Origin of the sequence: Mycobacterium intracellulare ATCC 13950 (assembly GCF_000277125.1) — a bacterium.
In the GTDB taxonomy this organism is placed as follows: domain Bacteria; phylum Actinomycetota; class Actinomycetes; order Mycobacteriales; family Mycobacteriaceae; genus Mycobacterium; species Mycobacterium intracellulare.
The window spans coordinates 901,350-959,020 of sequence record NC_016946.1 but is presented as its reverse complement, the minus strand read 5'-3'; the positions used below and the strand labels follow the sequence as shown (position 1 = coordinate 959,020).

General features: G+C 67.5%; 49 protein-coding genes and 1 pseudogene (2 of these 50 cut by a window edge). 23 read left to right on the top strand and 27 right to left on the bottom strand.

Annotated features, from left to right (window positions below):
- From OCU_RS29770 to rpmF, 4 genes are all read right to left on the bottom strand, one after another.
- A protein-coding gene (locus OCU_RS29770) for a S1C family serine protease (protein ID WP_029385689.1) crosses the window boundary here: on the bottom strand, positions 1-374 show its start. It extends 1,081 nt beyond the left edge of the window; 374 of the gene's 1,455 nt are visible here — the first part of the coding sequence; it begins with the start codon at positions 372-374; its stop codon lies off the left edge, out of view.
- 72 nt (positions 375-446) lie between these two features.
- Positions 447-2,009 (bottom strand): HAMP domain-containing sensor histidine kinase, encoded by a 1,563-nt coding sequence (locus tag OCU_RS29765; RefSeq protein WP_036397793.1) that lies wholly within the window; start codon positions 2,007-2,009, stop codon positions 447-449.
- Positions 2,010-2,025: 16 nt separating this feature from the next.
- A complete protein-coding gene (gene mprA / locus OCU_RS29760) occupies positions 2,026-2,712 on the bottom strand; it encodes a two-component system response regulator MprA (RefSeq protein ID WP_008254065.1) in 687 nt (228 codons plus the stop codon).
- A 137-nt stretch (positions 2,713-2,849) separates the two neighbouring features.
- On the bottom strand, positions 2,850-3,023 hold the full coding sequence (gene rpmF, locus OCU_RS29755; protein ID WP_003872812.1) for a 50S ribosomal protein L32: 174 nt from the start codon (positions 3,021-3,023) through the stop codon (positions 2,850-2,852).
- Between the two features lie 271 nt (positions 3,024-3,294).
- Here rpmF and OCU_RS29750 point away from each other — a divergent pair, with 271 nt between their 5' ends.
- The 7 genes from OCU_RS29750 (at position 3,295) to OCU_RS29720 (ending at position 12,469) form a co-directional block, all read left to right on the top strand.
- Entirely contained in the window at positions 3,295-5,004 is a 1,710-nt protein-coding gene (locus OCU_RS29750; protein ID WP_014379287.1) for an acyclic terpene utilization AtuA family protein, read from the top strand.
- Complete coding sequence (locus OCU_RS29745; RefSeq protein WP_009957815.1) at positions 5,001-6,149, top strand: acyl-CoA dehydrogenase family protein; 1,149 nt, start codon at positions 5,001-5,003, stop codon at positions 6,147-6,149. The genes OCU_RS29750 and OCU_RS29745 overlap by 4 nt, the downstream gene beginning before the upstream one ends.
- A 25-nt stretch (positions 6,150-6,174) precedes the next feature.
- Positions 6,175-7,770: an acyl-CoA carboxylase subunit beta gene (locus OCU_RS29740; protein ID WP_014379286.1), complete on the top strand. Its 1,596-nt coding sequence runs from the start codon at positions 6,175-6,177 to the stop codon at positions 7,768-7,770.
- A 5-nt stretch (positions 7,771-7,775) separates the two neighbouring features.
- Positions 7,776-9,764 carry an acetyl/propionyl/methylcrotonyl-CoA carboxylase subunit alpha gene (locus OCU_RS29735; protein WP_014379285.1) on the top strand — a complete coding sequence of 663 codons (1,989 nt, stop codon included), beginning with the start codon at positions 7,776-7,778 and terminating at the stop codon, positions 9,762-9,764.
- A complete protein-coding gene (locus tag OCU_RS29730) occupies positions 9,761-10,927 on the top strand; it encodes an acyl-CoA dehydrogenase family protein (protein ID WP_008254047.1) in 1,167 nt (388 codons plus the stop codon). The genes OCU_RS29735 and OCU_RS29730 overlap by 4 nt, the downstream gene beginning before the upstream one ends.
- Positions 10,928-11,731 (top strand): enoyl-CoA hydratase family protein, encoded by an 804-nt coding sequence (locus tag OCU_RS29725; protein WP_014379284.1) that lies wholly within the window; start codon positions 10,928-10,930, stop codon positions 11,729-11,731.
- Between the two features lie 132 nt (positions 11,732-11,863).
- Entirely contained in the window at positions 11,864-12,469 is a 606-nt protein-coding gene (locus OCU_RS29720) for a DUF1707 SHOCT-like domain-containing protein (RefSeq protein WP_036390314.1), read from the top strand.
- 21 nt (positions 12,470-12,490) lie between these two features.
- Here OCU_RS29720 and OCU_RS29715 read toward each other — a convergent pair whose 3' ends face one another.
- The 8 genes from OCU_RS29715 to OCU_RS29680 all read right to left on the bottom strand — a co-directional run bounded on the left by OCU_RS29715 (position 12,491) and on the right by OCU_RS29680 (position 22,367).
- Entirely contained in the window at positions 12,491-13,339 is an 849-nt protein-coding gene (locus OCU_RS29715; RefSeq protein WP_014379282.1) for an aldo/keto reductase, read from the bottom strand.
- Positions 13,340-13,359: 20 nt separating this feature from the next.
- Positions 13,360-15,345, bottom strand: a complete 1,986-nt coding sequence (locus OCU_RS29710) for a vWA domain-containing protein (protein WP_026071411.1) — start codon at positions 15,343-15,345, stop codon at positions 13,360-13,362.
- Positions 15,338-16,732 carry an ATP-binding protein gene (locus OCU_RS29705; protein WP_008254031.1) on the bottom strand — a complete coding sequence of 465 codons (1,395 nt, stop codon included), beginning with the start codon at positions 16,730-16,732 and terminating at the stop codon, positions 15,338-15,340. The genes OCU_RS29710 and OCU_RS29705 overlap by 8 nt, the downstream gene beginning before the upstream one ends.
- A gap of 132 nt (positions 16,733-16,864) precedes the next feature.
- Complete coding sequence (locus OCU_RS51485) at positions 16,865-17,428, bottom strand: LGFP repeat-containing protein (protein ID WP_026071410.1); 564 nt, start codon at positions 17,426-17,428, stop codon at positions 16,865-16,867.
- A 105-nt stretch (positions 17,429-17,533) separates the two neighbouring features.
- The gene (gene purH / locus OCU_RS29695; RefSeq protein ID WP_008254027.1) at positions 17,534-19,117 is read right to left on the bottom strand and encodes a bifunctional phosphoribosylaminoimidazolecarboxamide formyltransferase/IMP cyclohydrolase; all 1,584 of its coding nucleotides are present in this window, start codon (positions 19,115-19,117) and stop codon (positions 17,534-17,536) included.
- Between the two features lie 13 nt (positions 19,118-19,130).
- Positions 19,131-19,760, bottom strand: a complete 630-nt coding sequence (gene purN / locus OCU_RS29690; protein WP_008254024.1) for a phosphoribosylglycinamide formyltransferase — start codon at positions 19,758-19,760, stop codon at positions 19,131-19,133.
- A gap of 178 nt (positions 19,761-19,938) precedes the next feature.
- Positions 19,939-21,432, bottom strand: coding sequence for a cell division protein PerM (locus OCU_RS29685; RefSeq protein ID WP_162130884.1), 1,494 nt, complete (start codon positions 21,430-21,432; stop codon positions 19,939-19,941).
- Positions 21,433-21,470: 38 nt separating this feature from the next.
- Positions 21,471-22,367 carry a DUF5336 domain-containing protein gene (locus OCU_RS29680; protein ID WP_008254020.1) on the bottom strand — a complete coding sequence of 299 codons (897 nt, stop codon included), beginning with the start codon at positions 22,365-22,367 and terminating at the stop codon, positions 21,471-21,473.
- Positions 22,368-22,609: 242 nt separating this feature from the next.
- Between OCU_RS29680 and OCU_RS29675 the strand changes: the two genes are divergently transcribed.
- Positions 22,610-23,458, top strand: coding sequence for an LLM class F420-dependent oxidoreductase (locus OCU_RS29675; RefSeq protein ID WP_014379280.1), 849 nt, complete (start codon positions 22,610-22,612; stop codon positions 23,456-23,458).
- Between the two features lie 6 nt (positions 23,459-23,464).
- Here OCU_RS29675 and OCU_RS29670 read toward each other — a convergent pair whose 3' ends face one another.
- The 3 genes from OCU_RS29670 to sucC form a co-directional block, all read right to left on the bottom strand.
- Positions 23,465-24,991, bottom strand: a complete 1,527-nt coding sequence (locus tag OCU_RS29670) for an acetyl-CoA acetyltransferase (protein ID WP_014379279.1) — start codon at positions 24,989-24,991, stop codon at positions 23,465-23,467.
- Between the two features lie 75 nt (positions 24,992-25,066).
- Positions 25,067-25,969, bottom strand: a complete 903-nt coding sequence (sucD, locus tag OCU_RS29665) for a succinate--CoA ligase subunit alpha (protein ID WP_008254012.1) — start codon at positions 25,967-25,969, stop codon at positions 25,067-25,069.
- 12 nt (positions 25,970-25,981) lie between these two features.
- Entirely contained in the window at positions 25,982-27,145 is a 1,164-nt protein-coding gene (gene sucC / locus OCU_RS29660; RefSeq protein ID WP_009957827.1) for an ADP-forming succinate--CoA ligase subunit beta, read from the bottom strand.
- A 329-nt stretch (positions 27,146-27,474) separates the two neighbouring features.
- Here sucC and OCU_RS29655 point away from each other — a divergent pair, with 329 nt between their 5' ends.
- Together OCU_RS29655 and OCU_RS51480 are read left to right on the top strand one after the other, a co-directional pair.
- Positions 27,475-28,527, top strand: coding sequence for a M23 family metallopeptidase (locus OCU_RS29655; protein WP_014379278.1), 1,053 nt, complete (start codon positions 27,475-27,477; stop codon positions 28,525-28,527).
- 1 nt (position 28,528) lies between these two features.
- Positions 28,529-29,119 (top strand): hypothetical protein, encoded by a 591-nt coding sequence (locus tag OCU_RS51480; RefSeq protein WP_193375134.1) that lies wholly within the window; start codon positions 28,529-28,531, stop codon positions 29,117-29,119.
- A gap of 84 nt (positions 29,120-29,203) precedes the next feature.
- On the opposite strand, the gene pcrA is transcribed toward OCU_RS51480, so the two are convergent.
- Positions 29,204-31,546 carry a DNA helicase PcrA gene (gene pcrA / locus OCU_RS29645; RefSeq protein ID WP_014379277.1) on the bottom strand — a complete coding sequence of 781 codons (2,343 nt, stop codon included), beginning with the start codon at positions 31,544-31,546 and terminating at the stop codon, positions 29,204-29,206.
- 391 nt (positions 31,547-31,937) lie between these two features.
- Here pcrA and OCU_RS29640 point away from each other — a divergent pair, with 391 nt between their 5' ends.
- Both OCU_RS29640 and pgi read left to right on the top strand, forming a co-directional pair.
- On the top strand, positions 31,938-32,258 hold the full coding sequence (locus OCU_RS29640; protein WP_072501217.1) for a chorismate mutase: 321 nt from the start codon (positions 31,938-31,940) through the stop codon (positions 32,256-32,258).
- Positions 32,259-32,371: 113 nt separating this feature from the next.
- Entirely contained in the window at positions 32,372-34,036 is a 1,665-nt protein-coding gene (gene pgi / locus OCU_RS29635; RefSeq protein ID WP_014379276.1) for a glucose-6-phosphate isomerase, read from the top strand.
- An 8-nt stretch (positions 34,037-34,044) separates the two neighbouring features.
- Here pgi and OCU_RS29630 read toward each other — a convergent pair whose 3' ends face one another.
- The 4 genes and pseudogenes from OCU_RS29630 to cobF all read right to left on the bottom strand — a co-directional run bounded on the left by OCU_RS29630 (position 34,045) and on the right by cobF (position 36,447).
- A complete protein-coding gene (locus tag OCU_RS29630) occupies positions 34,045-34,794 on the bottom strand; it encodes an SDR family oxidoreductase (RefSeq protein ID WP_014379275.1) in 750 nt (249 codons plus the stop codon).
- Between the two features lie 41 nt (positions 34,795-34,835).
- Positions 34,836-35,303, bottom strand: coding sequence for a zinc finger domain-containing protein (locus OCU_RS51595; RefSeq protein ID WP_225337269.1), 468 nt, complete (start codon positions 35,301-35,303; stop codon positions 34,836-34,838).
- A gap of 201 nt (positions 35,304-35,504) precedes the next feature.
- A pseudogene (locus OCU_RS51590) lies at positions 35,505-35,645 on the bottom strand (Fpg/Nei family DNA glycosylase); the annotation flags it as partial.
- Between the two features lie 58 nt (positions 35,646-35,703).
- Positions 35,704-36,447, bottom strand: a complete 744-nt coding sequence (cobF, locus tag OCU_RS29620; RefSeq protein WP_036458267.1) for a precorrin-6A synthase (deacetylating) — start codon at positions 36,445-36,447, stop codon at positions 35,704-35,706.
- Positions 36,448-36,573: 126 nt separating this feature from the next.
- Here cobF and OCU_RS29615 point away from each other — a divergent pair, with 126 nt between their 5' ends.
- From OCU_RS29615 to OCU_RS29600, 4 genes are all read left to right on the top strand, one after another.
- On the top strand, positions 36,574-37,479 hold the full coding sequence (locus OCU_RS29615) for an AurF N-oxygenase family protein (RefSeq protein ID WP_014379272.1): 906 nt from the start codon (positions 36,574-36,576) through the stop codon (positions 37,477-37,479).
- Positions 37,480-37,733: 254 nt separating this feature from the next.
- Positions 37,734-38,711 (top strand): DUF4873 domain-containing protein, encoded by a 978-nt coding sequence (locus OCU_RS29610; RefSeq protein WP_225337268.1) that lies wholly within the window; start codon positions 37,734-37,736, stop codon positions 38,709-38,711.
- Between the two features lie 380 nt (positions 38,712-39,091).
- The gene (locus tag OCU_RS29605) at positions 39,092-39,856 is read left to right on the top strand and encodes an STAS domain-containing protein (protein WP_008253988.1); all 765 of its coding nucleotides are present in this window, start codon (positions 39,092-39,094) and stop codon (positions 39,854-39,856) included.
- Between the two features lie 99 nt (positions 39,857-39,955).
- Positions 39,956-40,822 (top strand): LLM class flavin-dependent oxidoreductase, encoded by an 867-nt coding sequence (locus OCU_RS29600; protein WP_014379270.1) that lies wholly within the window; start codon positions 39,956-39,958, stop codon positions 40,820-40,822.
- Between the two features lie 207 nt (positions 40,823-41,029).
- Here the strand turns inward: OCU_RS29600 and OCU_RS29595 are convergent, their stop codons facing one another.
- Positions 41,030-41,836 carry an enoyl-CoA hydratase/isomerase family protein gene (locus OCU_RS29595; protein WP_036396658.1) on the bottom strand — a complete coding sequence of 269 codons (807 nt, stop codon included), beginning with the start codon at positions 41,834-41,836 and terminating at the stop codon, positions 41,030-41,032.
- Between the two features lie 62 nt (positions 41,837-41,898).
- Here OCU_RS29595 and OCU_RS29590 point away from each other — a divergent pair, with 62 nt between their 5' ends.
- A complete protein-coding gene (locus OCU_RS29590) occupies positions 41,899-42,816 on the top strand; it encodes a class I SAM-dependent methyltransferase (protein WP_014379269.1) in 918 nt (305 codons plus the stop codon).
- A 4-nt stretch (positions 42,817-42,820) separates the two neighbouring features.
- Here OCU_RS29590 and OCU_RS29585 read toward each other — a convergent pair whose 3' ends face one another.
- Together OCU_RS29585 and OCU_RS29580 are read right to left on the bottom strand one after the other, a co-directional pair.
- Positions 42,821-44,773, bottom strand: coding sequence for a fumarylacetoacetate hydrolase family protein (locus OCU_RS29585; RefSeq protein WP_014379268.1), 1,953 nt, complete (start codon positions 44,771-44,773; stop codon positions 42,821-42,823).
- Positions 44,770-47,049 (bottom strand): ATP-dependent DNA ligase, encoded by a 2,280-nt coding sequence (locus OCU_RS29580; protein ID WP_014379267.1) that lies wholly within the window; start codon positions 47,047-47,049, stop codon positions 44,770-44,772. The genes OCU_RS29585 and OCU_RS29580 overlap by 4 nt, the downstream gene beginning before the upstream one ends.
- Positions 47,050-47,060: 11 nt before the next feature.
- Here OCU_RS29580 and OCU_RS29575 point away from each other — a divergent pair, with 11 nt between their 5' ends.
- A complete protein-coding gene (locus tag OCU_RS29575; RefSeq protein WP_009953048.1) occupies positions 47,061-47,984 on the top strand; it encodes a carbohydrate kinase family protein in 924 nt (307 codons plus the stop codon).
- A 154-nt stretch (positions 47,985-48,138) separates the two neighbouring features.
- A complete protein-coding gene (gene ku, locus OCU_RS29570; protein ID WP_014379266.1) occupies positions 48,139-49,068 on the top strand; it encodes a non-homologous end joining protein Ku in 930 nt (309 codons plus the stop codon).
- 15 nt (positions 49,069-49,083) lie between these two features.
- Here ku and pstA read toward each other — a convergent pair whose 3' ends face one another.
- From pstA to pstS (OCU_RS29550), 4 genes are all read right to left on the bottom strand, one after another.
- A complete protein-coding gene (gene pstA, locus OCU_RS29565; protein ID WP_008253952.1) occupies positions 49,084-49,986 on the bottom strand; it encodes a phosphate ABC transporter permease PstA in 903 nt (300 codons plus the stop codon).
- 48 nt (positions 49,987-50,034) lie between these two features.
- Positions 50,035-51,033, bottom strand: coding sequence for a phosphate ABC transporter permease subunit PstC (pstC, locus tag OCU_RS29560; protein ID WP_014379265.1), 999 nt, complete (start codon positions 51,031-51,033; stop codon positions 50,035-50,037).
- Positions 51,034-51,039: 6 nt separating this feature from the next.
- A complete protein-coding gene (gene pstS / locus OCU_RS29555; protein WP_009953045.1) occupies positions 51,040-52,152 on the bottom strand; it encodes a phosphate ABC transporter substrate-binding protein PstS in 1,113 nt (370 codons plus the stop codon).
- Between the two features lie 253 nt (positions 52,153-52,405).
- A complete protein-coding gene (gene pstS, locus OCU_RS29550) occupies positions 52,406-53,512 on the bottom strand; it encodes a phosphate ABC transporter substrate-binding protein PstS (RefSeq protein WP_085981084.1) in 1,107 nt (368 codons plus the stop codon).
- Positions 53,513-53,751: 239 nt separating this feature from the next.
- Between pstS (OCU_RS29550) and OCU_RS29545 the strand changes: the two genes are divergently transcribed.
- The 4 genes from OCU_RS29545 to OCU_RS29530 form a co-directional block, all read left to right on the top strand.
- Positions 53,752-54,543, top strand: a complete 792-nt coding sequence (locus tag OCU_RS29545; protein WP_009953043.1) for an SDR family oxidoreductase — start codon at positions 53,752-53,754, stop codon at positions 54,541-54,543.
- Positions 54,544-54,567: 24 nt separating this feature from the next.
- A complete protein-coding gene (locus tag OCU_RS29540) occupies positions 54,568-55,644 on the top strand; it encodes an NAD(P)H-dependent amine dehydrogenase family protein (RefSeq protein WP_009953041.1) in 1,077 nt (358 codons plus the stop codon).
- Between the two features lie 96 nt (positions 55,645-55,740).
- Positions 55,741-56,967: an Nramp family divalent metal transporter gene (locus tag OCU_RS29535; RefSeq protein WP_009953039.1), complete on the top strand. Its 1,227-nt coding sequence runs from the start codon at positions 55,741-55,743 to the stop codon at positions 56,965-56,967.
- A protein-coding gene (locus tag OCU_RS29530; RefSeq protein WP_008253936.1) for a poly-gamma-glutamate hydrolase family protein crosses the window boundary here: on the top strand, positions 56,968-57,671 show its 5' portion. 376 nt of this gene lie beyond the right edge of the window; the window shows 704 of its 1,080 coding nt (coding positions 1-704); it begins with the start codon at positions 56,968-56,970; the stop codon falls past the right edge of the window.

Below are 57,671 nucleotides of genomic sequence, written 5' to 3'. Positions count from 1 at the left end.
GCCGTCGCCGCCGCGCCGCCGATACCGGCCGACACCACCGCGATGGCCAACGCCCCGGCGGTCAAAAGCCCTGCGCGAGAACGCTTTCGCGGTTCCGGTGCGGCCGGCATACCGGGCGGCATGCCGGGCATCGGACCCGTGCCGGGGATCCGGCCAGGGCCGGTGTTGCCGAACGGTTCGTAGGGCGGACGGAACTGGCTCGTCTGCGACGGCTGCGACCGATAGCGCCAGTCAAACTGCTGGTTGTACGGCTGCTGCTGCCCCTGGGCATAGCCCGAGGACCCCGCGTGGCTCGGGACGGACGCAGTCTGATTCGGCGCGGGAGGGTATCCCGGCTGCTGCGGCGGTGGCGAATACCTCGGGTCATTCGTCATGTCGCTAAGTCGCTCTTCCTCTATCTCAGTGTTTCGGCAAGTCGACGGCTGGGTTCAACAGTAGCCGCAGACCTACCTTGCCCGCGCGGACTGAGAGTCCACTGAGATAACGTTCGCCGATTCCCCAGAGTTCGCCTCGTCGCCGGCCGCCGGCCCGCCCGCCTCGGTCGCGGCGTCTACCTGGCCGGCCTCCGGCTCGGTCGCGGAGTATGTCGCCGGCGGCAGTGGCCGTCCGGGCAGCAGCACATAGAAGGAGGTACCCGGGGGCTGGCCGCCCGGGACGGTGTCCTCGACGCGCAGCAAGCCGCCGTGGTTGAGCACGACCTTCTTGACGATCGCCAGCCCGAGGCCGGAGCCGGGCATGGCCCGTGCCGTCGTCGAACGATAGAACCGCTCGAACACCAGCCGGCGCTCTTGCGGTGGAATCCCGGGGCCGTGGTCGGCGACCACCAGCTCGGCGTGCGACGGGTCGAGTTGCCGCATGGTGACGCCGACGTGACCGCCCGGCGGGCTCCACTTGGCCGCGTTGTCCAACAGGTTCAGGACCGCACGCGACAGGCCGGCGGCGTCGCCGTACATCTGCCACGGCGTCACGTCGACGTCGAAGTGAATGTCGTTGCGGCGCCGCCTGACTCGCTCCAGGCTGCGGTCGACCACGTCGGACATGTCGACCGGCTCGTGCACCACCTGGCCGGCGTCGTCGCGGGTGAGGTCCACCAAATCGCCTACCAGCGTGGACAATTCCTCGATCTGAGCGACCACGTCGGCGCGCAGGTCGACCATCTCCTGTTCGGGTAGCCGCGGCGCTCCGGGTTCCATCGACGCCATCAGCAGCTCGACGTTCGTCCGCAGCGACGTCAGCGGGGTGCGCAGTTCATGCCCGGCGTCGGTGACCAGCCGCGCCTGCCGTTCCCGCGATTCGGCCAACGCCCGCAGCATCAGGTTGAACGACTCGGTGAGCCGGGCCAATTCGTCGCTGCCGAACACGGGGATGGGTCGCAGGTCGTCGGTGCGCGCGACGCGTTCGGCCGCTTCGGTCAGGCGGCCCACCGGGCGCAGGCCGGCCCGGGTGACCATGCCGCCCGCGACCGCGGCGACGGCCACCCCGACGCCGCCGACGATCAGCAGCACCCAGCGCAGTTTGTTCATCACCGCCTCGGTCGGCTTGAGGCTCTTGGAGATCAGCAGCGAGGTGCCGTTCTGCAGGTGGACGGCGAGGATCCGCTGATCGCCGGCGGTGCGCCGCGACATGAACAGATCGCCGTGGATGACCGCCTTCTCCGCCGGACCGACCGGCAGGGTCTGACCGGGCTGCTGGGCGGTGTAGATGGCGTGGCCCGGGTTCACCAAAATCGCGTTGACGTCCGAATAGGCGGTGCCTTCGATCGCCTTGCCGGGGTCCGCGGCCAGGGAACCGCTGGCGATCAGCAGCTGGGCCCGGCTTTGCAGTTGGTTGTCGATGTCGCTGTAGAGCGCGGCCGAAATCACGGCGTAGACGGCGAACGCCATTAGCACCACGACCATGGCGACCATCGACATCGCCAGCAGCATGACCCGCCACCGCAACGACAGCGACGGGGTCGCGCGCAGCGGTGGGCGCATGGGTGGGCGCGGAGGTCGGGGGAACTTGATCATCGTGGGGATTGCATCGTCACGGCGGTGTCTCCCGCAGGACGTAACCCACCCCGCGCACGGTGTGGATCAGCCGGGACTCACCGTCGGCTTCGGTTTTGCGGCGCAGGTAACCCACGTAGACCTCCAGCGCATTGCCCGAGGTGGGGAAGTCGAACCCCCATACCTCCTCGAGGATGCGGCTGCGGGTGAGCACGCGGCGCGGATTGGCGATCAGCATTTCGAGCAACGCGAATTCGGTGCGCGTCAGGCTGATCCGGCGCTCCCCGCGGGTGACCTCGCGGGTCACCGGGTCCAGGGTGAGATCAGAGAACTTCATCGCCACCGATTCGGCCTCGTCCTCCGGCTTGGTCCGGCGCAGCAGCGCACGCATCCGGGCCAACAGTTCTTCCAGGGCGAACGGCTTGGGCAGGTAGTCGTCGGCGCCGGCGTCCAGGCCGGCGACCCGCTCGGAGACCGAATCGCGCGCCGTGAGCACCAGGATCGGCAGGTCATCCCCGGTGCTGCGGAGCTGTCGGCACACCTCGAGGCCATCCAGCCTCGGCATCATCACATCCAGGACGAGCGCATCGGGCCGATCGCTGGCGATCAGTTCGAGAGCTTCGACCCCGTCATGGGCCAACTCGACCGAGTAGCCGTTGAAGGACAACGACCTACGCAGCGACTCGCGCACGGCGCGATCGTCGTCGACGACCAGTATTCGCACGGCCCCTAGTTTCGTCCCACCGCCTGAGACTGACCTGAGAGGCGCGCCGGTGAGGGGCTAGCGGCGGTCGCAAGTGCGGCGAAGCCGGGCGCAGCGGGCCGCCGCCATCAGGTCAGCGGCGGGCCGCCGGCTTCAGGTCAGCGGCGGTCGAGGTCGATCAGGCCGAGGCGGGCGGCCTTGAGCAGCCTGCGCGGCACTTTGTGCCGCTGACCTGCGACCGTGACACCGACGAGTTCGGTCTTCTCGGCCTTCCACTGCGCGCGCCGGCTACGGGTGTTCGCGCGCGACATTCTGCGCTTGGGTACGGCCATGGTCGGGCCTGACTCCTCAATGTGGCTTGCGGTTCGGCATGTCGCGCGGCGTGGGCCGGGAGGCCGAACGGGCGACGATCGGGTATCAGGATAGTCGCTGGTCCGCTCGTCGCCAAAACCGACGCCCGCCGCCCCGGATCGCACCCTGCGCTAGCACGGCCCTGGCGCACCCGCCCCGAAGTGGGATCCTTGACGTGACACCCGCGGTACCCGATAACCTACCGGTTGGTTGGTTGGGTCTCACCGGTGAATCCCTGAATGGAGGACGGGCATGGCCTCTGCTTCGGGCGCTTGCGTCCGGATCGCGAACTGCTCCGGGTTCTACGGCGACCGGCTGTCGGCCATGCGCGAAATGCTCACCGGTGGCGAGGTCGACTACCTCACCGGCGACTACCTGGCCGAACTCACCATGCTCATCCTGGGCCGGGACCGGATGAAGCACCCCGAGCGCGGCTACGCCAAGACCTTCCTGACGCAACTCGAGGACTGCCTGGGCGAGGCCCGCGACCGCGGGGTCCGCATCGTGGCCAACGCCGGCGGCCTCAACCCGGCCGGGCTTGCCGACGCGATCCGCGCGCTGGCCGAGCGCCTGGGTATCGACGCCCGGATCGCGCACGTGGAAGGCGACGACCTGTTGCCCCGCGCCGCCGAACTGGGCCTGGGCAGCCCGCTGACCGCGAACGCCTACCTGGGCGCCTGGGGCATCGTCGACTGCCTGGCCGGCGGCGCCGACGTCGTCGTCACCGGCCGGGTCACCGACGCGTCGGTGATCGTCGGGGCGGCCGCCGCGCATTTCGGCTGGCATCGCACCGACTACGACCAGCTCGCCGGCGCCGTGGTCGCCGGCCACGTCATCGAATGCGGGGTCCAGGCCACCGGCGGCAACTACGCGTTCTTCACCGAAATCGCCGACCTCACCCACGCCGGTTTTCCCCTGGCCGAGGTCTATGCCGACGGATCCTCGGTGATCACCAAGCACCCCGGCAGCGGCGGTTTGGTCAGCGTCGACACCGTCACCGCCCAGCTGCTGTACGAGATCACCGGGGCGCGCTACGCCAACCCCGACGTCACCGCCCGGATGGACACCGTTGAGCTCGCGCCCGACGGTCCGGACCGGGTGCGCATCAGCGGCGTGCGCGGCGAAGCCCCGCCGCCCACCTACAAGGTGTCGCTGAACAGCATCGGCGGGTTTCGCAACTCGATGACCTTCGTGCTCACCGGCCTGGACATCGAGGCCAAGGCGGAGCTGGTGCGCCGGCAGCTCGACGCCGCGCTCACCGTCAAGCCCGCCGAACTGCAGTGGACCCTGGCCCGCACCGACCACGCCGACGCCGACACCGAGGAGGCCGCCAGCGCGCTGCTGCACTGCGTCGTGCGCGACCCCGATCCCGCTAATGTCGGACGCCAATTCTCCTCGGCCGCAGTCGAGTTGGCGCTGGCCAGCTATCCCGGCTTCCACGTGACCGCACCGCCGGGCGACGGCCAGGTCTACGGCGTGTTCACCCCCGGCTACGTCGACGCCGACCAGGTGCCGCACGTCGCGGTGCACGCCGACGGGACGCGCATCGACATCCCCTGCGCCACCGATACTTTGGTGTTGGCTCCGGCCGAACCCCCGCCGCTACCCGAGCCGCTTCCGGATGGCCCGCTGCGCAGGGCGCCACTCGGCCGCATCGCCGGCGCCCGCAGCGGCGACAAGGGCGGCTCCGCCAACGTCGGGGTGTGGGTCCGCACCGACGAGCAATGGCGGTGGCTGGCCCACACGTTGACCGTCGAACGGCTCAAGGAGCTGCTGCCCGAGGCGGCGGACTTCGATGTCACCCGCCACGTGTTGCCGAATCTGCGGGCGGTCAACTTCGTCATCGACGGCATCCTCGGCCAGGGCGTCGCCTACCAAGCCCGATTCGATCCTCAAGCCAAGGGGTTGGGCGAATGGCTGCGCGGCCGCCACCTCGACATCCCGGAGAGTCTGTTGTCATGAATCTTTGGACCACACCCGAGCGTGAGCAGCTGCGAAAGACGGTGCGCTCCTTCGCAGAACGCGAGATCCTGCCCCACGTCGACGAGTGGGAACGCAGCGGCGAGCTGCCGCGCGAATTGCACCGCAGCGCCGGGGCCGCCGGGCTGCTGGGCGCGGGCTTCCCCGAATCGGTCGGCGGCGGGGGTGGCGACGGCGCCGACGCGGTGATCATCTGCGAAGAGATGCATCAGGCCGGAGCCCCAGGGGGCGTCTTCGCGTCGCTGTTCACCTGTGGCATCGCGGTGCCGCACATGATCGCCTCCGGCGACGAGCGGCTCATCGAGGAGTTCGTCCGGCCGACGCTGGCGGGCGAGAAGATCGGTTCGCTGGCCATCACCGAACCGGGCGGCGGTTCCGACGTCGGCCACCTGCGGACCTCCGCCGAGCGCGACGGTGATCACTACATCGTCAACGGCGCCAAGACCTACATCACCTCCGGCGTGCGCGCCGACTACGTCGTCACCGCGGTGCGCACCGGAGGCCCTGGCGCGGCGGGGGTTTCGTTGCTGGTGGTCGAAAAGGGCACTCCCGGCTTCGAGGTGACGCGCAAGTTGGACAAGATGGGCTGGCGATCCTCGGACACCGCCGAGTTGTCCTACACCGACGTCCGGGTGCCGGCGGCCAACCTGGTCGGCGCCGAGAACAGCGGGTTCGCCCAGATCGCGCAGGCCTTCGTCGCCGAGCGAATCGGCCTTGCCGCACAAGCGTATTCGAGCGCCCAGCGGTGCCTGGACCTGACCGTGCAATGGTGCCGCGACCGCGAGACGTTCGGCCGCCCGCTGATCTCGCGGCAGTCGGTGCAGAACACGCTGGCCGAGATGGCCCGCCGCATCGACGTGGCCCGCGTCTACTCGCGCCACGTGGTGGAACGCCAGCTCGCCGGGGAGACGAATCTGATCCCGCAGGTGTGTTTCGCCAAAAACACCGCCGTCGAGGCCGGCGAATGGGTGGCAAACCAGGCCGTCCAGCTGTTCGGCGGGATGGGCTATATGACCGAATCCGAGGTCGAGCGCCAATACCGGGACATGAGGATCCTGGGCATCGGCGGCGGCACCACCGAAATCCTGACCGCCCTGTCCGCCAAACTCCTGGGGTTCCAGTCATGATCGCAGCGATGAGGAGTGGCGCCAAATGACCACCCTGCAATCCACGCTGAACCACGACGACGCCGAGTTCACCGAGGCCGCGTCGGCGGCGATCGCGAAACTCGACGAGATCGACGCCGAGCTGGCCAATGCGCTGGCGGGCGGCGGACCCAAATACGTTGAGCGTCACCACGACCGCGGCAAACTGACCGCGCGTGAGCGCATCGAGTTGCTCGTCGACGCGGACTCGCCGTTCCTGGAGCTCAGCCCGCTGGCCGCCTGGGGCAGCGCCTTCAAGGTCGGCGCCAGCACCGTCACCGGCATCGGCGTGGTCGAGGGCGTCGAATGCATGATCGTCGCCAACGACCCGACGGTCAAAGGCGGCACCAGCAACCCATGGACCCTGAAGAAGATCCTGCGGGCCAACCAGATCGCCTTCGAGAACCGGCTTCCGGTGATTTCGCTGGTGGAATCCGGCGGCGCCGACCTGCCCACCCAGAAGGAGATCTTCATCCCCGGCGGGCGGATGTTCCGCGACCTGACCAGGCTTTCGGCGGCCGGGATCCCCACCATCGCTTTGGTGTTCGGTAACTCCACCGCGGGCGGCGCCTACGTCCCGGGGATGTCCGATCACGTGGTGATGATCAAGGAACGCTCCAAGGTGTTCCTCGCCGGTCCCCCATTGGTGAAGATGGCCACCGGCGAGGAGTCCGACGACGAATCGCTGGGCGGCGCCGAGATGCACGCCCGGATCTCGGGTTTGGCCGACTACTTCGCGGTCGACGAACTCGACGCCATCCGCATCGGCCGCCGCATCGTCGCCCGGCTGAATTGGACCAAGCAAGGCCCGAAACCCAAGCCGATCACCGAGCCGTTATTCGACACCGAGGAGCTCATCGGCATCGTCCCCGCGGATCTGCGCATCCCATTCGATCCCCGCGAAGTGATCGCCCGGATTGTCGACGGATCCGAATTCGACGAATTCAAGCCGCTGTACGGCTCCTCACTGGTGACGGGCTGGGCCCAGTTGCACGGCTACCCGATCGGGATCCTGGCCAACGCGCGCGGCGTGCTGTTCAGCGAGGAGTCGCAAAAGGCCACGCAGTTCATCCAGCTGGCCAACCGCTCCAACACGCCACTGCTGTTCCTGCACAACACCACCGGCTACATGGTGGGCAAGGACTACGAGGAGGGCGGGATGATCAAGCACGGCTCGATGATGATCAATGCCGTGTCCAATTCGACCGTCCCCCACATCTCGCTGCTGATCGGCGCCTCCTACGGCGCGGGCCACTACGGCATGTGCGGCCGTGCCTACGATCCGCGGTTCCTGTTCGCCTGGCCGACGTCGAAGTCCGCGGTGATGGGTGGCGCCCAGCTCTCGGGGGTGCTGTCGATCGTGGCCCGCGCGGCCGCGGAAGCCCGCGGCCAGCAGGTCGACGAGGAGGCCGACGCGGCGATGCGGGCCGCGGTCGAGGGCCAGATCGAGGCGGAGTCGCTGCCGCTGGTGTTGTCCGGGATGCTCTACGACGACGGGGTGATCGACCCACGGGACACCCGGACCGTGCTGGGAATCTGTTTGTCCGCCATCGCCAATGGCCCGATCAAGGGGACGTCGAACTTCGGCGTCTTCCGGATGTGAGCCCCATGATTACTCGAGTTCTGGTTGCCAACCGTGGCGAGATCGCGCGCCGGGTGTTCGCCACGTGCCGCCGGCTGGGCCTGGGCACCGTCGCCGTCTACACCGACCCGGACGCCGGCGCGCCGCACGTCGCCGAGGCCGACGCCCGGGTGCGGCTGCCCAAGACCAACGACTATCTCAACGCCGAGGCCATCATCGCCGCGGCCCGCGCCGCCGGTGCCGACGCGATCCACCCCGGCTACGGGTTCCTCTCGGAGAACGCCGATTTCGCGGCCGCCGTCCAGCACGCCGGACTGACCTGGATCGGCCCGCCGGTGGACGCGGTGCGGGCGATGGGCTCCAAGATCGAGGCCAAGAAGCTGATGGCCTCCGCCGGCGTGCCCGTTCTCGACGAGCTCGATCCCGACACGGTCACCCAGGCGCAGCTGCCGGTGCTGGTCAAGGCCTCCGCGGGCGGGGGCGGGCGGGGCATGCGGGTGGTGCGCGAATTGTCCGCCCTGCCAGCAGAAGTCGAGGCAGCGCGCCGCGAAGCGCAGTCCGCGTTCGGCGATCCGACGGTGTTCTGCGAGCGCTACCTGCCCACCGGCCACCACATCGAGGTTCAGGTCATGGCCGACACCCACGGCACGGTGTGGGCCGTCGGGGAACGCGAGTGCTCGATTCAGCGCCGCCACCAGAAGATCATCGAGGAGGCCCCCTCCCCGCTGGTGGAGCGCACCCCGGGCATGCGCGCCAAGCTGTTCGACGCGGCGCGACTGGCCGCCGGCGCGATCGGCTACACCGGCGCCGGGACGGTGGAGTTCCTGGCCGACGACGATGGCGAGTTCTACTTCCTGGAGATGAACACGCGGCTACAGGTCGAGCACCCGGTCACCGAAGAGACGACCGGGCTCGACCTGGTGGAACTGCAGCTCGCGGTGGCCGACGGCGCCCGCCTCGACGCCGAATCTCCTGCCGCCCAGGGTCATTCGATCGAGGCCAGGCTCTACGCGGAGGATCCCGCACGCGAGTGGCAGCCCCAGGCCGGTGTTATGCGCGCGTTCGAGGTGCCCTCCGTGCGAGCCGAGTTCGGCTCGCTGGGACAACGGACCGGCATCCGGCTGGATTCGGGGATCGCCGACGGATTCACGGTGTCGATCCACTACGACCCGATGCTGGCCAAGGTCATCTCCTACGCCCCGACACGCCGCCAGGCGGCGCTGGTTCTCGCCGACGCGCTGACCCGAGCCCGGGTGCACGGGCTGCGCACCAACCGCGACCTGCTGGTGAATGTGTTACGGCATCCAGCGTTCCTCGACGGCGCCACCGACACAGCGTTTTTCGACACGCACGGCCTGGCCGAACTATCGGCGCCGCTGGGTGACGCCGCAGCGGTTCGTCTGTCGGCGATCGCCGCCGCCCTCGCCGACGCCGCGCGCAACCGAGCGCTCGCCCCGGTGTTGGGTGCCATCCCCAGCGGCTGGCGAAACCTGCGGTCGGGTTATCAGGTCAAGACCTACGGTGACGATGACGGCAACGAACACCGCATCCAATACCGGTTCGACAGAACCCGGTTGGTCCTGCCCGACGATCCTTCGGTGCAATTGGTGTCGGCCACGGCGAAAGCAGTGGTATTGAGGACGGACGGCGTCGACCACCACTTCTCGGTGCGGCGCTACGACACCAGCGATTCCGACGTCTACGTCGACTCCGCGCGCGGACCGGTGCACCTGATCGCGCTGCCGCGCTTCCCCGAGCCCGGTTCGACCGTCGAAAAGGGATCGCTGGTCGCCCCCATGCCCGGCAACGTCATCCGACTCGGCGCCGCGATCGGCGACACCGTCACCGCCGGTCAACCACTGATCTGGTTGGAAGCCATGAAGATGGAACACACCATCACAGCACCGGTCGACGGCGTTCTCGCCGAACTCGACGTCAAGACCGGTCAGCAAGTCGAAGTGGGCGCCGTACTGGCAAGAGTCGAAGCGCCGCAATCAGAAGGAGATCCCCAGTGACCGACAGCAGCTTCATCGAGAACGAGGAGCGTCAGGCCCTGCGCAAGGCGGTGGCCGAATGGGCGTCCAACTACGGCAGCGAGTACTACCTGAAAAAGGCGCGCGCCCACGAGCACACCGACGAATTGTGGTCGGAGGCAGGAAAACTCGGCTTCCTGGGCGTGAATCTGCCAGAGGAGTACGGCGGTGGCGGCGCCGGAATGTACGAGCTGTCGCTGGTGATGGAGGAGATGGCCGCCGCCGGTAGCGCGTTGCTGCTCATGGTGGTCTCGCCCGCCATCAACGGCACCATCATCAGCAAGTTCGGCACCGAGGAGCAGAAGAAGCGCTGGCTCCCCGGTATCGCCGACGGGACACTGACCATGGCGTTCGCCATCACCGAGCCCGACGCCGGATCCAACTCGCACAAGATCACCACCACGGCCCGCCGCGACGGCAGCGACTGGGTCCTCAAGGGCCAGAAGGTGTTCATCTCCGGCATCGACCAGGCGCAGGCCGTGCTCGTGGTGGCCCGCACCGAGGAGGCCAAAACGGGCAAGCTGCGCCCCGCGCTGTTCGTGGTGCCCACCGATGCGCCCGGCTTCACCTACACGCCCATCGAAATGGAATTGATCAGCCCCGAACGCCAATTCCAGGTCTTCCTCGACGACGTCCGGTTGCCCAGCGACGCACTCGTCGGCGCCGAAGATGCCGCCATCGCACAGCTTTTCGCCGGCCTGAACCCCGAACGCATCATGGGCGCGGCCAGCTCGGTCGGGATGGGGCGGTTCGCGCTGGACCGGGCCGCCGAGTACGTCAAGACCCGCCAGGTGTGGGGAACCCCGATCGGCTCGCACCAAGGGCTGTCACATCCGTTGGCGCAGTGCCACATCGAGGTCGAACTCGCCAAGCTGATGATGCAGAAGGCCGCGACCCTGTATGACTCCGGCAACGACATGGCTGCGGCCGAGGCCGCGAACATGGCCAAATACGCTGCGGCCGAAGCGGCCACCCGGTCGGTGGACCAGGCCGTGCAGTCGATGGGCGGCAACGGGCTCACCAAGGAATACGGTGTGGGCGCCATGCTGACTTCGGCCCGGCTGGGCCGCATCGCCCCGGTCAGCCGCGAGATGGTGCTGAACTTCGTCGCGCAGACGTCACTGGGCCTGCCGCGAAGCTACTAAATGGACACCCTCGTCGAATACGCCGGACCCGCCGACACGGGCGGGCCGTACGCGCGGCTGACGCTGAACTCACCGCACAACCGCAACGCGCTGTCGACCACGCTGGTCGCCCAGTTGCACCAGGGGCTGCGCGACGCCTCGTCGGATCCGGCCGTGCGCGCGGTGGTGCTGGGCCACGCCGGGGGCACCTTCTGCGCCGGCGCGGACCTGAGCGAGGGCGGCGGCGCAGCCGGGCGAAGCGGGTCGCCACCCTCTGCCTATGACATGGCCGTCGCCCGGGCCCGGGAGATGACCGCTTTGATGCGGGCCATCGTCGCCTCGCCACTGCCGGTGATCGCCGCCATCAACGGCCATGTCCGGGCCGGCGGCTTCGGCCTCGTGGGTGCCTGCGATATCGCGGTCGCCGGGCCGCGCAGCACGTTCGCGCTGACCGAGGCCCGCATCGGCGTCGCCCCGGCGATCATCTCGTTGACTCTGCTGCCGAAATTGTCGCCGCGCGCCGCGGCGCGCTACTACCTGACCGGCGAAACATTCGACGCCGACGCGGCGGCGGAAATCGGGCTGATCACCATGGCCGCCGAGGACGTCGACGCCGCGGCCGAGAAACTTGTCGCCGATGTGGGCCGTGGGTCACCGCAGGGGCTCGCGGCTTCCAAGGCGCTGACGACGGCCGCGGTGCTGGAAGGGTTCGACCGTGACGCCGAACGGCTCGCCGAGGAATCGGCGCGGCTCTTCGTGTCCGACGAGGCCCGCGAAGGCATGTTGGCGTTCCTGGAGAAGCGGCCACCCCGCTGGACGAGTTAGCCAACGACAAGTTAGCCAGATGTCTAAGAGTGGTCCGGCCAAATCGGCCGGCGGTCCGGCCCGAGCCGATGCAAGGTTGCAGTTTAGCCAATCCTCTTGCAGCAAAACCTGGACGTCGTAGGCTCGTGGGTGATGAGCAACTCAACGCAACGGGATGCGGAGGACACGCGCGACCAGCCGTCGCGCGCGGCCGATACCGATCGCATACAGACTGCGCAGTTGCTGGCGTACGCGGCCGAGCAGGGCCGCCTGCAGCTCAACGACTACGAAGACCGTTTGACCAGGGCCTATGCCGCGACGACGTATGAGGAACTGGACCGGTTGAGGGCCGATCTGCCCGGCGCCCCGATCAGCCCGCGCCGCGGCGGCAAACCCAATCCGGCGCCGTCGACGCTACTGCTGGCGTTGATGAGTGGCTTCGAGCGGCGCGGCCGATGGAACGTGCCGAAGAAGCTGACCACCTTCACCCTGTGGGGCAGCGGGGTGGTCGATCTGCGCTACGCCGACTTCACCTCGACCGAGGTTGACATCCACGCGATGTCGATTATGGGCGTGCAGAACATTTTGCTGCCGCCCGAGGTCAACGTGGAGGTGCACGGCCGCGGGGTGATGGGAAACTTCGACCGCGGCGTCCACGGCGAGGGCACTCCCGGGGCACCGACGGTCCACATTCGCGGCTTCTCGCTGTGGGGAGCCGTCGGGATCGCGCGTAAGGCCCGCAGGCCCCGCGGCGGGTAGCCGCTTCCCAGCGACGGAGCCTCAGCGGGGCACGTAGTCGAAGGTGTCGGGGTTGGGTCCGTTGCGTCCCGACTCACCCTTGCTCAGCGCTGAGATCGCGTCCATGTCGGAATCGTCCAGTTCGAAGTCGAACAGCTCGAAGTTGGATTTGACCCGTGCCGGTGTCACCGATTTGGGGAAGACGATGTCGCCGCGCTGAATGTGCCAGCGCAACACCACCTGTGCGGGCGTTTTGTCGCGGGACCCGGCGATGCGGTTGATCACCGGATCGTCGAGCACCTTGCCCTGGGCGATGGGTGCCCACGCCTCCGTGGCGATGCCGTGCTCGCGTCCGTACGCCCTCACCTCGTCGTTGCCGAAGTATGGATGGACCTCGATCTGGTTGACCGACGGCACGGTGTCGGTTTCGTCGGCGAGCCGATTCAAATGTGCGACTTGGAAATTCGACACGCCGATGCTGCGCGCGCGTCCGTCCCGCGCGAACTCTTCGAAGACCTTCCACGTCGAGACGAAGTCGCCGTCGTAGAGCGTGGGCAGCGGCCAGTGGATGAGAAACAGGTCGACGTAATCCGAATCGAGCGCCTTCAGCGTTTGGTCGAAGGCGCGGCGCGCGTCATCGGGCTTGTGAAAGCCGTTGTTGAGCTTGCTGGTGATGAAGACCTCGCCGCGCTCAAGGCCGGCGTCGCGGATGCCTTGGCGGACTTCCTTTTCGTTCCCGTACATTTCGGCGGTGTCGATGTGCCGGTATCCGATGTCGAGCGCCGTCTTGACCGCCGAGGCCGTCTCGTCGGGCTTGATCTGGAACACCCCGAAACCGAGCTGCGGGATCTCGACACCGTCGTTGAGTTCGATCGTGGGAACCTTGCTCACGGGCTTTCTCCTTTTATCGTCTATCGACGGCGGCGGGATCGTAGGTAGTCGCCGACGACCGCCGCTCCCAACCCGTCGAGATCGGGCACCACGACGCGTCCCTCGACGCGCCGGGCGACCTGGTCGATGAAGCGCGCCAGGCCGGGATCGCTGCCCAGCCGGAAGATCGTGATTTGCGCACCGAGGCGCGCCATTTCGTCGAAGCCGCGCACGGTGTGGGCGATGGTCCGCGGGTGCGGCGGGTAGTCGAAGAAGACCGTCGTGCCATCACCGTCGAAGTCCTCCAGGTGGGCGGTCGGCTCGCCGTCGGTCACCACCAGCACGACGGGCTGGGCGTTGGGGTGGCGGCGCAGATGACGCCCCGCCAGCGCCAGCGCGTGATGCAGGTTGGTGCCCTGCTCGTAGACGCCTTCCAGGCCGGTGAGCTCGGCGGCGGTCACCGTCCGGGCGTAGCGGCCAAAGGCGATGATCTGCAAGGCATCCGAGCGAAAACGCGTGCACACCAAGTGGTTGAGCGCCAGCGCTGTCTGCTTCATCGGCAGCCAGCGGTTCTCCATCACCATGGAAAACGACGTGTCGACCAGCAGCGCGACCGCGGCCTGCGTGCGGGTCTCGGTCTCGGAGACCTCGACGTCGTCGACGGAGATCTTCAACCGCGCGTCCGGCCCATCGAGGGTGGCCGTTCCCGCCTGCCGCAGCACGGCATTGGTCAGCGTGCGCGAAATGTTCCACGGTTCGGTGTCACCGAACTGCCAGGGCCGGGTGGCGCCCGTGAGCTCGCCGGCCGCACCCGCCCGCCGATGATCACGCTCACCGCGCCGCCCGGAAAGTTGTTGCGCCACATCGCGTAGCGCCGTCTCGCCGAGCCTGCGCATCGCCTTCGGCGACAGCCGCCACTGGCCGTCGGAACCGCGGTCCAGGAAGCCCTGATTCACCAGCGCACGTTCCAATTCGGCGAGCGTGCGGGCATCGACGGCCGCCTCGTCGCCGAGCTGGCGTGCCAGCGCGTCGAGGTCGACGTCATCCATGGTGGCGCCGGGATAGCTTTGCGAGAGCTGCTCGGCCAGTTGCTCGAGCTCGGCGATGTCGGACAGCGCCTGGGTGCCCTCACCCATCCCGAACGGGTTGTCACCGGAGAACTGTTCGGATCCGGTCCAGTCCTCCCCGGGCCGCGCCGCCTGCAGGTGCGCATCGAGCCGACTCAGCGACTCCATCAGGGCCGGTGAGCCGAATGCCTGCTGCGCCAAGGCATCCAGCTCCGCGCGCTGCTCGGCGCTGAGGCTGTTGCGGAAGCGCTGCGCGGCGGCGGCCCGCTTGGCCAGCGAGTCCAGCAGCTCGTCGACGTTGCGCGGGTTCTCCGGGAAGAACTCGCCGTGCGAGTCCATGAAGTTTTCGAAGTCTTCCTGGGTGTCCTCGCCGCGCGCGTGCTTGTCCAGCAGGTCGTTGAGGTCGTTCAGCATGTCGTTGACGCGCTGGCGGTCCTCGTCGGTGGCCCCCTGAAGCGCCTGCTTCATGCCCGCGAAGCGCTGGTCGAGCATCTCGCGGCCGAGCAGATCCTTGATCTGGTCGTACTTTTCGCGCGCCTCGCCGCTGCGCCAGTTGTACTCGGAAAGCTCCTGGACGGCCTTGGCCGGCGACGCCGGTAGCGCGTCCAGTTGGAGTTCGCCGAAGCGGGCGTCGTCGTCGAGCGCGCGGGCCAGCTCCTTGCGTTCGGCCAGCACCGCCTCGTCCAGCAGTTTCTTGATCTCCTGCAGCGTGCCGTCCAAGTTGTTGCGCCGCAACAACTCCCGTCGCCGTCGGTTGGCCTCGGCCGCCAGCCGGTCCGCGCCCGGCATGTTCTTGGTGCCGCGGCGCAGCAGCTCGGAGAGCGCGCGTCGCGGCGAGGTACCGGCCATGACGTCCTGGCCGATCTGTTCGAGCGCCTCGCGCAGATCCACCGGCGGAGCCAGCGGGTCGGGCCCGCCGGTGTACGCCGAGTACCGCGATGAGTGCCCTCTATTAGCCATAGACGGTTTGCCCCTCCTCGGACACCTTGTCGATGCGCTTGGCCAGATACAAAGCCTCGAGCGCCAGCTCGAGCGCGGCGGCGCGTTCGCCCTCCGACCGCGCGCCCAGCTTGTCCGCGATCTTGTCCACCACCGGCAGGCGCGGGACGGCGGCCAGCACGTCCTTTGCCGACACCCGCTCGCCCGTCGTCACCGCGGACCCGCCCTCGACCGCCGACACCAGCGATCCGACGTCGATGCCGCCCAGCACCCGCGACGCGGTGTCCGCGGTCGCGCGGCGCAGCAGGTGTTCGAGCACCGCCTGCTCGCGGCCTTCCTCGCCGGACTCGAATTCCAGCTTGCCGCGCAGGACGTCGATCACGGTGCCCAGATCGACCACCCGTGCCACCGGGTCCGTCTCCCCCAGGATCGCGCCGCGATGGCGGGCGGCGGCCGCGACGGTCTCGGCGGCGGCGATGGCGAACCGCGCCGACACCCCCGAGCGTTGGTCGACGGAATTCGACTCCCGCAGGTAGCGGGCGAACCGGGCGATGATCTGCATGAGGTAGTCGGGCACCTGCGCCGACAGGTGCGCCTCCTGCGCGATCACCCCGACTTCCGCGTCGAGCTCGAGCGGATAGTGGGTCCGGATCTCCGCGCCGAAGCGGTCCTTGAGCGGGGTGATGATGCGCCCGCGGTTGGTGTAGTCCTCGGGGTTGGCGCTGGCGACCACCAACACGTCCAGCGGCAGGCGCAGCGTGTAGCCGCGGACCTGGATGTCGCGCTCCTCCATCACGTTGAGCATCGACACCTGGATGCGCTCGGCGAGGTCGGGAAGTTCGTTGACCGCGACGATGCCGCGGTGCGCGCGCGGAATCAGCCCGTAGGCGATGGTCTCGGGGTCCCCCAGGCTGCGGCCCTCGGCGACCTTGATCGGGTCGATGTCGCCAACCAGGTCGGCGACGCTGGTGTCGGGCGTGGCGAGCTTTTCGGTGTAGCGCTCGCTGCGGTGCTTCCACTCCACCGGCAGGTCGTCGCCCAGGGTGGCGGCCTTGCGGATCGACTCCGGCGTGATCGGCGAGAACGGATGCTCCCCCAGTTCGGCCCCGGCGATCACCGGCGTCCACTCATCGAGCAACCCGACCAGCGCACGCAGCAGCCGGGTTTTGCCCTGGCCGCGCTCGCCGAGCAGCACGAAGTCGTGACCCGCGATCAAAGCCCGCTCGAGCTGGGGCAAGACGGTGTCGTCGAATCCCAGAATGCCAGGCCAGATGGCTGCGCTGTCCGGCCCGTCGGCCAGTGCGGTCAGCAGATTTTCGCGGATTTCCTGCTTGACTCCCCGTTCACGGTGACCGGCGGCGCGCAGTTCGCCGACGGTGCGGGGCAGGTTGCTCGGTGACGTCACCACTCCACGCTACGACGATGCCGCCGATGGGACACTATGCCCTCCCCCAAGTACGCGGTGCCGGGCAGGCTGATCGACTGCCCGGCACCCGGTCGGAGATCCCGAGCGCAGCGCGATGCTGCACCCGAACACCGCTCAGCTGTAGCTGACGACGGCCTGCGCGTCACCCGGCTTCCACGTGATCGTGCCGTGCTCGAAAGTCGACTTCTTCATGCCATCGGGGGTGTCGACCTCGTCACTGGTCGGATACCCGAGCTTGCCCTGCGAACCGCCGAGCTCATTCCACTTGTCGCGGATCAAGCCCCACACCACGTAGGCCTGCGTCTTGTTGACGATGACGCCGCCATCGAATTGCTGGTAGGTGCCACCGTCGGGATTCGTTTGCTGATTATCCTTCGGGGCCCCTAAGTCCTTGCGCGCCTTGTCGTCGAGGGACTGGTACTTCGCCAAAATTGGTCCCTGAACGGTGTACGGCGTGCCGTTTGCGCCCGGAATCTGCGTCGTGCTGCCTGGCGCACTCGGAGTCGTTGCTGCTGATGTTCCCGCGGCGGCTGAGCTCGAGGTTGCGGCCGACGAAGCGGGTGTAGTTGTTGAACTGCCGGCTTCACCCGATTTATTTGCCGAGCATCCTGCGCCGACGAGTGCGACACTCGCAATCGCGACGGAAATTGTGGCCGTTCGTATTGCGTTCGCGCGCATATCAATTCCTCTCGAATTGTGTTCGCCCCGCTATTGCCGACCCAAAGTGATGCTATTTCCATTCGCGACCATAGAGCAAGGACTGGGATCGACAATTGCCGATCTTCAGTGGGCGAAGTGGCGCGCCCCAGTGAGATACAGCGTGATGCCGGCGTTGGCCGCGGCCGCGGTCACCTCGTCGTCGCGCACCGATCCGCCCGGATGCACGATGGCCTTCACCCCGGCAGCGGTCAGCGTCTCGAGTCCGTCGGGGAAGGGGAAGAACGCGTCCGAGGCCGCGACCGCGCCGCGCACCCGATCCCCGCCGCGTTCGACGGCCAGCCGCGCGGCGTCGACGCGGTTCACCTGACCCATGCCGACGCCGATGGTGGCGCCACCGGCGGCGATCACGATCGCATTCGATTTGACGGCGCGGCATACCCGCCAGGCAAAAGCCAGGTCCGCCAGCGTTTCCGGGTCGGCGGGGTCCCCCGTCGCAAGGGTCCAATTCGCCGGGTTGTCCCCGTGGGCGTCGAGTTCGTCGCGCTGCTGCACCAACAGCCCGCCACTGACGGGCCGCAGTTCGGTGCCGCCGGTGAGCGGCTCGGAGGCGACCAGCACCCGGATGTTCTTCTTGCGGGTCAGGATGTCCAGGGCGGCCGGATCGTAGGCGGGCGCGATGATGACTTCGGTGAAAATCGTGCTGACGTATTCGGCCATCTCGACGCTGACTTCGGTGTTGGCCGCGATGACCCCGCCGAATGCGCTCAGCGGATCGCATTCGTGGGCCTTGCGATGGGCGTCCGCCACCGAGGCCGACGAAATCGCGATTCCACATGGGTTGGCGTGCTTGATGATTGCCACGCATGTCTCTTCGTGGTCGAAGGCGGCCCGCCATGCCGCGTCCGCGTCGGTGAAGTTGTTGTAGGACATCTCTTTTCCGTGCAGCTGCTCGGCCTGGGCCAGCCCGGGCCACGCGCTCGGGTCGTTGTAGAGCGCGGCCTGCTGGTGCGGGTTCTCGCCGTAGCGCAGCATCGCCGAGCGGCGCCAGCTGCGGCCCAGCCACTTCGGGAAGGCGGTCGCTGGATGTTCGGGGGCCAGCGTCGACTCCATCCAACTCGCCACCGCGATGTCGTATTCGGCGGTGTGCTGAAACGCCAGCGCCGCCAGTCTTTTGCGCTCGGCGAGCGTAAACCCGCCCTGCCGGACCGCGGCCAGCACGCCGTCATAGCCCTGCGGGTCGGTGATCACCGCCACGCTGGGATGGTTCTTCGCGGCGGCCCGCACCATCGACGGTCCCCCGATGTCGATCTGTTCGACGCAATCGTCGATGCTCGCGCCGGAGTCCACCGTCTCGCTGAACGGGTACAGGTTGACGACGACGAGTTCGAAGGCCGCGATGCCGAGCTGTTCGAGCGCCTCGGCGTGCTCGGGTTTGCGCAGATCCGCCAGCAGGCCCGCGTGCACGCGCGGGTGCAGGGTCTTGACGCGGCCGTCGAGCACTTCGGGGAACCCGGTCAGTTCCTCGACCCGGGTCACCGGAATGCCTTTTTCGGCAATGTTCTTCGCGGTGGATCCCGTGGAGACGATCTCGACGCCCGCCGCGGCCAGCCCCCGGGCCAGGTCGATGAGCCCGGTCTTGTCGTACACGCTGATCAAGGCGCGGCGGATCGGCCTTTTGGCGTTCTCCCGCCAGTCGTCGGTGCTCATCCGTTGTCGCCTTTCATCCGATCGTCGCTTTTCTCCCGACCAGGGTCAGCCCGCCGGTTGCGATCGCGGCCACCACGTCCGCGAGCAGCTTGCGTTCGGTGACCTTGATGCGTTCATGCAAAGTCTCTTCGTTGTCGCCGTCGAGCACGGGAACGGATTGCTGCGCCAGGATCGGCCCGGTGTCCGTCCCGGCGTCCACCAGGTGCACCGTACAGCCTGTGATTTTCACGCCGTAGGCCAACGCGTCGGCCACCCCATGCGCGCCCGGGAACGCCGGCAGCAGCGCCGGATGCGTGTTGATGACGCGTCCGTAGAACCGTGAAAGGAATTGTGGTCCAAGGATTTTCATGAATCCCGCGGACACCACTAGGTCGGGCGAGTGAGCGGCGGTGGCCTCGGTGATAGCGGTGTCCCAGGCGTCGCGGTCGGGGTGGTCGCCGAGCCGGACGGTGAAGGTGGGCAGGGACGCGGCCGCGGCGATCTCGGTGGCCAGGCAGTCGCGGTCGGCGCCGACGGCGACGATCCGGGCAGGATAGTCCGCGACGGCGGCGGCGATCAGGGAGTTCAGCAGCGATCCGGTGCCCGAGGCCAGTACCACTACCCGCGCCGACGCGTTGGGGGGCACATGGAGGGCTTCGACCACATCGGCGAGCCTAGTCGGGCGACGATGCGCGCCCTTACGGGCGCGCTGAGGAGCAGACGGCGGCGGCATGCGTTTGACGATCAAGCTGGCCAATAGGGCAATTGCCCACCTCCGAGCGACAACCGCCCGACGCCCGCGATTTCCCACCGGGCTTGTCGCTCGGAGGTGGGCAATTTACCTATTGCTCCGGATCGCGTTCGGCAGCGGTAGGTCCCGGCTCGCCCTCCGCTGCGGGAGACCCCGCCTCGCCCTCCGCGGCGGGAGACACCGGCTCGCCCTCCGCGGCATCGCCCTGCGCCACACGAGACCCCGGCTCGCGCTCCGCGGCATCGCCCTGCGCCACACGAGACCCCGGCTCGCCTTCCCCGGCATCGCCCTCCACCGCCGGAGTCCCCGGCTCACCCTCCCCCGGCTCATCCGCGGGACCCTCGAAGACGTCCTCCTCCGCCACCCGATCGTCGAAAACATCGGTGAAATCGGCCGGCTCTTCGGCCGGTGCGGCGGACGCGGGTTTGGCCCGCAACCGCCTGGGTCGGGGCCTGATCCCCCCACTCAGCACCACGGTGATCCCGCCGATCACCGTGAACCAGAAGAAGACACCGAGCAGCAACGCGCCCTGGTCGACGCCGACATGGCCGAAGTTACCCAGCTGGCCGCTCCCGGCGTACGCGAGCAGCGACATCACCAAAGCCCCGGCGGCCGAGGCGACCAACAGCTTGACCATCGCCGCGGCCGGCGGCAGCGCACGCCGGGCGCACTGCTGTCCCACCGCCACGCCCGACGACGCACCGATGATGAGCAGCGCAACCCATACCGGCCCCAGCGGCGGCCTGGGCACCGCCGCCAACACCGGCAAGGCCGGAATATCGCCACCGAACACGGTGAACGAGCTGAACGTCGCGAAACCGATGTGGGCGCTGGAGCCGACGGCGACCGCCGCGGTGCCCACAATCACGTTGGGCGCGTACAGCATTGACAGCAGGGTGAGGCTGAACTCGCCGAAGATCGAATCGGTGATGCCGTAGAGCTCCTGCATGGTCGCCCAGTGCACGACGAGCGACCCGGCCGTCACGAACCCGGAGAGCCCGAGCAACGCCAGCAGGCCGGCGGACGCGGCGCGCAGCGAATCGCCCAGCCAATAGGGCAACGACGACACCGCCAGCACGCGTGGCCCGACCCGGGACCACACCCCGATTCCCGCGCCGGCTGCGTGGACCACGAGCACGCTGAGGAACGCCCGCAGCGCGCTCGGGGTTTGCAGCTCGGTGATCACCGACGACGCGTCGTGGATGACGGCGAGGGCGATGGCCGTCATCAGCAAGGGTCCGCCCAGCGCCGACGCCACCACCCAGCGAACGACCAGCCACGACGAGTGCGGCGAGGTGGCCCGCGCCGTGCTGCGCGCGGTGGCCCAGACCATGAGCAGCACCGGCAGCAGCGGCATCACACCGAGTTCGCGGCCACCGATGGAGATCGGCACCTGGTGCACGCCGAGCCACATGCTGGCGATGGCACCCAGGGCGCCGGTCATGTCGCTGTTGGCGATCAGCAGTTGGATGAGCGTGACCGCGGCGATGATGACCAACGCCACCACGGCCGGGGCGAACGCGACCCTGACGAGGTCACGCGCCTGGCGAGCGCCCGCTGCCCGGTTGTCCTCTAGCCGTGTCACTCTTGGGCACGTCCCCGACTAGGCGCGACAGCGCACGGTTAAGCGGGCGCTGGGCCAGACGGTGAGGACGGCGACTGCTGCTCCTGGCCGAAGGATTGACCGCCGGATTGCTCGGAGTAGTTGGTGGGTGAACCGGCGTCCGATCCGCCGCCGACGTTCGGCGGCGGGCTGAAGCTGGGGAAGCCGGTGGGGGGCGTCGACGAGCCCTGGTGCTGCGCGGACGGCTGCGAGCCCGACTGCGGCGAAGGCTGGGCGCCGAAACCGCCGGTCGGTGCGCCGCCCTGGGTCGGCGCACCGCTGGCGCCATAACCGCCGTATTGCGATCCGTATCCCTGCTGGCCGCCGTGCTGCTGGCCGCCCGGCTGACCGTAGTAGGGCTGCTGGCCGTACTGCCCGTATTGCCCGTACTGGCCGTACTGCGAGTAGGGGTCGTACTTGGGGCGCGGCGTCGGCGCCGTGATCACGCCGGAGTCCAGCAACACGACGACGACCGCGGCGATCGCCTGCAGCACGATGGCCGCCACCAGGGGCCACATCGCCCAGCCGATGGCGAAACCGGCGGGCAGGTTGATCGTCTCGGTGATAGCCAGCAGCGCTCCCAGCACCGCGATGACCGCGACAACGCCCACGTAGCTCTTGGCTTTCGGGAGCAGGCTCAGGCCGGCGAGCAGCGCGGCCAGCAGGGCAACCACGACCGCGGTACCGGCATCGCCGGCGCGGCCACCGATGCCCGGCCCGAGGTCGGCGCTGATGGTGAACGTGGGCCCGAAGTTCAGGAGGTAAGCCACCAAGCCGAGCACCACCACCGCAATGTTCAGATACAGCGGCAGCTTGCTCTTGCCGTCGTCTTCTTTGGCGAACGAGGGTGTGGCGCCTGCATACGTGCCGCCGGACTGCGGCGGTGGGTATCCGGGGCTACCGGGAGAGTAGGTCATTGCTCCTCCTGTTGCTACCAGTGCCTTTAAGTGCCGAGCGGGCGCCGCGGTGGCGATGCGACGCTGTGCTTGCAGGCGCGTCACCGCATTGCGACGCGGTCGATCACCCACGCTAGCGCACGTGCGGGAACCGGTGGCGCCGCCACTGTCTTGGACGGCGAGGCCCCCGGCGGCCCTCCGGCGAGACGGTCCGTATCACCAGAGCTTGCTCAGCACAGGTAGAACACGTTCTAATTCTCTGCATGGATTACGGGCTTGTGCTTTTTACCAGCGACCGCGGCATCTCTCCGGCGACGGCCGCGAAGCTTGCCGATGACCACGGCTTTCAAACCTTCTACGTGCCAGAACACACTCATATCCCGATCAAGCGAGAGGCCGCGCACCCGACGACCGGCGACGCGTCGCTGCCCGACGACCGCTACATGCGCACGCTGGACCCATGGGTGAGCCTGGGCGCCGCCTGTGCCGTCACGTCGCGGGTGCGACTGTCGACCGCGGTGGCGCTGCCGGTCGAACACGACCCGATCACGCTGGCGAAAAGCATTGCCACCCTTGACCATCTCTCCGGCGGACGGGTCAGCCTCGGCGTCGGATTCGGTTGGAACACCGACGAACTCGCCGACCACAACGTGCCGCCCGGGCGCCGGCGCACCATGCTGCGCGAGTACCTCGAAGCGATGCGGGCGCTGTGGACCGAGGAGGAAGCCTCCTACGACGGCGAATTCGTCAAGTTCGGGCCCAGCTGGGCCTGGCCCAAGCCGGTGCAGCCGCACATCCCGGTGCTGGTGGGCGCCGCTGGCACCGAAAAGAACTTCAAGTGGATCGCGCGCAGCGCCGACGGCTGGATCACCACTCCACGCGACTTCGACATCGACGAACCGGTCAGGCTGCTACAGGACACCTGGGCGGCCGCGGGCCGCGACGGCGCCCCGCAGATCGTGGCACTGGACTTCAAGCCCGTCCCCGAAAAGCTCGCCAAGTGGAGCGAGCTGGGCGTGACCGAGGTCCTGTTCGGGCTGCCGGACAAGCCCGAGGCCGAGGTCGCCGCCTACGTCGAACGGCTCGCCGGCAAACTAGCGGCTCTCGTGTAGGTGCGGTCAGGCCAGCGTGGCCCGGTTGTCCTTATCCGTCGACCGGACCACGATCGAAGCCCCCAGCGGCTCGCCGTCGCTGAGTAACCCGACCAGATCGGGGTCCTCGCTCAGGGCCAGGAAGCGGCTGCCGTCGTCGTCGAGGCGGCCGATGATGAGGCCGGTGCGCACCGGCCAGTCGTAGCGCACGGTGTAGGTCTCGATGGTCGCGCGACCGTCGGCCTTGATGGTCACCGCCATCTTGGGGCGGGCCGCGACCTCGGCGCGCAGTGCGGCGCTGTTGTCGGGCTTCCAATTCACCGGCGTGGTCGAGTACACCCCGACGGAGTACTTGCTCATGATCCCGCCGTTGGCGGCGACCAGGCCGAATTGCCCTGGAAGATCCCGCATTTCGCTGACCGTTTCGGCGATGCCGTGCAGTGAGTAGTTGTTGCCCGGTCCGCCGAAGTACGGCAGGCCGCCGGTGAGTGTGAGCCCCCGCGGATCGTCGGTGGCCAGCTGAGTCCCGTCGCAGAAGTTGAACACCGGCACCGGGAAGCAGCTGTAGAGGTCGAAGGTCGAGACGTCGTCGATGCCGACCCCGGCCACGGCGAGCGCTTCCTGGACCGCCAGCACCGAGGCCGAGTTGTAGGTCAGGTCGAGGCGGTCCAGCAGTGGCTGGTCCACCATGTCGGCGTGGCCGTGCAGGAACACCCAGCGCTCCTCGGGCACGCCGAGCCGGCGGGCGGCGGCCACCGACATCAGCAGCGCGGCGGCGCCCTGATTGACCTGATCGCGGGCCACCAGCAGCCGCGGGTAGGGATCGCAGATCATCCGGTTGGACTCGGTGACGGTGATCAGCTCGTCGACGCTGCGCTCCACCGGGGAGGACGCGAACGGGTTCTTCGCCGCCACCTTGGTGAACGGGGCGAACAGCTCGCCCATTTCGCGCCGGTAGTCGGCGACGCTCAAGCCCAGCCGGGCGCGGCGCGCGTTCTCCAGCAGTCCGTACTGGGCCGGCGCTCCGATCAGCCCATGCGCGACGGTGTAGTCGTCGAACAGGCCGTCGTATCCGAACCCGCGGTCCTCGAGGGAACCCTCGACCGTGTCGGAATGATCCGGCTTATCCCGGTCGGCGAAATACCGGATGCTGGACGTGTTTTCGGAGCCGAAGATCATCACGACCTGCGCCTCCCCCGAGGCGATGACACCGGCGAACTCGGTGACCAGATGCTGGGGGCCCTGGCCGCCGATGGGCTCGAGGATCGCGCGGGCCGGCGCGGCGCCGATGCGCTGGGCCACCGACCGCGGGTAGTTGTTGGACTTGCCCATCGGCGCGGGGGTGCGCCCGGAGATCTCGAACTGCCGGAGGGCGGCGACGGTGTCGATGGCCGCGGCGACGGCGGTGACGTCGGCCCCGGTGTCATGCAGCGCGGCCTGCGCCGCCGCCGTCGCCAACTCCACCGACGACATCCCGCGGTAGCCGGAGTCCTCGATGCGCTCGGTGAACTGCCCCACGCCGACGATGACGGGCGTGTTCGGGTCGAGATTCATAGACCCACTATCTACCGTGTGCCGGGCCCCGGCCAAATCCGGGGCCCCCTCGCGGCATCGGCCGGGCACGGCCCCCTACAGGTTCTGCAGGATCTCCCGGGCGAGCGCCGCGGTCTCCGACGGGGTCTTGCCGACCTTGACACCCGCGGCCTCCAGCGCTTCCTTCTTGGCGGCCGCGGTGCCCGACGAGCCGGACACGATGGCGCCCGCGTGGCCCATCGTCTTGCCTTCCGGCGCAGTGAATCCCGCGACGTAGCCGACGACCGGCTTGGACACGTTCGCCTTGATGTAGTCGGCGGCGCGCTCCTCGGCGTCGCCGCCGATCTCGCCGATCATCACGATGACCTTGGTGTCGGGGTCCTTCTCGAACGCCTCGATGGCGTCGATGTGCGTGGTGCCGATCACCGGGTCACCACCGATGCCGATCGAGGTGGAGAAGCCGAAATCGCGCAGCTCGTACATCATCTGGTAGGTCAGGGTGCCCGACTTGGACACCAGGCCGACCGGACCGGGGCCGCTGATGTTGGCGGGGGTGATGCCGGCCAGCGCCTCGCCCGGGGTGATGATGCCGGGGCAGTTCGGCCCGATGATGCGGGTCTTCTGCCCCTTGTCGACGTTGTAAGCCCACGCATAGGCGCTGTCCTGCACCGGAATTCCCTCGGTGATGACGACCAGCAGCGGGATCTCGGCGTCGATGGCCTCGATGATCGCGTCCTTGGCGAATTTCGGCGGGACGAAGACGACCGACACGTTGGCGCCAGTCTCCTTCATCGCTTCGGCGACGGTGCCGAACACCGGCAGCTCGACGTCCCTGCCGACGGGGTCCACGTGCGAGACGGTGGTGCCGGCCTTGCGGGCGTTCACGCCGCCCACAACCTGGGTGCCGGCCTTCATCATCAGCGCGGTGTGCTTGGTGCCCTCGCCACCGGTGATGCCCTGGACGATGACCTTGGAGTCTTTGTTCAAAAAGATCGACATGGCTTGGGTCCCTTACTTGTTCGCCAGCTCGGCGGCTTTGTCGGCACCGGCGTCCATGGTCTCGGCCTGGATCACCAGCGGGTGGTTGGCTTGGGCCAGGATGCGCCGGCCTTCGTCGACGTTGTTGCCGTCGAGCCGGACCACGAGCGGCTTGTTCGCCTCGTCGCCGAGCATGTTCAGCGCGGTCACGATCCCGTTGGCGACGGCGTCGCAGGAGGTGATGCCACCGAACACGTTCACGAAGACGCTCTTGACCTGCTTGTCGTTCAGGATGACGTCCAGGCCGGCGGCCATCACCTCGGCCGACGCGCCACCACCGATGTCCAGGAAGTTGGCCGGCTTGACCCCGCCGTGCTTCTCGCCCGCGTAGGCGACGACGTCCAGCGTGGACATCACCAGGCCCGCACCGTTGCCGATGATGCCGACCGAGCCGTCCAGCTTGACGTAGTTGAGGTCGTGCTCCTTGGCCTTGAGCTCCAGCGGGTCCGTGGCGTCGCGGTCCTCGAACTCGGCGTGGCCGGGCTGACGGAAGTCGGCGTTGGCGTCCAGGGTGACCTTGCCGTCCAGCGCCAGGATTTGGTCTTTGGGGTCGCGCACCAGCGGGTTGACCTCGACCAGCGTGGCGTCCTCGGCGACGAAGACCTCCCACAGCTTGTTGATGGTGACGGCGGCGGCGTCCAGCACCTCGGCGGGCAGGTGGCCCTGCTCGGCGATGGAACGCGCGGTCGCCAGGTCGACACCCTTGACGGCGTCCACCGGAACCTTGGCCAGCCGCTCCGGCTTGGTCGCGGCGACCTCCTCGATTTCCATGCCGCCCTCGACCGAGCACATGGCCAGGTAGGTGCGGTTGGCGCGGTCCAGCAGGAAGGAGATGTAGTACTCCTCGGCGATGTCGCTGGCCTCGGCGACCAGCAGCTTCTTGACGACGTGTCCCTTGATGTCGAGACCGAGGATGTTCTTGGCGTGTTCGTAGGCGTCGTCGGGCGTCGCCGCGTACTTGACGCCGCCGGCCTTGCCGCGCCCGCCGACCTTCACCTGCGCCTTGACCATCACCGGACGGCCGATCTCGGTGGCGATCTCGCGGGCGCCCTCGGCGGTGTCGGTCACGCGTCCCGGCGTAGTCGGTACGTTGTGCTTGGCGAACAATTCTTTTGCTTGATACTCGAAAAGGTCCATGGACTCTCTGTCTTCGCTCGACTCAACTTTTAGGCCTCTTGGTGGGCGGTGCCGCATCCGGCAACTCGCACGGACGAACTGTATCCACCCTCGGAATGGCTTTGACCGCCGCGTCCGCCGATGTGGCACAGCTCACGGGACATGGATAGACGGCCCGCGTGATCCAAATCACAATTCCGGCCGGATTGTGCGACGAGGTTGCCAGTCCCGCGCGTCAGCGGATACCTTCCTAGGGTCCAGATAACGTTATGGTCACGATACGAGGACATTTCAGGTTGCCCCAGCACCGTTTTGCCACGCCCGCTGCCGTAACAACAGGCATCTTGAGGGTGAGTCGCGCGGCAGGCGCCCGGTCGGCGGAGCCCCATCGCACCGAAGTCACGGAGATCCTTCCGCTCGACGGCTTCGACTTCGATGACCTTGATTTCAGCGATTCCTATGACGACGTCGGCGATCACGCCGGCCTGGACTTCAGCAACGACTCGACGTTCGACAACGAAGCGCAGGTCCTGCTGGCGCCGGAGCTCGACGACCTCCACGAGGTCGACGACCTGAGGCCTCGGTGGCTGGCCGCGCCCGCCACCGAGGTGTTGCCGCGGGTCCCCGTCGAGCCCCACACCGAGCGCCGCCTCGATCGCGCGCGCGCCACCGACGTCGTCGGCGCCGCCCGCCGCGGAGGGCAGCACCGCAAGCAACCCACCAGCGCGGCCCGCGGTCGCCTGCTGATCTCGGCGATGGCCGCCGGCGCCGCCGCCGCAGCCGCCCACACGGCCACCAGCCACGCCGACACCCCCAAGACCGAGGCGGTGCTGACCGCCAACGCGTCCGCGCTCACCGGCGGGTCGGGCAGCAACACCGTCCGAGGCCCTCAGGTGATCGCGGTGGAGCCCGCGGCCACCGCGGCGCTGCACAACCAGGAACTCGCCCGGGGTGTGGCCTTCGCCAACGACCGCGCCGAGCGCGAGGCGCGCTTGCAGCAGCCGCTCTACGTGATGCCGACCAAGGGCATCTTCACCTCCAACTTCGGTTACCGCTGGGGCGTGCTGCACGCCGGCATCGACCTGGCCAACTCGATCGGCACGCCGATCCTGGCCGTGTCCGACGGCGTCGTCATCGAAGCCGGACCGGCCGGCGGCTACGGGATGCTGGTCAAGCTGCGGCACGCCGACGGCACGGTCACGCTCTACGGTCACATCAACACCGCCCTCGTCAGCGTCGGCGAGCGCGTGATGGCCGGCGATCAAATCGCCACCATGGGCAACCGGGGCAATTCGACCGGCCCACACCTGCATTTCGAGGTCCTGCAGGGCGGCACCGAGCGGATCGATCCGGTGCCGTGGCTGGCTAAGCGTGGCCTTATGGTCGGCAACTACGCTGGTTGAGGTGACCGCGCCGAACGAACAACCTTCCGGTCCGCCTCCGTCCGAGCCCACTGCGGAGCCCTCATCTCCCTGCGATTCACGGACGCGGATCATCCGCCGCGCGCCGACCGGACCGATCCCCACCACGCCGGACTCCCCTACTAGTCAATTCGTTCCACCGACCCCGACGTCCCGGGGCGGCCCGCGTGCGGGACGGACGGGTTATGCCGGAGTGCCGGCCCTGGAACCCAGCGATCGCACGGCTGTCGCCGCCTGCGCGGTCAGCATTCTCAGCGGATGGGCCACGTCGGTGGTGGCCACCGATCTGATCGCCGGCTGGTGGCGGACCGATCGCCTGTTCTGCATCGCGGTGGCGTTTCTCGCCCTGGTGTTCGGCGCCACCACGGTGACGGGTGTGATCGCGCTGCTGCAGCGCCGACCGGTCAGCCGCTACCTCCTGTTGGCCGGCGCGCTCGTCGCTTTCCTCACCTATATCGGCGTGTTCATCGCCGGCGCCCGTGTGGCGTGGGTCGTGCACCTGCTGCCGCTGTTGCCGATCTCCACGGCGGTGCTGGTGATGCTGCCGCAAACCAAACGCTGGCTGGACGCCTGACCTTCGCCGAACGTGTTCTGGCGGCGAAGATTTCGCCGATTTCTCGCCCAGGGTGCACGTTCGACGCGCTGTATTCTCGCCCGATTAGAGCTTGCTGATCGGGGCGTGGTTGTGCATCAGCTTGACCCGTCCCGAGCTGCCGAAGTCGATCAGCGACATCGCCGATTCGCCGACGCCGGAAACTTCTTCGACCCGTCCCAGGCCGTACTTGTCGTGGGTCACCCGGTCGCCGGGTTCGAGCACCAGCAGCGGTCGTTTGCTCATCCCGGAACGAGTGGGCGCCGCGCGCGGCGGGCCGAATCGTCCGGCGCCGCTCACCGGCGCGCTGAACGACGGCGCCGGCGCGGTGCGGCGCCAATCGATCAGTTCTTGCGGAATCTCCCGCAAGAAACGGGATTCCGGGTTGAGCATGGGCTGCCCCCAGGAGGAGCGGACGATGGCCCTGCTCAGGTACAGCCGCCGGCGGGCCCGGGTGATGCCCACGTAGGCCAGCCGCCGCTCCTCGGACAGTTCGGTCGGGTCGTCCAATGACCGCATGTGGGGGAACATCCCGTCCTCCCACCCGGTGACGAACACCACCGGAAACTCGAGGCCTTTCGCGGTGTGCAGGGTCATCAGCGTGACCATGCCGGCGCCGTCCTCGGGGATTTCGTCGCTGTCGGAAACCAGCGACACCCTTTCCAAGAACTCCGCCAGCACACCGGTATCCGGCACGTCCTCGTCTTCGGGCGTGTGCAGCGACTCGTCCAGCGCGTCGGCGTTCGCCCGGTCGGTGCTGAATTCGTGTGCGACACTGACGAGTTCGTTGAGGTTGTCCAACCGCGCCAGTTCCTGGGGATCGCTGGAGGATTCCAGCTCCCTGCGGTACCCAGTGCGTTCGAGCACCGACTCGACGAGATCCCCGAGATCGTCATCCAAGCGGCCGCGCAGCTCGTCGAGAAGCTCGACGAAACCCGCGATCGCCTTCTCCGCGCGGGAATTCAGCATCGGCACTTTGCCTTCGGCCGCGGCGACGAGTGCGTCGGCGAAGCTGGCCCCGGTGTTCTCGGCGTACACCGCCACGCAGGCCTCGGCGCGATCTCCGATGCCCCGTCGCGGGGTATTGAGGATGCGCCGCATGCTGACCGCATCCCCGGGGTTGTCCAGCACCCGCAGATAGGCGACAATGTCGCGAATCTCCTTGCGCTCGTAAAACCGCACTCCCCCAACGACTTTGTACGGAATCCCGGCGCGGATGAAGACCTCTTCCAACGACCGCGACGAGTTGTTGGTGCGATAGAAGACGGCGACGTCGTTGTAGGTGATCTCGCCCTTGTCGGCGAGCGCGTCGATCTCCTCGGCGACGAATCTTGCCTCGTCGTGCTCGTTGTCGGCGACGTAGCCGACGATCAATTCGCCGGCGCCTTCGGCGGTCCACAGGCGTTTGTCCCGGCGCCCGGAATTGCGGGCGATCACGGAGTTGGCCGCCGACAAAATGTTCTGCGTCGACCGGTAATTCTGTTCCAGCAGAATGGTTGTCGCGTCGGGGTAGTCGCGTTCGAAGTCCTCGATGTTGCGGATGGTGGCGCCGCGGAATGCATAGATCGACTGGTCGGCGTCGCCGACCACGCACAACTCGGCGGGCGGCACATCGTCGGACGATGCCGGTGCTTCTGTGCCGCCGCGGCCCACCAGTTCCCGCACCAGCACGTACTGGGCGTGGTTGGTGTCCTGGTACTCGTCGACGAGCACATGCCGGAACCGCCGCCGGTAATGCTGGGCGATCTGCGGGAAAGCCCGCAACACCGCCACGGTTTCCCCGATCAGGTCGTCGAAGTCCAGCGCGTTCGCCGCCCGCAACCGGCGCTGATACTCGCCGTAGACGCTCGCCACCGTGCGCGACAACTCGTCGGAATCGTCGTTCAGCTTGGAGACCGCGTCGGCGGGGTCGATCAGCTCGTTCTTCAGGTTGGAGATGGCGTTGGCCAACAGCCGCGGCGAGTAGCGCTTGATGTCGAGGCCCATGTCGCGCCCGATCATCTGCAACAGCCGCCGCGAATCGTCGGCGTCGTAGATCGAAAAGTTGGAGTTGAGGCCTTCGATCAGGGACGCCTGGTTGCGCAGGATGCGCACGCAGGTCGAGTGAAAGGTGGACACCCACATGGCGCGGGCCCGGTTACCGACCAGCCGCACCACCCGCTCCCGCATCTCGGCCGCGGCCTTGTTGGTGAAGGTGATCGCCAGCACCTGGCCTACCCCCACGCCGCGGGCCGCGATCAGGTAGGCGATGCGACGCGTCAACACAGCGGTCTTGCCCGAACCCGCCCCGGCGACGATCAGCAGCGGGGAGCCCTCGTGCACCACCGCCTGGCGCTGTTGCGGGTTGAGCCCCTCGAGCAGTTGATCGGCTTCCGAGGCCGGCTTGGTATCTGTTGCGTGCACACTCATGTCAGTCCAAACTTACCGCCGCCCAGTGACACAAAGCGCCCAGGCATCAAACCAGGCTAGTGGTTCGGCCGGCCTGGATCGCGCCCCGCGGGCCACCGGAGAATGGGCGTGTCGGAACGCATTCTTCGACCCCGTTCTCGTGCCGGTGCCGTAATTGCACCCCAGTCCAAAAAGCGCAGCTTAAACATGTTTTTTTGCGCGCCCACCGTTTTTAATGGCACACTCATTTCGTGCTCAATGTGCAGTGTCGACGACGCTCCTCGACCCCGGAGTGGCGTTGCCGATTTCCCTACGGGTGCCGTTCCGCGGTGCCCGTGGTCTAACTGCTTCCGCAGAGCCCCGGACCCGCCTTCGGCGCCCGGGGCTCGTCTTCAGTGAGGCCCGATACTGCATGAGTCCAGAACCCACACATCACGACGAAGGCGCGGAGGCAGCAGGGATGAACATCGAGACGGTGGAGACCCAAGGGGCCACCGACATCGACGACCTACGTCTCGAGATCGATCGGCTGGACGCCGAGATCCTCGCCGCGGTCAAACGGCGCACCGAGGTATCACAAGCGATCGGCAAGGCCCGGATGGCCTCCGGCGGGACGCGACTTGTCCACAGCCGCGAGATGAAGGTCATCGAGCGCTACAGCGAGCTCGGCCCCGACGGCAAGGACCTGGCGATACTGTTGCTGCGGCTGGGCAGGGGCCGGCTCGGTCACTGAGCCCGGCGCTCGCCCCCACACCTGGCTCCTTCACGTCAGAGCCCATAGGGTCGAAGCATGACGGCCCGCGTCGGCGACGATGCAGAGCGAAGCGATGAAGAGGAGCGACGCCAATGACGTCCCTGCACACCCTCCCCGACATCACCGCAACCCCCGCGTGGGACGCCCTGCGCAGGCACCATGAACGCATCGGCGCCACCCATCTGCGCCAGTTCTTCGACGAGGACCCCGATCGCGGCCGCGAGCTGACCGTCTCGGTCGGCGACCTCTACATCGACTACAGCAAGCATCGGATCACGCGAGAAACGCTGCGGCTCTTGGTCGATCTGGCCCGCACCGCCAACCTCGAACAGCGGCGCGACCAGATGTTCGCCGGTGTCCACATCAACACCTCGGAGGATCGGGCGGTGCTGCACACCGCGCTGCGGCTACCCCGGGACGCCGAACTGACCGTCGACGGTCAAAACGTCGTCGAGGACGTGCATGCCGTGCTGGACCGGATGGGCGACTTCACCGACCGGTTGCGCAGCGGTGAATGGACCGGAGCGACCGGCAAACGGATCAGCACCGTGGTCAACATCGGCATCGGCGGATCGGACCTCGGCCCGGTGATGGTCTACCAGGCCCTGCGCCACTACGCGGATGCGGGCATCTCGGCGCGCTTCGTCTCCAACGTCGACCCCGCCGACCTGATCGCCACCCTGGCCGACTTGGACCCCGCCACAACGCTTTTCATTGTGGCATCGAAGACGTTCTCGACTCTGGAAACCCTGACCAACGCCACCGCCGCGCGCCGCTGGGTGACCGACACCCTCGGCGACGCCGCGGTGGCCCAGCACTTTGTGGCCGTCTCCACCAACAAGCGCCTCGTCGACGACTTCGGGATCAACACCGACAACATGTTCGGGTTCTGGGATTGGGTCGGCGGCCGCTACTCGGTGGATTCGGCGATCGGCCTGTCGGTGATGGCCGCCATCGGCCGGGAAGCGTTCGCGGACTTCCTGTCCGGATTCCACATCGTCGACCGGCATTTCAAGACCGCCCCGCTGGAGTCCAATGCTCCTGTGCTGCTTGGCCTTATCGGCCTGTGGTATTCCAACTTCATGGGCGCGCAGTCGCGCGCGGTGCTGCCGTACTCCAACGACCTGGCGCGTTTCGCGGCCTACCTGCAGCAGCTGACCATGGAGTCCAACGGCAAGTCGACCCGCGCGGACGGCAGCCCGGTCACCACCGACACCGGTGAAATCTTTTGGGGCGAACCGGGAACCAACGGGCAGCACGCTTTCTATCAGTTGCTGCATCAGGGCACCCGGTTGGTGCCGGCCGACTTCATCGGCTTCAGCCAACCAATCGACGACCTGCCCACCGCCGAGGGCGACGGCAGCATGCACGACCTGTTGATGAGCAACTTCTTCGCGCAGACCCAGGTGCTGGCCTTCGGCAAGACCGCCGAGGAGATCGCCGCCGAAGGCACACCCGCCGATATCGTGCCGCACAAGGTGATGCCGGGGAACCGGCCGTCGACCTCGATCCTGGCCGACCGGCTCACCCCGTCGGTGCTGGGCCAGCTGATCGCGCTCTACGAGCATCAGGTTTTCACCGAGGGCGTCATCTGGGGAATCGACTCGTTCGACCAGTGGGGCGTGGAGCTGGGCAAAACTCAGGCCAAAGCCCTGCTGCCGGTGCTCACCGCCGAGGCCTCCCCGGCGCCGCAATCGGACAGCTCGACCGACGCCCTGGTCCGCCGCTACCGCAGCGAACGAGGCCGGACCAGCTAGATCGGTCCTCAGGCGAACATCTTGGTCAGCTGAGGCGGCAGCACCCGCATCAACTGCACCAGCGGCGCCCACGGCCACCACGGCACCGCCGCCCGCCCGGGCTCCCGCTCCATCGCGGCGACGAGCGCGTTGACGCCAGTTTCGTTGTCCACCATCAACATTGTGCTGTTCGACTTGGCCGTCATCTCCGACTCGATGTAGCCGGGTTCGATGACCGACACCTTGACGGGTCCCTTGGCGTATTCGGCGCGCAACGATTCGCGCAGCGAGCTCAGGCCGGCCTTGCTGGCCGCGTACGCGGCCTTGACGCCCGGCACGCCCTTGTTGCCGAGCACCGACGAAATCAGCACCAGGTGGCCCGAACCGGTCTTGTTGAACATCTCCAGCGCGGTCTCGATCTGCACCAGCGCGGCCACCAGGTTGGTCTCGAGGGTCGCCTTGTTGGCCCACAGCTTGCCGGAGCCGAGTTTGGCGCCCTTGCCGATGCCGGCGTTGACGATGATGCGGTCGATGCCGCCCAGCTCGTCGCTGAGTTCGGCAAACACTTTGGGGACGGCCTCGTGGTCGTTGACGTCCAGCGCGGCGACGGCGATCGTGACGCCCGGATACTTCTGCGTCAGCTCGGCTTTGAGCTCCTCGAGCCGGTCGGTGCGACGCGCGCACAGGGCGAGGTCGCGGCCCTTGGCGGCGAAGGCGCGCGCCATGCCGGCGCCCAGCCCGGAGCTGGCGCCGGTGATGAGGATCTTCTGGCGAGTCATCGGGGCAGCATATCGACAGGTGTCAAGTCCCGGACGGGCGACTACTTCAGCAAACGCGACATCCGCCGGTCGGCCAGGACCTTGCCTCCGGTCTGACACGTCGGACAATATTGAAAAGACTTGTCCGCGAATGACACTTCGCGCACGGTGTCCCCGCACACCGGGCAGGGCAGTCCCGTGCGGGCGTGCACGCGCAATCCGGAGCGCTTCTCACCCTTGAGCGTGGCAGCGCCCTGGCCGACGGAGCGGCTCACCGCGTCGGTGAGCACGGTGGTCATGGCGTCGTGCAATGCGGCGAGCTGCTTCTCGGACAGCTTGCCGGCGGTGGCGAACGGCGAGATCTTCGCGACGTGCAAGATCTCGTCGCTGTAGGCGTTGCCGATGCCGGCGATCACCTTCTGGTCGGTGATGACGGTCTTGATCCGCCCGGTGTTGCCCGCCAGAACGCGGGCCAGGTCGTCGGGGCCGAGGTCCAGCGCGTCCGGCCCGAGCGAGGCGATCTGTGGGATCTGCTGCGGGTCGCTTACCAGCCACACCGCCAGCCGCTTCTGGGTGCCGGCCTCGGTGAGGTCGAAGCCGGGCGCCTCACCGGGCGTGCCCAGGTGCACGCGCAGCGCGATCGGGCCCTTGCCGGGGCGCAGCGGCGCCGCGGCCAGCTTGTCGGACCACCGCAACCAGCCCGCCCGGGACAAGTGGGCGACCAGGTAAAGGTCGTCCGTCCGCAGCCCCAGGTATTTGCCCCAGCGGTCGGCCCCGACCACGGTCTGGCCGTGCAGCGCGCTGATCGGCGGGTCGAAGGTCTTCAGGACGGACAGGGCGGCGATGTCGACGCGGCCGACCGTCAGGCCCACGGCGTTGCGCCGTAGATGGTCGGCCAGCGCTTCGATCTCGGGCAGTTCGGGCACGGTTTCAGTCTGCCGGTCGGAGCAAATAGGTGTCCATGATCCAGCCGTGCCGGGCGCGCGCCTCGGCCCGCTGGGAAACGATGCGGGGTCCCACTTCGCCGACCGTGCCGGCGATGAGCAGTTCGTCGTCGGTGCCCAGGTAGGCGCCCCACCAGATGCGGGTCTTAGGCGGGCACGTCTGGAACGAGCAGTCCGCGTCGAGCATCACGACCGCATCGCCGGCCAATCCGTGCGCGCGCAGCTGCCGGCCGGTGGTGATCAGGACGGGTTCGCCGACCCCGTTGAGCGGGATGCGATGCCGGGCGGTCAGCGCCTGTATGGCGGTGATGCCGGGGATCACGTCGAACGTGAAATCGACCTGCGCGGCAACAGCGTCGAGGATGCGCAGCGTGCTGTCGTAGAGCGACGGGTCGCCCCAGGCCAAGAATGCGCCGACGCCGTGCGGACCCAGCTCGGCCGAGATGGCGTCGGCCCAGATCTGCGCGCGCGCGGCATGCCACTCCGCGACGGCGTCGCGGTACTCGGCGTGATCTGCGCGCTTGGGGTCGGGCAGCTCGACGAACCGGTAGCCCGGTTCGCGGATGAACCGGGCGCAGATCTCGCGGCGCAGCGCCACCAGGTCGCTTTTCTGGTCGCCCTTGTCCATCGCGAAAAACGCCTGCGTGTCGTTGAGCGCCTCGATCGCCTGCACGGTCACATAGTCGGGATCGCCGGCGCCGATGCCGATGACGTGGATGTGCCGGCCCAATGAACTCTCCTGACTCGCGTCGCTGCTCGACCACATTGCCGAATCGATACCGAATAGACCTAGTCGGGACCTGAAGTACCCAGTACCATGGGTACCGTCTAAGCACCCAATGGAGGGACGCCAGGGATGACCACGTCGCTGAAGCCAGGTGGGCCGAGCCGTGAAGAGTTCTCCGAGCGCTTGCTGAAGGGCTCGGTCAAAAAGTCGTATGAGCCCGTCGTCGACATCGACTGGGACGCTCCGCTCGACCCGGACAAGTTCTATCTGCCACCGCGGTTTGTGTCGCTGTACGGCACCCCGATGTGGGACGAGATGACCCGCGAACAGCAGATCGAGTTGTCCCGCCAGGAATTGGTCAACACCCTCTCGGCCGGGATCTGGTTCGAGAACATGCTCAACCAGTCGTTGCTGCGCACGATCCTGCACGAAGACCCGACCAGTAACTCGACGCATTACAAGCTGACCGAACTGGGCGACGAGACCCGTCACATGGTCATGTTCGGCAAGGCCATCGAGCGCGTCGGCGCAAAACCGGTGCGCCCCCGGCTGTTTCACCGGATGATCATCAACTTGCTTCCGCTGGCGTTTCAGCGCGGGTCGATGCTGTGGGTGGCCGCCCTGATCGGCGAGGAGATCTTCGACTCGCTGCAGCGGCAGATGATGGACGACCCCGAGCTGCAGCCAATCATTCAGCGGCTCATGCGCATCCACGTGACCGAAGAGGCGCGTCACATCCAATTCGCGCGCGACGGCGCGCGCAAACGCGTCGCCGAAATGCCCCGGTTCAACCGCTGGTTCATGGCCAACATCAACGGGCTGGGCGGCTACTTCTTCAACTATCTGTTCAGCAACCCGGTCCCTTATGCGCGAACGGGTCTCGACCCGCAGCGGGCCCGAAAGACCGCGCGCACCAGCCCGCATCGCCGTGACGTTCAGGTCGCCGGCTTCGCACCACTGGCGGCGTTTCTCACCGAGGTAGGCCTGATGGGCCGCTTCGCGCGCCGCGGCTGGAAGCGCAGCAGGTTTCTGTGACGGCTTCGCGCCCCGGCAGCGAAACACGTTGCCACACAGCCATTGTCGGCGCGGGGGCCGGCGGTCAGAGCGCCTGTGATGCGTTGTCGGGCGCCGGCTTCACCGACCTGGTCCTGCTCGACCGGCCCGGCCAGGACGTCCTCCGGTCGCGGTTCGACGACGCCTCCGACACTTGGCTGTTGACCACGGCCGGTGGCGAGATCGTGCGGGCCGATGTCGTCGTCGCCGCGGGTGGAGACGTCTACGTTCCCTGGGTGCCGCACCTTGACGGGCGTGACGAGTTTCGCGGCGAGTCGTTTCACTCGGCGGCGTGGGAGCCGGCGTTTGACCCGTCCGGCAAGCGCATCGCGGTCATCGGCACCGATGCCGCTGCCGGCTACCACCTCGGCCCGCTGGTCGAAGCCGCGGCATCCGTCACCGTCTTTGCCCGCGCACCCCGCCGTGTGGTCACCGAGGTGCCGCTGTGGTCTACCCGCGTCGCGCGCTGGCTGCGCCGCCACACCCGCCCGAGCGCGTCGCGGCCGTCGGTGGTGATCGCTTCGTCGGCGGTCGAGACGGTGACCCCGTCGGGGGTGCGCACCGGCGATGGTGTCCACCACAGCGTCGACGCCATCGTCTACGGCACCGGATTCTCGATCGCCGATCACGTCGCCGACGAGACGCTGACCGGCGCGGGAGGGCTGCCCATCCGAGAGGCCTGGCACGACGGCATGGAGCCGTTCTGCGGGGTGGCGGTGCGCGGGTTCCCCAACTACTTCTTCATCACCGGTCCCGACCCGGACGCGCAAGCCCGCTACATCGTGGAGTGCCTAAAGCTCATGCAGCGCACGGGCAGCCGCGGCATCGAGGTGCGCGCCAGCAGCCAGCATGTCTTCAACGAACGCGCCCAGCTGCGACCGATCGAGCCGCCACCGGCGGCGTCCGCCTTCGACCTATCGGCCAGCGCGCCTGCCAGCGACGACGCCTACGACGGCACCGCCACGCTGGAGATCGCCGGAAGCCGTCATCCGGTACGGGTCCGGCTCACCGGCCATCTGGACCCGATCGACGGTCGCTACCACTGGCAGGGAACCGTGTTCGGTTCGCCGTCCGACAACCTCAAGCAGGCGCGGACGGCCACGCTGACGGTGGGTGAGCGCAGTGCGCCGGCGCGCATCGTCGAACGGACACCCTGGGGCACGCACTCGGTTGCGGGCGTGGGCGCTCCCCCCTACGCGCTGAGCATTGGGTGAACGGGCACCGCGGCTGCTGACGGAGGCCAGCGTATTTCTGCAGGAAACGACCTGTTTTCAGGCCATACCAGAAAGTTTGGCCGCGCCCCCTATGTGGTAATCCCGTGGAACAGCGCGTGTTGGGCAATGAACTCCATTGTGCGTGCGGGGCGGTGCGGATCGACGCCGCGACGGGCACGGAGGGGGGCGCATGATTCATTCGATGCGGGGCTGCGGCATGAGTCCGGGGGGATCGGGATCGCGGCCTGCCGCTTTTCGGTGCAACGAAGCGAGCTCGCCGCGAACTAGACTTTTGCCGCTGAGGGCGGATACTCAAGCAGTCGGCCCGGCAGAACACACAAGGAGCGGGAAATGAAACCGGACGTCCCGATCGAGCTGGGATGAGCCCGGTGGCTGAGTCGGCCAGCTCACTGGCCGTCGCGACGCGAACGGATGATTCGATCGCCGTTCTGACCGTCGACGGCGTGCTTGACGCCGCCAATTCCACCGCACTGCGCGACCGCCTCATCAAGGCGACATCCGACGCGGCTTCCGCCGTCATCCTCGACGTCTCCGGCCTCAAGCTGAACGCCGAACCGGCATGGTCGACCTTTATGGGCGCCTACTGGCAGATCGGCAGCGCGGCCCACGTTCCGATCGTCTTCGTCTGCAGCAATCGGGCGACCCGCGAGGCGATTACGCGCAGCGGGATCGCGCACTTCATGCCGGTGTATTCGAGCCAGAAGGCGGCGATGAAGTCGCTCGGGCAGAACGGCCGTCGTGCCGTGCGGCGCGCCGACGCGCAGCTGCCCGCCGACCTGACCAGCCTGCGCGAGTCGCGGCGGCTGGTCCGCGAGTGGCTCACCACGTGGTCGCAGGCCAAGCTCATCCCCGTCGCGTTGGTGGTCGTCAACGTGTTCGTGGAGAACGTGCTGGAACACACCGCCGGCGTCCCGGTGATGCGGCTCGAGGCGCAGGGCACGACGGCGACCATCGCGGTCTCCGATGCCAGCAACACGCCCGCCGTGCGGCTTCCGTCTCCAGCGAAGGGCATCGACGTCTCCGGCCTGGCGATCGTCGACGCGTTGTCCCGCACGTGGGGCAGCACGCCGACGGGGTCCGGCAAGACGGTGTGGGCGGTCATCGGCCCCGAGAACCAGCTCTGACTCGTTCCAACCAGTTCTAGCCACACCCATCTGGCGGTTGTGCTGAAACTAGAACACGTTCTAATGTCGTGGGACGACCCCTTCAGGAAGGCAGATGACGTGCGGTTTACCTACGCAGAGGCGATGACTGACTTTCGGTTCTACGTCCCGCTGGCCAAGGCGGCCGAGGCGGCCGGCTACGACGCCATGACGATCGCCGACAGCATCGCCTACCCGTTTGAATCCGACTCGAAGTACCCCTACACCCCGGACGGCAACCGCGAGTTCCTGGACGGCAAGGAGTTCATCGAAACCTTCGTGCTGACATCGGCATTGGGGGCGGTCACCTCGAAGCTGCGGTTCAATTTCTTCGTCCTCAAGCTGCCCATCCGGCCGCCGGCGTTGGTGGCCAAGCAAATTGGGTCGCTCGCCGCGATGACCGACAATCGGGTGGGTTTCGGTGTGGGCACCAGCCCGTGGCCCGAGGACTACGAACTGCTGGGAGTCCCGTTCGCCAAGCGCGGCAAGCGGATGGACGAATGCATCGAGATCATCCAGGGCCTCACCTCCGGTGAGTACTTCGAATTTCACGGCGAGTTCTACGACATTCCCAAGACCAAGATGACGCCCGCGCCCACCAAGCCCGTCCCGATCCTGATCGGCGGTCACGCCGACGCGGCGCTGCGGCGCGCGGCCCGCCTGGACGGCTGGATGCACGGCGGCGGTGACCCCGAAGAACTCGACCAGCTGCTGGCCAAGCTCAAGTGTTTCCGCGAAGAAGCCGGCACGACCGGGCCTTTCGAGATCCACGTCATCTCCGCCGACGCCTACACCCCCGACGGCATCAAGCGGCTCGAGGACAAGGGCGTCACCGACGTCATCGTCGGCTTCCGCATCCCCTATATCAAGGGCAAGGACACCGAGCCGCTGGAGAACAAGATCCGCAACCTGGAGATGTTCGCCGAGAACGTGATCGCGAAGCTTTAGCGGCGGTCGCAAGCGCGGCGCAAGCCGGGCGCAGCGGGCCGCCGCCATCAGGCAAGCGGCGGTCGCAAGCGCGGCGCAAGCCGGGCGCAGCGGGCCGCCGCCATCAGGCAAGCGGCGGTCGCAAGCGCGGCGCAAGCCGGGCGCAGCGGGCCGCCGCCATCGGGCAAGCGGCGGTCGCAAGCGCGGCGCAAGCCGGGCACTATCTCGTCACAGCGGATCCCACCTGGGCGCGCGCTTCTCCTGGTGAGCCTTGGCGGCCTCAACCGGGTTGTTGGTGAAACCGCTGAGGACCTGAGTGCGGTTCTCGATCTCGATGGCATGGCGGAGGCTGGGTGCGTCCAGCGCGGCATTGAGCCCAATCTTCGTCTGCCACACGCCATAAGCGTTGTTCTCGGCGATCGAGCGGGCCAGCCTCAGCGCGGCTGGCATCAGGTCGTCGGGCGCGACCACCTCATGCACCAGCTTGATGCGATAGGCCTCGGCCGCGTCGATGATGCGGCCGGTGAGCATGAGTTCGCGTGCCACGCCGGCGCCGACGATCTTCGGCAGGAGGTAGCTGGTGCCCATGTCCATCGACGAGAAGCCGGCCTTGATGAACACCGAACCGAACCGGGCCTGATCCGAGGCGACCCGGATGTCGCTGACCAACGTGAACGCCAGGCCGCCCCCGACGGCGACACCGTTGACCGCCGCGATCACCGGGATGTCCAGCTCGTAGATCCGGGTGTACAGGTTGGCCAGCCGGACCTGAGCGTCGTAGGTGACCTTGAACGCCGGGGTGGTCGGCTTGTTCTGCGTCCACGGCTGCCCGGTGCCGCTCAAATCCGCTCCGGCGCAAAATCCGCGTCCGGCACCCGTCAGGATCGCCACCCTGAACTCGCCCGCGCTGAGCGCGTCCAACGCGTCGTCGACGCCGTCGATCAACGACCCATCGATCGCGTTGAGGCGTTCGGGCCGGTTCAGGGTGATGCAGGCGATGTTGTCCTCGAGGGTTTCCAGGTTCACTGAAGGCATACCGAGACCGTAGGCGACCGATCGGGCATACCGTGGTTGGGCCACACATCGAAGGAGCAGCCATGGCACGAAGCGAGGGCGACACCTGGGACCTGGCCAACAGCGTGGGCGCCACCGCCACCATGGTGGCCGCGGCCCGGGCGGCCGCCACCAGGCGGCCGCAACCGGTCATCACCGATGAATTCGCCGAGCCGCTGGTGCGCGCCGCCGGCCTGGACCTGTTCACAAAGCTGGCAACCGGCGAACTCGATTCCTCCGACATCGAAGAAGGGGTCGGGTTTTCGCGGTTCGTCGACACCTTCGCCGCCCGGGCGCTGTTTTACGACGACTACTTCGCCGCGGCCGGGCAGGCCGGCCTACGCCAGGTCGTGATCGTGGCGTCGGGGCTGGATTCCCGCGCCTACCGGCTGCCGTGGCCCGCGGGGACGACGGTGTACGAGATCGATCAGCCCGAGGTGATCGCGTTCAAGACCGCCACGCTGGCCGAGATCGGCGCGGCCCCAACCGCCGAGCTGCGCACCGTGGGTATCGATCTGCGCGAGGATTGGCCGGCGGCCCTGCAGGCGTCGGGCTTTGACCCGAGCAAGCCGACGGCGTGGCTGGCCGAGGGAGTGCTGATCGGGTTCCTTCCGCCCGACGCCGAGGTGCGGCTGCTGGATGCCATCATTCCGCTGTCCAGCGAGGGCAGCCGGTTCGCCGCCGATTTCGGGGCCGTGGCCGGCACGTCGCCGGAAGCGCTGGAGAAATCCCGGCTCATGGCCGAGGGGTGGCGACGGCAGGGGCTCGACCTGGACATCACCGCGTTGACCTATCCGGGGGAGCACACCGACGTGGCCGCGCATCTGCGGGCCAACGGATGGGAGACCACCGAATTCCGGCTCTCCGACCTGTTTTCGGCGGCGGGCCTGCCGGACTTGGGGGAAGCCGAGCACCAGGCGCCCGCCGCCACGATCAGCTTCGTCCGCGCGGTGCGGACCTGAAGCGTCACACAGGCCGTTTGGCCAGCCACTCGGCCTGCATCACGAGCAGGCCCATGACCTCCAATTGCGGTGTCTGCGGGTCGAATTCGCGGTAGCGCTGATAGACGTTGACGACGACGCGCTCGGCGTCCAGCCAGGACGCGTACTCACCGAGATCAATGGTGTCGGCGGCCTCCGCCCACGACAGCCCCTTGTGGTAGGCGGCCTCGGCCTGTTCGGCGACGTGCACGAGATAGCCACGCACAGCATGGATCCCATCCGGATCGGTGACCGGACCGTGGCCGGGTACCACCGTCGGCGCGTCCAGCGCAATCATCGCGTCACAGGCGGCGACCCAGTTGGCGATCGGGCCGGCCCACACGATGGGCGTGCAGCCGATGAACAACAGGTCGCCGCCGAACAACACCCCCGCGTCCGGCACATGCACCACCGAGTCGGCGGCGGTGTGCGCGGGACCGAGATTCAGCACATCGATGCGCCGCCCACCTACCTCGACGGCAAGGTTGCGCTCGAACGTCTGATCCGCATTGCGCAGCTTGATGTTGCTGAAGTCGAAGTGCCCGAAGCGTTCTCGTGTGTACGGCGTGGCGACCGGCCCGAGGTTGGCGGTCTGCGCCATGGCGAGCATCTCCGGGGCCATCCCATGTTCGATTTCCTCGGCGGTGCCGCGCGCGGCGATGATGCGCACCGAGGGATCGAGCAGTTGGTTGCCGTGCGTGTGGTCCCCGTTGGAGTGCGTGATCACCGCGTGGGTGATCGGCGCGGACGCGGTGAGCGGCCGCATCGCGGTGAGCATTTCGCGGGTCAACGCCAGGTCGAACAAGGTGTCCACCAGCAGCGACGCCCCGTCGCCGGCGATCAGCCCGGCGTTGCTCCATCCGTAGCCGCCGTCGGGCAGGGTCCAGGCCCAAACCCGGTCGCCGACCTCGTGCAGCCCGCGGGTGTAGGGCACCCGCGCGCGGGCCGGGTTGACTCGCGGCGGGGCGGGAGCGGCGTCCGGATTCGGCCGCGCCGCCAGCGGGTGCGGGGAACCGCTGGCCCGCACGGTTTGCCGGGTCTCCCCCAGCCCTTCGACCTGGAGCGTGACGATGTCGCCGTCGTGCAGCCAGCCCGGAAACGATTCCAGGGCCGCCGGATTGAGATGCTCGACCAGCGTGCAGGTCGGCACGGTCCCGGAGCCGATGACGTCGCCGGGCGAGAGGGTGACGCCGCGCGAGGCATAGGAGATGACCTCGCCGAAGGTCCAGTCCATCTGGGCGGTCGACCCGGAACCGATGACGACGTCGTTGACCAGGGCGGTGACCCGCAGGTCCAATCTGCCCGGATAGGAGGGGTGACGATACGGTTCGAGCTCGTCGGGGGTCACCAGGTACGGGCCCAGCGTGACCCCGCTGTCTTTGCCCTTGCCTTGCCCGATCCCCAGTTGGCTCTCCATCTGCTGCAGATCGCGGGCGGACCAGTCGTTGAAGATGGTGTAGCCGATGATCGCCTGCTCCGCCTCTTCGACCGTGAGATCTTTGCCCCCGGTCCCGATCACGGCAGCGATCTCCAATTCGAAGTCCTGCCACGCGCTTCCGGGCGCCGTGGGGGCGTCGTCGTACGGACCCAAAACGGTTGCCGGGCAGGCGAAGTAGAAGGCCGGTATGCGGTACCAGGAGTCGCCGAGGGTGCGCCCAGCGCCCAGCGCGGCCTGGCAGTTGCGCATGTGGTCGAGGAAGCACAGGGAATCACGGATGGACGGCGGGCGTGGAATCGGCGCCAGCAATCGCACCTCCGCCAGCGGTGCCACCGCCGCCGGGGATCGCTGCGCATCCTGCCCCGCCTGCCGCAATCCCTCGGAACCGCGGGCGACGAGATCGAGCAGCGTCACGCCCGGTGGCATCGCATAGATCGTGTCGCCCGAGACCACGCCGACGTTTTCTGCGCCCGAAACATCTTGATAGGTAACCCATTTCACTCGCGCACCACCTCACTCGCCTCCTTGTCCGGTCGTAGTCCGCGCCAACTCGATTGGCGTAACCGGTCATCCGGGGTCCACTCGCTGTAGCGCACCTCCCCGACCAGCTCCGGCCGCACATACGTCACGCCGCGCGCTTCGCTCCTGGGAAGCGGTGGGTCAAAGGGGGATTCGTCGGTGTGCAGCGGTGCCAGCGTCTTCTTCAAGTTTGCCAGGTCGCGGTCGGTGAACCCGGTGCCGACGCGCCCGGCGAAGTGCAGTCCGCCCGCGGTGGGGATACCCATCAGCAGTGAGCCGATGCCGCTGCTGCGTCCGCCTTCCCCGGCTTTCCAACCGCCGATGACGACTTCCTGGGTGTTCCAGTGCTTGTCCTTGATCCACGACGACGAGCGGCGGCCCGGCTGATAGGTGGAGTCGCGCTTCTTGGCGATCACCCCCTCCCAACCGCGCTCCGCGGAGTGCTCCAGCGCCTCCCTGCCGTCGCCGGGCAGTAGGTCGGGGACGATGAGCCTGCTGCCGGCGGCCAACATTTCCAGCAGTTTTCGCCGATCCCGGTAGCGGGCCCGCAGCAACGAGCGGCCGTCGAGGTAGAGCAGGTCGAACGCCCAGAATTCGACCCGTGAGCCCCGTCCACGGTTTTGCATCTCGTGAAAGTTGGGCACCCCGGAGGAGTCCAGGACGACAGCCTCCCCGTCGAGCACCACGTGATGGTCGGCGAGATCGTCTGCCAGCCAACGCAGTTCGCGGTATTCCTGGGTGACTTCGCGACCGCGTCGCGACCGCACCCGAAAGGCACCGTGGTCGGCCTCGATCAGAAGCCGGTAACCGTCCCATTTGCCCTCGAACGCCCACTGACCTGCCTTCAGGGCCGTCACCGAACCGTGGGTGGCCAGCATGGGTGCGATGGTGTCGAACTCGAAGACCTTCTGGTCCTTCATCCGATGTGCCAACCACTGGTCGCCATTGGTTTGAATCAGCGCGTAGCGTCCGGAGATCTTGCTGCCGTGCAGGTTGACGATGACCTCCCCTTTTTCGGCGGAGTCATTGAACTTTTCGGCGTCGTAGGTTCCGGAGTCCCAGATGATCACCTTGCCCGCGCCGTATTCGCCCTTGGGGATGACGCCTTCGAACCCGCCGTATTCCAGCGGATGGTCCTCGGTGTGGACCGCCAGGTGGTTCACCGACGTGGTTTCGGGCAGGTTTTTGGGCACCGCCCAGGACACCAGCACGCCGTCGCGCTCCAGCCGGAAGTCGTAGTGCAGGCGTCGCGCGTGGTGTTCCTGGATGACGAAGGTGTTTCCTTGGCCGACAGCGGGTTTCGCCGCCGGAACCGGCTCGGGGGTCTTCGACGCGTCGCGCATGCTGCGGTACTTGGTCAACCGATCCGGCACCGGAGCGTCCTCGTCCAGCTCTGCAAGCAGGTCGCCGACGCGCGCGACCCGGGACAGCACTTCGTCATACCGCAGCTGGCGCAGCGACGGGTCGTCGAGTTCGTCCCAGGTGCGCGGCGCCGCGACGGTGGGATGTTCGCGTCCGCGCAGGGAATACGGCGCGATGGTCGTCTTGGAGCCGTTGTTCTGGCTCCAGTCCAAAAAGATCTTCCCCGCCCGCAGGCTCTTGGTCATGGTCGACGTGACAAGCTTGGGCATCGTCTTTTCCAGCTGTTGCGCAACGCGTTTGGCCAACACCGTGGCGCCTTTGCTGCTCACCGGCTCGTCGAGCGGCGCATACAGATGCAGTCCCTTGCTGCCGCTGGTGAGCGGGAAGGTTCTCAGGCCGATCCCGGCGATCAGGTCGCGCACGGCGCGCGCCACCTTGGACATCTGCGCCATCGTCACGCCTTCGCCGGGGTCGAGGTCGAACACCAATCGCGTCGCCGGGCCGGGCTTGAGTTCTTCGGCCCGGCTGCGGGTCCACTCGGCGACGAACCGCCACTGCGGGACGTGAACCTCCAGCGCCGCCTGTTGGGCGATCCAGGCCAGGCCGGTGGGGTCGTCGATGATCGGATAGGTCGTCGTTCCGGATCGATGGGTCACGCTGGCGCGCGGCAGCCAGTCGGGTGCCGACGCGGCGAGTTGCTTCTCGAAAAAGGATTCCTGTTCGACGCCGTTGGGCCAGCGTTTGCGCGTGGCCGGACGCCCGGCGATGTGCGGGATCATCACCTCGGCGATCCGCGTGTAGTAGTCGAAGATGTCGCTCTTGGTGGTTCCGGTGGCGGGATACAGCACTTTTTCGGCGTTGGTCAGCTTGACCCGTGGCCCCGCCGTCGGACTCATACTCTGAGTCTATGGGCGGCGCGCTGGTCATCGGTGAAGCGCTGATCGACAGGGTCGAACGGCGCGGCGCCGTCGAGCACGTCGGCGGCAGCCCGCTCAACGTCGCGGTCGGGCTGGCCCGGCTGGGTCGTCACGTCGACTTCTTGACCCATATCGCGGACGACGAATCCGGCCGGCGCATCGCCGCGTACCTGAAATCCTCTGGTGTGCAACTCGTTCCGGGAAGTGTCTCGGCCGAACGCACGCCGGCCGCGGTCGCGACGATCGCCGACGACGGCTCGGCCGCTTACACATTCGATCTGCAATGGCGGCTTTCCGGTACGCCCGAGGTGGCACCGCCGCTGCTGGTGCACACCGGGTCGATCGCCGCCGTGCGCGAACCGGGGTGCTTGGCGGTCGCCGCGCTGCTCGAGGCTTACCGCGTCTCGGCCACCGTGAGCTTCGATCCCAACGTGCGACCGTCGCTGATTCCCGACCGTGACGCCGCGCAGGCCCGCATCGCACACCTGGTCGAGCGCAGCGACATCGTCAAGGTCAGTGACGAGGACTTGAAGTGGATCGATCCCGACCGCGAGCCCCAGCGCACGGCCCGGGGGTGGCTGGCGTCGGGACCCGCGATCGTCGTCCTGACGCTGGGCGCCCGCGGCGCCGTGGCGTTCTGCGCAGCCGGCGATGCCCGGGTGGAGGCCACGCCGGCCAGGGTGGTCGACACCGTCGGTGCCGGCGACGCCTTCATGGCCGGTTTGCTCGATGCGCTGTGGGAATTGGGTCTGTTGGGCGCCGACCGCCGCGCCGCCCTGAGCCGGGTCGGGCTCGACGCGCTCACGGCGGCACTACAAGCCGCCAGCCTGGCGTCGGCGCTGACGGTCTCGCGGGCCGGCGCCGACCTCCCCGATCGCGCCGCGCTGCGGGCCCAAGCAAACCGGCGCCGCTAGTGTCTTCGAGCGCGGCCCTTTCGCCCGCGGATGTAACGCCACGGCGAAAATTCGAGGACAATCTCGCCGTGGCGTTACGGGCGCGGGCTTTTGAACAGCGGCGCGGCGGCGGGGGTGCTGTTAGGCAGCGAACAGTGTGGGCATACTGACTTACATGCGCTCCATCTGGAAGGGTTCCATCGCGTTCGGGCTGGTGAACGTCCCGGTCAAGGTGTACAGCGCCACCCAGGACCACGACATCAAGTTTCACCAGGTGCACGCCAAGGACAACGGCCGCATCCGATACCAGCGCGTGTGCGAGGTGGACGGCGAAGTCGTCGAATACCGTGACATCGCCCGGGCCTACGAATCCGATGACGGCCAGATGGTCATCATCACCGACGACGACATCGCCACGCTGCCCGAGGAACGCAGCCGCGAGATCGAAGTGCTGGAGTTCGTGCCGGCCAGCGATGTGGATCCGATGCTGTTCGACCGCAGCTATTTTTTGGAGCCCGACTCCAAATCGTCGAAATCCTATGTGCTGCTGGCCAAGACGCTTGCGGAGACGGACCGGATGGCGATCGTGCACTTCACGCTGCGCAACAAGACCCGGCTGGCGGCGTTGCGGGTCAAGGACTTCGGCAAGCGCGACGTGATGGTCATCCATACGTTGTTGTGGCCCGACGAGATTCGTGATCCGGACTTCCCGATCCTCGACAAGAAGGTTGAGGTCAAACCCGCCGAGCTCAAAATGGCGGGGCAGGTGGTTGATTCGATGGCCGAGGAGTTCAACCCCGACCGCTACCACGACGACTACCAGGAGCAGCTGCACGAGCTGGTCCAAGCCAAACTCGAAGGCGGAGAGGCGTTTACCACCGAGGAGCAGCCCAAGGAGCTGGATGAGACCGAAGACGTCTCCGATCTGCTGGCCAAGCTGGAGGCCAGCGTGAAGGCGCGCTCCGGTGGAGGCAACGGCAAGGCAGCGGAGAAAAAGGCGCCCGCGAAAAAGAGCGCGGCGAAGAAGACCGCCGCCAAGAAGGCACCCGCGAAAAAGACCGCCGCCAAGAAGGCTCCGGCCAAGAAAGCGGCCTCGAAGTCCTGACCCGACGCGCCTCGGTCAGCGTTTGCGGGTCGCCAGAAATCGGGTGGCCGCGGCGACGACGTTGATCACGGCGACCATGATGATGAGCGTCAGCGCCGCACCCCAGATCCGCAGGAATCCGGCGTGTTCGGGGTTGGTGAGCTCGGTGTAGATCAGCAGCGGCAGCGAGGCCATGTTGCCGTGGAAGATGTCGAAGTTGATCGACCTGCTGTAGCCGACCAGCACCAGCACCGGCGCGGTTTCGCCGATCACCCGCGCGATGGACAACAAGATGCCCGAGACGATGCCGGGCATCGCGATCGGAAAGACGATCGAAACGATGGTCTTCCATTTCGGCACACCCAGCGCGTAGCTGGCCTCGCGCAGGTCGTCGGGCACCAACCGCAGCATTTCCTCGGCGGAGCGCACCACCACCGGCAGCATCAGCAACACCAGCGCGAGCGACACCGCAAAAGAGCTCTGCTGGAAGCCCAGGGTGGCGATCCAGAGGCTGAAGATGAACAGGGCCGCGACGATCGAGGGGACCCCCGCCAGCACGTCGACCATGAACGTGGTCAGCCGCACCAGGCGGCCAGAACCGTATTCGACGAGGAAGACCGCGGTCATCAGGCCCAGCGGCACGGCCAGCACGGCGGCCACCCCGGCCTGCACCAGCGTCCCGTACAGCGCGTGGTAGACGCCGCCGAGGAACTGTTCGGGCAGCACGCCGCGCAGCGAGTGGGTCCACCACCCCGACCGGGTCACGGCGTACCAGCCTCGTGCGACCACGATCGACAGCACCCAGAACAGCGGCACCAGCGCGATGAGGAACGAGGTGAGGAAGAAGATCGTCGCGGCGCCGTTGGTGATCCGCCGCCGGAAGCTGAGCGGCCTGAACACCTCGGCCTTGACCGGCCGGTCGAGCGCGTCAACCGTCATGAGCGCCGCTTCTCCTCATCGCTTCGCCCTGCATCGTCGCGGCGCGCGTCATCCGTTGACCTTGCCGCCGGCGATCGCGCGGGCCAGCGCGTTGACGATGAACGTCAGCACGAACAGGGCGAATCCCGCCGAGATGTACGCCCCGGTGGGCAGCGGTGCGCTGAACTCCGCGGCCGCCGACGCGATCTTGGAGGCAAACGTGTAGCCACCGTCGAACAGCGACCAATTCCCCGGACGGGCGGCCGAACGCAGAATGATCAGCACCGCCACGGTCTCGCCCAGCGCGCGTCCCAACCCCAGCATCGAGGCGGCGATGACGCCGCTGCGGCCGAACGGCAGCACGGTCATCCGCACCACCTCCCACTTGGTGGCGCCCAGCGCCTGCGCCGCTTCCATCTGGATGTGGGGGGTCTGCCGAAACACCTCGCGCGAGACCGACGTGACGATCGGCAGGATCATCACCGAGAGCACGACGCCGGCGGTGAAGATGGTGCCGCCGCCGGCCAACGACACGTTGCCCTGTTTGAACAGGAAGAACCATCCGAGGTGCCGATTGAGAAACGCCGCGACCGGCTCGAGCCGGGGGGCCAGGACGAAGATTCCCCAGAGCCCGAAGATGATCGACGGCACCGCGGCGAGCAGGTCCACCACCGCGCCGAACGGGCGCCCCAGCCGCTTCGGCGCGTATTGGGTGAGGAACACGGCGATACCGACCGCGATGGGTACGGACAGCACCAGCGCGGTGAGCGAACTGAGCACCGTGACCATGAGCAGGTCACGGATGCCGAAGGCCAGGTTGTGGGGGTTGCTGGTGCTGAACTCGGCGCTGGTGAAGAAGTTTGCGTGATTGACGCGCAACGACGGCAGGGCGCGCAGCAACAGGAACACCGCGATCAACAGGATGGCGACCACGATCGTGGAACCAGCGGCCGCGGCGACCAGCTTGAAGATCCGGTCGCCCCGCCGCGACACGCGTGCATTCAGCGCCGTTGATGCCGGTTTTTCCGCGGTCGACGGGCTGGTTGCTGTTCCTCGTGTCACGACCACCTCAGGTTATGTGATGGCGTTGATCGAAGAAGACAGCCTCGCCTTGAACGCGTCGGGGATCGGAATGTAGCCATTGTCGGCCAGGCCATTTTGCCCGGCGCCGATGGTGCTTTGCAGGAATCCCTTCACCGCCGCACCGACCCCGGAGTCGGGGTACTTCGAGCACACGATCTCGTAGGTCGCCAGCACGATCGGGTAGGAACCGGCCTGCTTGGGTTTGTAGAACGACAGCGTGTCGAGCACCAGGTCGTTGCCCTGGCCGGAGATTTTGGCCCCAGCAATCGTCTTGCCCACCGATTCGGCGCTGATCGACACCGCGTCCGGGCCGGCCGAGGTGATGATCTTGGCCATGTTCAGTTTCTGTGCCTGGGCAAACGACCATTCGTTATAGGTGATGGATCCCTCGGTGGCCTTGATCGCCGCCGACGTGCCGTCGTTGCCCTTGGCTCCCTCACCGACGCCGCCCTTGAAGGTCTTTCCGGCGCCCTTGCCCCATGCCCCGTCCGCGGCGGCGTCGAGATATTTCTGGAAATTGTCGGTGGTGCCGGACTCGTCGTTGCGGAAGACGACGTGAATCGGCACGTCGGGCAACGTGGCACCGGGGTTGAGGGCCTGAATCGCGGGGTCGTTCCACGTCGTGATCGAGCCGTTGAAGATCTTGGCGGCCGTGGGGCCGTCGAGGCTGAGCGAGTTCAGGCCCGTCACGTTGTAGGTGATGGCGATCGGGCCGAAAACGACCGGCAGATTCCAGGCCGGCGAACCGCACCGCTGCTGCGCGGCGGCGTATTCGTTGGCCGCCAGCGGCGAGTCAGAACCACCGAAATCCGTTTGGTTGCCGTTGAATTCGCTGATTCCCGCACCGGATCCGTTGGCCGTGTAGTTCAGCGTCTGGCCGGGGCAGGCCTGCTCGAACGCGTTGACAAAGCGGGTCATCGCGTTGGCCTGGGCCGTCGACCCGCTGGCCTTGAGGGCCTTCTTCCCGCCACAATTCACCTTGCCCGACGACGAGCCGGTCGGCCCACTGGCGCCGGAGCCGTTGTTGTCGCTGCCGCACCCCGACAACGCCAGCGCAGTAACGCTCAAGGCACTCAGCACGGCGCCAAATCGGTTGAGTTTCAATTCGCTTCCTCACGGTAGGGATGAAACATGATCGCGGCCGGTCAGTTAGCCGTAGCGCGCCGACCAGCCGGTATCGCGGCCACGAACGTAACAGTAACAATTGAACGTTGAGCAAACTTTTCGGCGATCACCGCTGAACGCGTCGGCGGGCCGTCGCGACGTCGGCCGCAGCGCACCGCGACGTCGCCTGGCCGGTGTTCGTCAGCAAAGGCCCCACCCGGCCCTCCGAGGCGCCGCCGACTGGTTGCTGACATCACGCGATGGCGTTGATCGCATCCGACAGCCGGGACTTGAACGACTCCGGCACCGGGATATACCCGTTGTCCGCCAAGCCATTCTGGCCGGCACCGATGGTGCTTTGCAGGAACGCCTTCACGGCCGCGCCGACCTGCGGGTCGGGATACTTCGAACACACGATCTCGTAGGTCGCCAACACGATCGGGTAGGAACCGGGCCGGGTCGGCTTGTAGAACGAGAAGGTGTCCACCACCAAGTCGTTGCCCTGCCCGGTGAGGGTGGCACCGGAGATCGTTTTCCCGACCGATCCGGCGCTGATGCCCACCGCCTCGGGCCCGGCCGAGGTGACGATCCTGGCCATCGTCAGCTTCTGCGCCAGACCGAACGACCATTCGTTGTAGGTGACCGATCCTTCGGTCGCCCGGACGGCCGCCGACGTACCGCCGTTGCCGTCGGCGTCCTGCCCGACCCCACCGTGGAACGTCTTCCCGATGCCCTTGTCCCACACGCCGTCGGACGCGGAGTCCAAGTATTTCTGGAAATTGTCGGTGGTGCCGGACTCATCGCCGCGGAACACGACACGGATGGGCTCGGCGGGCAGCGCGGTACCCGGGTTCAGCGCTGCGATCGCCGGGTCGTCCCAGGCGGTGATGGCGCCCTTGAAGATTTTGGCGGCGGTGGGCCCGTCGAGGATCAGCGAGCTGACGCCCCTGACGTTGTAGGTGATCGCGATCGGACCGAAGACCACGGGCAGATTCCACGCCGGCGAACCGCATCGGGTCCGCGCCGCGAAGTATTCGATCGGGGCCAACGGTGAATCCGAACCCGCGAAATCGATTTGGTTTCCGGTGAATTGGCCGATTCCCGCGCCCGAGCCATTGGGTGTGTAATTCAGCGTCTGACCGGGGCAAGCGTGCTCGAAGGCGCCGGAGAATCGGGGCATCGCGTTGGCCTGGGCGCTCGAGCCCGCCGCCGTCAAGGCCTGCTTGCCGCCGCAATTGACCACGCCCGACGCGCCCGCCCCGCTTCCCCGGGCCGTGCTGTCGTGGAATCCGCATCCCGCCAACACCAGCGCACCGGCTGTCAGGACGCCCAGCACAGCACCAAAACGGTTGCGTCCCAAGTCTCTTCCTCACGGGTAAGGACCACAAAGATCGGCGTCACCGAGCTAACCCCACCAAGGTGAACGACGGGCAAATGGTCTGGCAACGCGCGCAACGTCACCGACACCGGGCCGCCGCCCCGACGGCCGCATCGGAACCGGCCCCGGATAGAAAAATAGAACTTGTTCTAGAAATGCCTTATCCGCGCCGCCGCGGCTTGCTACCGTGTCGCCTGACACCGAAACGAAGAGAGGCCGCCATGATCCTTGACAGGTTCCGTCTCGACGACAAAGTCGCCGTCATCACCGGTGCAGGCCGCGGCCTCGGGGCGGCCATCGCGCTGGCGTTCGCCGAGGCAGGCGCCGACGTCCTCATCGCCTCGCGAACCGAATCCCAACTAGAGGCCGTCGCCGAACAGGTCCGCGCCGCCGGGCGCCGCGCCCACGTCGTGGCCGCCGACCTGGCGCATCCGGAATCCACCGCCGAGCTGGCCGGCCAGGCCGTCGAGGCATTCGGGAAACTAGACATCGTCGTCAACAACGTCGGGGGAACCATGCCCAACACGTTGTTGACGACCTCGACGAAGGATCTCAAAGACGCCTTCACCTTCAACGTCGGCACCGCCCACGCGCTCACAGTGGCTGCGGTGCCGTTGATGCTCGAGCACTCCGGCGGCGGCAGCATCATCAACATCACCTCGACCATGGGCCGGCTGGCCGGACGTGGCTTCGCGGCCTACGGCACCGCCAAGGCCGCGCTGTCCCACTACACCCGGCTGACCGCCCTGGACCTGTGCCCACGGATTCGGGTCAACGCGATCGCGCCGGGATCGATCCTCACCTCGGCGCTGGACGTGGTCGCCTCCAACGACGAGCTGCGGTCTCCGATGGAGAAGGCCACCCCGATGCGCCGGCTGGGCGATCCGGTCGACATTGCCGCTGCGGCAGTCTATTTGGCGTCTCCCGCCGGCAACTTCCTGACCGGCAAGACCCTCGAGGTCGACGGCGGCCTCACCTTCCCCAATCTCGACATCCCCGTCCCGGACCTGTGACCCACGACCGCTAAGGAGCACGTCATGTCCATCCCCGTCGTCCAACTGGGCACCGGCAACGTCGGTATCCACGCGCTGCGCGCGCTCATCACCAATCCGGAGTTCGACCTGAAAGGCGTGTGGGTGTCGTCCGACGCCAAGGCGGGCAAGGACGCCGCCGAGCTCGCCGGGCTTGCGGAGGCGACGGGGGTGCTCGCCAGCACCAACCTGGACGCCGTGCTCGCCACCGGGCCGCAGTGCGCGGTGTACAACGCGCTGGCCGACAACCGGTTGCCCGAGGCGCTCGAGGATTACCGGCGCGTGCTGGCGGCCGGGATCAATATCGTCGGCAGCGGCCCCGTCTTCTTGCAGTATCCGTGGCAGGTGATCCCCGAGGAGCTGATCAAGCCGCTGGAAGACGCAGCGCGCGAAGGCAATTCAAGCCTCTACGTCAACGGCATCGACCCGGGCTTCGCCAACGACCTGCTGCCACTGGCGCTGGCCGGCACCTGCCAGAGCATCCAGCAGATCCGGTGCATGGAGATCGTCGACTACGCCACCTATGACAGTGCGGCGGTCATGTTCGACGTCATGGGATTCGGCAAGCCACTCGACGAAATTCCCATGTTGCTGCAGCCCGGTGTGCTCAGCCTGGCGTGGGGCTCGGTGATCCGGCAAATGGCGGCGGGCCTTGGCATTTCGCTCGACGAGGTCACCCAGTCGCACGTGCGCGTGCCCGCCCCCGAGGACTTCGACATCGCCTCGGGTCATATCGCCAAGGGCACCGCCGCGGCGCTGCGCTTCGAGGTGTTCGGCATGGTCAACGGCGATCCCGTCGTCGTCCTTGAACACGTCACCCGGCTGCGCGAGGACCTGTGCCCGGACTGGCCGCAGCCCGCACAGGAGGGTGGCTCCTACCGGATCGAGGTCACCGGCGAGCCGTCGTACGCCATGGACATCTGCCTGAGCAGCCGCAAGGGCGACCACAACCACGCCGGGCTGGTGGCCACCGCGATGCGAGTCGTCAACGCGATTCCCGCGGTGGTGGCCGCCGATCCGGGAATCGTCACCACGCTCGACTTGCCGCTGATCACCGGCAAGGGGCTCTACCGTCCGGCCTGAGCCGGGACGGCACGAAAACACCGCGGCCGCTGAGCAGGCCGACGGGATGTTCGACTAACCTCACTTTCTTATTCGGTGAAGTGAATCGAGGTCACGTTGGCGCAGCGCACCCAGGGCTCGCTCAAGGGCAACTGGTATCTGCTCGGGCCCGCGTTCGTCGCCGCGATCGCCTACGTCGACCCCGGAAACGTCGCAGCCAACGTCAGCGCCGGCTCACAGTACGGCTACCTGCTGTTGTGGGTGATCGTCGCGGCCAACGTCCTCGCGGGCCTGGTGCAGTACCTGTCGGCCAAGCTCGGGCTGGTCACCGGGCGATCGTTGCCGGCCGCTCTGGGCAAGCGGATGAGCAGCCCCCTGCGGCTGGTGTATTGGGCGCAGGCCGAACTCGTGGCGATCGCCACCGACGCCGCCGAAGTCGTCGGCGGGGCCATCGCCCTACACATCCTGTTCGGCTTGCCGCTGATGGTCGGCGGGCTCATCACCGGCGTGGTGGCCTTGCTGCTGCTGGGCATTCAGGACCGGCGCGGACAGATCATCTTCGAGCGGGTCATCACCGGGTTGCTGCTGGTCATCGCGATCGGGTTCGCGGCGAGCTTCTTCGTCAAGACCGCGCCGCCCCACGATGTGCTGGGCGGGCTGGTGCCGAGGTTCCGCGGCACCGAGAGTGTGCTGCTGGCCGCCGCGATCCTGGGTGCCACCGTGATGCCGCATGCGGTGTACATGCATTCGGGCCTGGTGCTGGACCGGCACGGGCATCCCGACAATGGGTCGCACCGCCGCCTGCTGCTGCGGATCACCCGCTGGGACGTCGTCCTGGCGATGGCGGTGGCCGGCACGGTGAACGCCGCCATGCTGCTGGTCGCCGCGATCAACCTGCAGGACCGCAACGTGAGCGCCTCCATCGAGGGCGCCTATTCCGCCATCCACAACACGCTGGGCGCGACCATCGCGGTGCTGTTCGCGATCGGTCTCCTCGCGTCCGGGCTGGCGTCCTCGTCGGTGGGCGCCTACGCCGGCGCCATGATCATGCAGGGGCTGCTGCACCGGTCGATCCCGATGGTGGCGCGCCGCCTGATCACCCTGTGCCCCGCCCTGGTGATCCTGGCGGTCGGGTTCGACCCCACCCGCGCGTTGGTGCTGTCCCAGGTGGTGCTGTCGTTCGGCATTCCGTTTGCGGTGCTGCCTCTGATCAAGCTGACGAGCAACCGCGAGCTGATGGGCGACGACGCCAACCACCGCATCACGACGATTCTTGGCTGGGGCGTCGGCATATTGATTAGTCTGCTTAACATGGTGCTCGTCTGGCTGACGGTGACCGGCTGAATGCCGGCCCTGCGTCATCTGTACTTCGCATACGGCTCGAACCTATGCGTACGGCAGATGGCGCGCCGCTGTCCCGACGCCGCCGATCCGCGCCCCGCGGTCCTCGCCGACCACGACTGGCTGATCAACCAGCGAGGCGTGGCCACCGTCGAGCCGTTGGCCGGAAACCAGGTGCATGGGGTGCTCTGGCAGATCTCCGACGGCGACCTGGCGACCTTGGACAGCGCCGAGGGTGTGCCGGTGCGCTACCGGCGCGACCGGCTGACCGTGCACACCGACGACGGGCCGTCACCGGCCTGGGTCTACATCGACCACCGGGTGACGCCGGGCCCTCCCCGCCCGGGCTACCTGCCCACCATCATCGACGGTGCCGCGCAGCACGGGCTGCCCCCACGCTGGCTCGAGTTCTTGCGCCGCTGGGATCCGGCCGGCTGGCCGCGCCCGAAATCGTCGGCGGCGTGCGGGCCTGGGCCGCAGTCGTTTTCGGCGTTGCTGAGCGAGCCCGGGGTGGCCGAGAGCTGCCAATTGCGTTCGCGTTTCGGATTTTTGGCGATCCACGGCGGCGGACTGGAAGAGATGACCGACGTGATCGCCGAGCGCGCCGCCGAGGCCGCCGGTGCGTCCGTCTATGTGGTGCGTCATCCCGACCACTACCCGCATCACCTGCCGTCGGCCCTGTTCGATCCGGCCGAGTCGCCACGGCT

Excerpts from the sequence above, each read along its gene's own strand:
- OCU_RS29765 (WP_036397793.1), bottom strand. The coding sequence starts at position 2,009 with ATGATCAAGTTCCCCCGACCTCCGCGCCCACCCATGCGCCCACCGCTG.
- rpmF (WP_003872812.1), bottom strand. The coding sequence starts at position 3,023 with ATGGCCGTACCCAAGCGCAGAATGTCGCGCGCGAACACCCGTAGCCGG.
- OCU_RS29750 (WP_014379287.1), top strand. The coding sequence starts at position 3,295 with ATGGCCTCTGCTTCGGGCGCTTGCGTCCGGATCGCGAACTGCTCCGGG.
- OCU_RS29745 (WP_009957815.1), top strand. The coding sequence starts at position 5,001 with ATGAATCTTTGGACCACACCCGAGCGTGAGCAGCTGCGAAAGACGGTG.
- OCU_RS29740 (WP_014379286.1), top strand. The coding sequence starts at position 6,175 with ATGACCACCCTGCAATCCACGCTGAACCACGACGACGCCGAGTTCACC.
- OCU_RS29735 (WP_014379285.1), top strand. The coding sequence starts at position 7,776 with ATGATTACTCGAGTTCTGGTTGCCAACCGTGGCGAGATCGCGCGCCGG.
- OCU_RS29725 (WP_014379284.1), top strand. The coding sequence starts at position 10,928 with ATGGACACCCTCGTCGAATACGCCGGACCCGCCGACACGGGCGGGCCG.
- OCU_RS29720 (WP_036390314.1), top strand. The coding sequence starts at position 11,864 with ATGAGCAACTCAACGCAACGGGATGCGGAGGACACGCGCGACCAGCCG.
- OCU_RS29710 (WP_026071411.1), bottom strand. The coding sequence starts at position 15,345 with ATGGCTAATAGAGGGCACTCATCGCGGTACTCGGCGTACACCGGCGGG.
- OCU_RS51485 (WP_026071410.1), bottom strand. The coding sequence starts at position 17,428 with ATGCGCGCGAACGCAATACGAACGGCCACAATTTCCGTCGCGATTGCG.
- purH (WP_008254027.1), bottom strand. The coding sequence starts at position 19,117 with ATGAGCACCGACGACTGGCGGGAGAACGCCAAAAGGCCGATCCGCCGC.
- OCU_RS29680 (WP_008254020.1), bottom strand. The coding sequence starts at position 22,367 with ATGACCTACTCTCCCGGTAGCCCCGGATACCCACCGCCGCAGTCCGGC.
- OCU_RS29675 (WP_014379280.1), top strand. The coding sequence starts at position 22,610 with ATGGATTACGGGCTTGTGCTTTTTACCAGCGACCGCGGCATCTCTCCG.
- OCU_RS29670 (WP_014379279.1), bottom strand. The coding sequence starts at position 24,991 with ATGAATCTCGACCCGAACACGCCCGTCATCGTCGGCGTGGGGCAGTTC.
- sucD (WP_008254012.1), bottom strand. The coding sequence starts at position 25,969 with ATGTCGATCTTTTTGAACAAAGACTCCAAGGTCATCGTCCAGGGCATC.
- sucC (WP_009957827.1), bottom strand. The coding sequence starts at position 27,145 with ATGGACCTTTTCGAGTATCAAGCAAAAGAATTGTTCGCCAAGCACAAC.
- pcrA (WP_014379277.1), bottom strand. The coding sequence starts at position 31,546 with ATGAGTGTGCACGCAACAGATACCAAGCCGGCCTCGGAAGCCGATCAA.
- OCU_RS29640 (WP_072501217.1), top strand. The coding sequence starts at position 31,938 with ATGAGTCCAGAACCCACACATCACGACGAAGGCGCGGAGGCAGCAGGG.
- pgi (WP_014379276.1), top strand. The coding sequence starts at position 32,372 with ATGACGTCCCTGCACACCCTCCCCGACATCACCGCAACCCCCGCGTGG.
- OCU_RS29630 (WP_014379275.1), bottom strand. The coding sequence starts at position 34,794 with ATGACTCGCCAGAAGATCCTCATCACCGGCGCCAGCTCCGGGCTGGGC.
- OCU_RS29615 (WP_014379272.1), top strand. The coding sequence starts at position 36,574 with ATGACCACGTCGCTGAAGCCAGGTGGGCCGAGCCGTGAAGAGTTCTCC.
- OCU_RS29605 (WP_008253988.1), top strand. The coding sequence starts at position 39,092 with ATGAGCCCGGTGGCTGAGTCGGCCAGCTCACTGGCCGTCGCGACGCGA.
- OCU_RS29595 (WP_036396658.1), bottom strand. The coding sequence starts at position 41,836 with ATGCCTTCAGTGAACCTGGAAACCCTCGAGGACAACATCGCCTGCATC.
- OCU_RS29590 (WP_014379269.1), top strand. The coding sequence starts at position 41,899 with ATGGCACGAAGCGAGGGCGACACCTGGGACCTGGCCAACAGCGTGGGC.
- OCU_RS29580 (WP_014379267.1), bottom strand. The coding sequence starts at position 47,049 with ATGAGTCCGACGGCGGGGCCACGGGTCAAGCTGACCAACGCCGAAAAA.
- OCU_RS29575 (WP_009953048.1), top strand. The coding sequence starts at position 47,061 with ATGGGCGGCGCGCTGGTCATCGGTGAAGCGCTGATCGACAGGGTCGAA.
- ku (WP_014379266.1), top strand. The coding sequence starts at position 48,139 with ATGCGCTCCATCTGGAAGGGTTCCATCGCGTTCGGGCTGGTGAACGTC.
- pstA (WP_008253952.1), bottom strand. The coding sequence starts at position 49,986 with ATGACGGTTGACGCGCTCGACCGGCCGGTCAAGGCCGAGGTGTTCAGG.
- OCU_RS29545 (WP_009953043.1), top strand. The coding sequence starts at position 53,752 with ATGATCCTTGACAGGTTCCGTCTCGACGACAAAGTCGCCGTCATCACC.
- OCU_RS29540 (WP_009953041.1), top strand. The coding sequence starts at position 54,568 with ATGTCCATCCCCGTCGTCCAACTGGGCACCGGCAACGTCGGTATCCAC.